Annotated in this window: 60 protein-coding genes and 1 riboswitch (2 of these 61 running past the window's edge); of the genes, 34 read left to right on the forward strand and 26 right to left on the reverse strand. The window is 66.4% G+C overall.

All coding sequences use genetic code 11. The features are described from left to right. A protein-coding gene (phnX, locus tag RIC54_RS20965) for a phosphonoacetaldehyde hydrolase (protein WP_350089086.1) crosses the window boundary here: on the forward strand, positions 1–396 show its end. 420 nt of this gene lie to the left of the window's left edge; 396 of the gene's 816 nt are visible here — the last part of the coding sequence; the start codon falls outside the window, past its left edge; it ends in the stop codon at positions 394–396. 9 nt (positions 397–405) lie between these two features. On the opposite strand, the gene RIC54_RS20970 is transcribed toward phnX, so the two are convergent. The 3 genes from RIC54_RS20970 to RIC54_RS20980 form a co-directional block, all read right to left on the reverse strand. Further along, positions 406–1,365, reverse strand: coding sequence for a threonine ammonia-lyase (locus tag RIC54_RS20970; RefSeq protein WP_350089083.1), 960 nt, complete (start codon positions 1,363–1,365; stop codon positions 406–408). Continuing rightward, positions 1,365–2,105: an SDR family oxidoreductase gene (locus tag RIC54_RS20975; RefSeq protein ID WP_350089080.1), complete on the reverse strand. Its 741-nt coding sequence runs from the start codon at positions 2,103–2,105 to the stop codon at positions 1,365–1,367. Before RIC54_RS20975 ends, RIC54_RS20970 begins: the two co-directional genes overlap by 1 nt. 113 nt (positions 2,106–2,218) lie before the next feature. Then, positions 2,219–2,977, reverse strand: a complete 759-nt coding sequence (locus tag RIC54_RS20980) for an SDR family NAD(P)-dependent oxidoreductase (protein WP_350089077.1) — start codon at positions 2,975–2,977, stop codon at positions 2,219–2,221. Positions 2,978–3,143: 166 nt separating this feature from the next. On the opposite strand from RIC54_RS20980, the gene RIC54_RS20985 reads away from it, so the two are divergent. Both RIC54_RS20985 and RIC54_RS20990 read left to right on the forward strand, forming a co-directional pair. Continuing rightward, on the forward strand, positions 3,144–4,502 hold the full coding sequence (locus RIC54_RS20985; RefSeq protein ID WP_350089074.1) for an aminotransferase-like domain-containing protein: 1,359 nt from the start codon (positions 3,144–3,146) through the stop codon (positions 4,500–4,502). 106 nt (positions 4,503–4,608) lie between these two features. Beyond that, complete coding sequence (locus tag RIC54_RS20990) at positions 4,609–5,184, forward strand: dihydrofolate reductase family protein (protein ID WP_350089071.1); 576 nt, start codon at positions 4,609–4,611, stop codon at positions 5,182–5,184. Between the two features lie 81 nt (positions 5,185–5,265). Here the strand turns inward: RIC54_RS20990 and RIC54_RS20995 are convergent, their stop codons facing one another. From RIC54_RS20995 to RIC54_RS21015, 5 genes are read right to left on the reverse strand one after another with little or no spacing between them, the layout of a single operon-like run. Continuing rightward, positions 5,266–5,655: a YybH family protein gene (locus RIC54_RS20995; protein WP_350089068.1), complete on the reverse strand. Its 390-nt coding sequence runs from the start codon at positions 5,653–5,655 to the stop codon at positions 5,266–5,268. A gap of 43 nt (positions 5,656–5,698) precedes the next feature. Continuing rightward, a complete protein-coding gene (locus RIC54_RS21000) occupies positions 5,699–6,070 on the reverse strand; it encodes a VOC family protein (protein ID WP_350089065.1) in 372 nt (123 codons plus the stop codon). Positions 6,071–6,118: 48 nt separating this feature from the next. Then, a complete protein-coding gene (locus RIC54_RS21005; RefSeq protein WP_350089062.1) occupies positions 6,119–6,835 on the reverse strand; it encodes a helix-turn-helix transcriptional regulator in 717 nt (238 codons plus the stop codon). A 54-nt stretch (positions 6,836–6,889) separates the two neighbouring features. Beyond that, complete coding sequence (locus tag RIC54_RS21010) at positions 6,890–7,774, reverse strand: DMT family transporter (protein WP_350089059.1); 885 nt, start codon at positions 7,772–7,774, stop codon at positions 6,890–6,892. Beyond that, a complete protein-coding gene (locus tag RIC54_RS21015; protein WP_350089056.1) occupies positions 7,771–8,694 on the reverse strand; it encodes a bifunctional helix-turn-helix transcriptional regulator/GNAT family N-acetyltransferase in 924 nt (307 codons plus the stop codon). Before RIC54_RS21015 ends, RIC54_RS21010 begins: the two co-directional genes overlap by 4 nt. A 148-nt stretch (positions 8,695–8,842) precedes the next feature. Here RIC54_RS21015 and RIC54_RS21020 point away from each other — a divergent pair, with 148 nt between their 5' ends. After that, positions 8,843–10,378: a UxaA family hydrolase gene (locus tag RIC54_RS21020; RefSeq protein WP_350089053.1), complete on the forward strand. Its 1,536-nt coding sequence runs from the start codon at positions 8,843–8,845 to the stop codon at positions 10,376–10,378. Then, entirely contained in the window at positions 10,354–10,899 is a 546-nt protein-coding gene (locus RIC54_RS21025; protein WP_350089050.1) for an NUDIX domain-containing protein, read from the forward strand. Before RIC54_RS21020 ends, RIC54_RS21025 begins: the two co-directional genes overlap by 25 nt. A gap of 77 nt (positions 10,900–10,976) precedes the next feature. Here RIC54_RS21025 and RIC54_RS21030 read toward each other — a convergent pair whose 3' ends face one another. Together RIC54_RS21030 and RIC54_RS21035 are read right to left on the reverse strand one after the other, a co-directional pair. Then, positions 10,977–11,600, reverse strand: a complete 624-nt coding sequence (locus tag RIC54_RS21030; protein ID WP_350089047.1) for a pyridoxamine 5'-phosphate oxidase family protein — start codon at positions 11,598–11,600, stop codon at positions 10,977–10,979. 52 nt (positions 11,601–11,652) lie between these two features. Further along, entirely contained in the window at positions 11,653–12,498 is an 846-nt protein-coding gene (locus tag RIC54_RS21035) for a flagellin (protein ID WP_350089044.1), read from the reverse strand. Positions 12,499–12,539: 41 nt separating this feature from the next. On the opposite strand from RIC54_RS21035, the gene RIC54_RS21040 reads away from it, so the two are divergent. Then, on the forward strand, positions 12,540–13,610 hold the full coding sequence (locus RIC54_RS21040) for an amidohydrolase family protein (protein WP_350089041.1): 1,071 nt from the start codon (positions 12,540–12,542) through the stop codon (positions 13,608–13,610). On the opposite strand, the gene RIC54_RS21045 is transcribed toward RIC54_RS21040, so the two are convergent. Next, a complete protein-coding gene (locus RIC54_RS21045; RefSeq protein WP_350089038.1) occupies positions 13,585–14,283 on the reverse strand; it encodes a DUF938 domain-containing protein in 699 nt (232 codons plus the stop codon). The genes RIC54_RS21040 and RIC54_RS21045 overlap by 26 nt on opposite strands. Positions 14,284–14,337: 54 nt before the next feature. Here RIC54_RS21045 and RIC54_RS21050 point away from each other — a divergent pair, with 54 nt between their 5' ends. From RIC54_RS21050 to RIC54_RS21065, 4 genes are all read left to right on the forward strand, one after another. Beyond that, complete coding sequence (locus RIC54_RS21050) at positions 14,338–14,820, forward strand: tellurite resistance TerB family protein (protein ID WP_350089035.1); 483 nt, start codon at positions 14,338–14,340, stop codon at positions 14,818–14,820. A 32-nt stretch (positions 14,821–14,852) separates the two neighbouring features. Next, positions 14,853–15,191, forward strand: coding sequence for a ferredoxin FdxA (fdxA, locus tag RIC54_RS21055; protein WP_350089032.1), 339 nt, complete (start codon positions 14,853–14,855; stop codon positions 15,189–15,191). Between the two features lie 355 nt (positions 15,192–15,546). After that, positions 15,547–16,047: a CarD family transcriptional regulator gene (locus RIC54_RS21060; protein ID WP_007678602.1), complete on the forward strand. Its 501-nt coding sequence runs from the start codon at positions 15,547–15,549 to the stop codon at positions 16,045–16,047. A 254-nt stretch (positions 16,048–16,301) separates the two neighbouring features. Further along, complete coding sequence (locus RIC54_RS21065) at positions 16,302–17,099, forward strand: metallophosphoesterase family protein (RefSeq protein ID WP_350089028.1); 798 nt, start codon at positions 16,302–16,304, stop codon at positions 17,097–17,099. 9 nt (positions 17,100–17,108) lie between these two features. Here RIC54_RS21065 and RIC54_RS21070 read toward each other — a convergent pair whose 3' ends face one another. The 3 genes from RIC54_RS21070 to RIC54_RS21080 all read right to left on the reverse strand — a co-directional run bounded on the left by RIC54_RS21070 (position 17,109) and on the right by RIC54_RS21080 (position 20,003). Beyond that, positions 17,109–18,596, reverse strand: a complete 1,488-nt coding sequence (locus RIC54_RS21070; protein WP_350089026.1) for a M48 family metalloprotease — start codon at positions 18,594–18,596, stop codon at positions 17,109–17,111. After that, entirely contained in the window at positions 18,596–19,273 is a 678-nt protein-coding gene (locus RIC54_RS21075; RefSeq protein ID WP_350089023.1) for a thermonuclease family protein, read from the reverse strand. The genes RIC54_RS21070 and RIC54_RS21075 overlap by 1 nt, the downstream gene beginning before the upstream one ends. A gap of 283 nt (positions 19,274–19,556) precedes the next feature. After that, the gene (locus RIC54_RS21080; protein WP_350089021.1) at positions 19,557–20,003 is read right to left on the reverse strand and encodes a Dps family protein; all 447 of its coding nucleotides are present in this window, start codon (positions 20,001–20,003) and stop codon (positions 19,557–19,559) included. A gap of 127 nt (positions 20,004–20,130) precedes the next feature. Between RIC54_RS21080 and RIC54_RS21085 the strand changes: the two genes are divergently transcribed. The 3 genes from RIC54_RS21085 to arfB all read left to right on the forward strand — a co-directional run bounded on the left by RIC54_RS21085 (position 20,131) and on the right by arfB (position 22,608). Further along, the gene (locus tag RIC54_RS21085; RefSeq protein ID WP_350089018.1) at positions 20,131–21,054 is read left to right on the forward strand and encodes a LysR substrate-binding domain-containing protein; all 924 of its coding nucleotides are present in this window, start codon (positions 20,131–20,133) and stop codon (positions 21,052–21,054) included. 53 nt (positions 21,055–21,107) lie between these two features. Further along, positions 21,108–22,100 (forward strand): prolyl aminopeptidase, encoded by a 993-nt coding sequence (gene pip / locus RIC54_RS21090; protein WP_350089015.1) that lies wholly within the window; start codon positions 21,108–21,110, stop codon positions 22,098–22,100. 82 nt (positions 22,101–22,182) lie between these two features. Further along, entirely contained in the window at positions 22,183–22,608 is a 426-nt protein-coding gene (arfB, locus tag RIC54_RS21095; RefSeq protein ID WP_350089012.1) for an alternative ribosome rescue aminoacyl-tRNA hydrolase ArfB, read from the forward strand. Positions 22,609–22,633: 25 nt separating this feature from the next. On the opposite strand, the gene RIC54_RS21100 is transcribed toward arfB, so the two are convergent. From RIC54_RS21100 to RIC54_RS21110, 3 genes are all read right to left on the reverse strand, one after another. Further along, positions 22,634–23,098 (reverse strand): DUF3237 domain-containing protein, encoded by a 465-nt coding sequence (locus tag RIC54_RS21100; RefSeq protein ID WP_350089009.1) that lies wholly within the window; start codon positions 23,096–23,098, stop codon positions 22,634–22,636. A gap of 13 nt (positions 23,099–23,111) precedes the next feature. Next, the gene (locus RIC54_RS21105; RefSeq protein WP_350089006.1) at positions 23,112–24,839 is read right to left on the reverse strand and encodes a dihydroxy-acid dehydratase; all 1,728 of its coding nucleotides are present in this window, start codon (positions 24,837–24,839) and stop codon (positions 23,112–23,114) included. A gap of 100 nt (positions 24,840–24,939) precedes the next feature. Further along, positions 24,940–25,311, reverse strand: coding sequence for a hypothetical protein (locus RIC54_RS21110; protein WP_350089003.1), 372 nt, complete (start codon positions 25,309–25,311; stop codon positions 24,940–24,942). 41 nt (positions 25,312–25,352) lie between these two features. On the opposite strand from RIC54_RS21110, the gene RIC54_RS21115 reads away from it, so the two are divergent. Beyond that, positions 25,353–26,081, forward strand: a complete 729-nt coding sequence (locus tag RIC54_RS21115) for a lysophospholipid acyltransferase family protein (protein WP_350089000.1) — start codon at positions 25,353–25,355, stop codon at positions 26,079–26,081. Here the strand turns inward: RIC54_RS21115 and dgcN are convergent. Both dgcN and RIC54_RS21125 read right to left on the reverse strand, forming a co-directional pair. Then, complete coding sequence (gene dgcN, locus RIC54_RS21120; RefSeq protein WP_350088997.1) at positions 26,078–27,085, reverse strand: N-acetyltransferase DgcN; 1,008 nt, start codon at positions 27,083–27,085, stop codon at positions 26,078–26,080. The two genes, RIC54_RS21115 and dgcN, sit on opposite strands and share 4 nt — an antisense overlap. A gap of 161 nt (positions 27,086–27,246) precedes the next feature. After that, positions 27,247–28,212: a tripartite tricarboxylate transporter substrate binding protein gene (locus RIC54_RS21125; RefSeq protein WP_350088994.1), complete on the reverse strand. Its 966-nt coding sequence runs from the start codon at positions 28,210–28,212 to the stop codon at positions 27,247–27,249. A 94-nt stretch (positions 28,213–28,306) separates the two neighbouring features. Between RIC54_RS21125 and RIC54_RS21130 the strand changes: the two genes are divergently transcribed. Continuing rightward, complete coding sequence (locus tag RIC54_RS21130) at positions 28,307–29,137, forward strand: aspartate dehydrogenase (protein WP_350088990.1); 831 nt, start codon at positions 28,307–28,309, stop codon at positions 29,135–29,137. A gap of 22 nt (positions 29,138–29,159) precedes the next feature. Here the strand turns inward: RIC54_RS21130 and RIC54_RS21135 are convergent, their stop codons facing one another. After that, on the reverse strand, positions 29,160–31,655 hold the full coding sequence (locus RIC54_RS21135) for a DUF1217 domain-containing protein (RefSeq protein ID WP_350088987.1): 2,496 nt from the start codon (positions 31,653–31,655) through the stop codon (positions 29,160–29,162). A 237-nt stretch (positions 31,656–31,892) separates the two neighbouring features. Between RIC54_RS21135 and RIC54_RS21140 the strand changes: the two genes are divergently transcribed. Further along, on the forward strand, positions 31,893–33,683 hold the full coding sequence (locus RIC54_RS21140) for a gamma-glutamyltransferase family protein (RefSeq protein WP_350088984.1): 1,791 nt from the start codon (positions 31,893–31,895) through the stop codon (positions 33,681–33,683). 53 nt (positions 33,684–33,736) lie between these two features. Then, positions 33,737–34,006: a hypothetical protein gene (locus tag RIC54_RS21145; RefSeq protein ID WP_350088981.1), complete on the forward strand. Its 270-nt coding sequence runs from the start codon at positions 33,737–33,739 to the stop codon at positions 34,004–34,006. A gap of 13 nt (positions 34,007–34,019) precedes the next feature. Here the strand turns inward: RIC54_RS21145 and RIC54_RS21150 are convergent, their stop codons facing one another. After that, complete coding sequence (locus tag RIC54_RS21150; RefSeq protein ID WP_007680583.1) at positions 34,020–34,280, reverse strand: hypothetical protein; 261 nt, start codon at positions 34,278–34,280, stop codon at positions 34,020–34,022. A 114-nt stretch (positions 34,281–34,394) separates the two neighbouring features. Here RIC54_RS21150 and RIC54_RS21155 point away from each other — a divergent pair, with 114 nt between their 5' ends. Genes RIC54_RS21155 through RIC54_RS21165 form a run of 3 tightly spaced genes read left to right on the forward strand, consistent with a single transcriptional unit; the run spans position 34,395 to position 36,755 of the window. Further along, positions 34,395–34,880, forward strand: a complete 486-nt coding sequence (locus tag RIC54_RS21155; RefSeq protein ID WP_350088977.1) for a flagellar basal body-associated FliL family protein — start codon at positions 34,395–34,397, stop codon at positions 34,878–34,880. 34 nt (positions 34,881–34,914) lie between these two features. After that, positions 34,915–35,904 (forward strand): N-acetyl-D-Glu racemase DgcA, encoded by a 990-nt coding sequence (gene dgcA / locus RIC54_RS21160; protein WP_350088974.1) that lies wholly within the window; start codon positions 34,915–34,917, stop codon positions 35,902–35,904. Between the two features lie 2 nt (positions 35,905–35,906). Continuing rightward, entirely contained in the window at positions 35,907–36,755 is an 849-nt protein-coding gene (locus RIC54_RS21165; RefSeq protein WP_350088971.1) for a class I SAM-dependent methyltransferase, read from the forward strand. A gap of 4 nt (positions 36,756–36,759) precedes the next feature. On the opposite strand, the gene RIC54_RS21170 is transcribed toward RIC54_RS21165, so the two are convergent. After that, on the reverse strand, positions 36,760–37,716 hold the full coding sequence (locus RIC54_RS21170; RefSeq protein WP_350088968.1) for a metallophosphoesterase: 957 nt from the start codon (positions 37,714–37,716) through the stop codon (positions 36,760–36,762). A gap of 231 nt (positions 37,717–37,947) precedes the next feature. Between RIC54_RS21170 and RIC54_RS21175 the strand changes: the two genes are divergently transcribed. The 5 genes from RIC54_RS21175 to RIC54_RS21195 all read left to right on the forward strand — a co-directional run bounded on the left by RIC54_RS21175 (position 37,948) and on the right by RIC54_RS21195 (position 42,935). Continuing rightward, positions 37,948–39,138: an acyl-CoA dehydrogenase family protein gene (locus RIC54_RS21175; protein ID WP_350088965.1), complete on the forward strand. Its 1,191-nt coding sequence runs from the start codon at positions 37,948–37,950 to the stop codon at positions 39,136–39,138. A gap of 27 nt (positions 39,139–39,165) precedes the next feature. After that, entirely contained in the window at positions 39,166–40,359 is a 1,194-nt protein-coding gene (locus RIC54_RS21180) for an MFS transporter (protein WP_350088962.1), read from the forward strand. Between the two features lie 58 nt (positions 40,360–40,417). Then, positions 40,418–41,470, forward strand: a complete 1,053-nt coding sequence (locus RIC54_RS21185; protein ID WP_350088959.1) for a type III polyketide synthase — start codon at positions 40,418–40,420, stop codon at positions 41,468–41,470. A 2-nt stretch (positions 41,471–41,472) separates the two neighbouring features. After that, on the forward strand, positions 41,473–41,982 hold the full coding sequence (locus RIC54_RS21190) for an isoprenylcysteine carboxyl methyltransferase family protein (RefSeq protein ID WP_350088956.1): 510 nt from the start codon (positions 41,473–41,475) through the stop codon (positions 41,980–41,982). An 80-nt stretch (positions 41,983–42,062) separates the two neighbouring features. Beyond that, the gene (locus RIC54_RS21195) at positions 42,063–42,935 is read left to right on the forward strand and encodes a division plane positioning ATPase MipZ (protein WP_350088953.1); all 873 of its coding nucleotides are present in this window, start codon (positions 42,063–42,065) and stop codon (positions 42,933–42,935) included. Between the two features lie 15 nt (positions 42,936–42,950). On the opposite strand, the gene RIC54_RS21200 is transcribed toward RIC54_RS21195, so the two are convergent. Then, positions 42,951–43,403, reverse strand: coding sequence for a GNAT family N-acetyltransferase (locus RIC54_RS21200; protein WP_350088950.1), 453 nt, complete (start codon positions 43,401–43,403; stop codon positions 42,951–42,953). 76 nt (positions 43,404–43,479) lie between these two features. On the opposite strand from RIC54_RS21200, the gene RIC54_RS21205 reads away from it, so the two are divergent. The 6 genes from RIC54_RS21205 (at position 43,480) to RIC54_RS21230 (ending at position 49,491) form a co-directional block, all read left to right on the forward strand. Further along, positions 43,480–44,208 (forward strand): vWA domain-containing protein, encoded by a 729-nt coding sequence (locus tag RIC54_RS21205; protein ID WP_350088947.1) that lies wholly within the window; start codon positions 43,480–43,482, stop codon positions 44,206–44,208. Between the two features lie 3 nt (positions 44,209–44,211). Then, the gene (locus tag RIC54_RS21210) at positions 44,212–44,919 is read left to right on the forward strand and encodes a DnaJ domain-containing protein (protein ID WP_350088944.1); all 708 of its coding nucleotides are present in this window, start codon (positions 44,212–44,214) and stop codon (positions 44,917–44,919) included. Between the two features lie 105 nt (positions 44,920–45,024). Continuing rightward, entirely contained in the window at positions 45,025–45,894 is an 870-nt protein-coding gene (gene galU / locus RIC54_RS21215) for a UTP--glucose-1-phosphate uridylyltransferase GalU (RefSeq protein ID WP_350088941.1), read from the forward strand. Between the two features lie 33 nt (positions 45,895–45,927). Next, positions 45,928–47,271 carry a UDP-glucose dehydrogenase family protein gene (locus RIC54_RS21220; RefSeq protein WP_350088938.1) on the forward strand — a complete coding sequence of 448 codons (1,344 nt, stop codon included), beginning with the start codon at positions 45,928–45,930 and terminating at the stop codon, positions 47,269–47,271. After that, the gene (gene pgmG, locus RIC54_RS21225; RefSeq protein ID WP_350088935.1) at positions 47,268–48,656 is read left to right on the forward strand and encodes a phosphoglucomutase/phosphomannomutase PgmG; all 1,389 of its coding nucleotides are present in this window, start codon (positions 47,268–47,270) and stop codon (positions 48,654–48,656) included. The genes RIC54_RS21220 and pgmG overlap by 4 nt, the downstream gene beginning before the upstream one ends. An 86-nt stretch (positions 48,657–48,742) precedes the next feature. Next, positions 48,743–48,909, forward strand: a riboswitch (FMN riboswitch). 78 nt (positions 48,910–48,987) lie between these two features. Then, positions 48,988–49,491, forward strand: a complete 504-nt coding sequence (locus RIC54_RS21230) for a 6,7-dimethyl-8-ribityllumazine synthase (protein ID WP_350088932.1) — start codon at positions 48,988–48,990, stop codon at positions 49,489–49,491. 43 nt (positions 49,492–49,534) lie between these two features. On the opposite strand, the gene RIC54_RS21235 is transcribed toward RIC54_RS21230, so the two are convergent. Continuing rightward, positions 49,535–50,794 (reverse strand): serine hydrolase, encoded by a 1,260-nt coding sequence (locus RIC54_RS21235; RefSeq protein WP_350088929.1) that lies wholly within the window; start codon positions 50,792–50,794, stop codon positions 49,535–49,537. A gap of 357 nt (positions 50,795–51,151) precedes the next feature. Between RIC54_RS21235 and RIC54_RS21240 the strand changes: the two genes are divergently transcribed. The 3 genes from RIC54_RS21240 to clpA all read left to right on the forward strand — a co-directional run bounded on the left by RIC54_RS21240 (position 51,152) and on the right by clpA (position 54,622). Then, positions 51,152–51,676, forward strand: a complete 525-nt coding sequence (locus RIC54_RS21240) for a phasin family protein (protein WP_350088926.1) — start codon at positions 51,152–51,154, stop codon at positions 51,674–51,676. A 263-nt stretch (positions 51,677–51,939) separates the two neighbouring features. After that, positions 51,940–52,266: an ATP-dependent Clp protease adapter ClpS gene (gene clpS / locus RIC54_RS21245; protein ID WP_350088923.1), complete on the forward strand. Its 327-nt coding sequence runs from the start codon at positions 51,940–51,942 to the stop codon at positions 52,264–52,266. A gap of 4 nt (positions 52,267–52,270) precedes the next feature. Continuing rightward, positions 52,271–54,622 (forward strand): ATP-dependent Clp protease ATP-binding subunit ClpA, encoded by a 2,352-nt coding sequence (gene clpA, locus RIC54_RS21250; RefSeq protein WP_350088920.1) that lies wholly within the window; start codon positions 52,271–52,273, stop codon positions 54,620–54,622. Positions 54,623–54,805: 183 nt separating this feature from the next. Here the strand turns inward: clpA and RIC54_RS21255 are convergent, their stop codons facing one another. After that, positions 54,806–54,991, reverse strand: coding sequence for a MerR family transcriptional regulator (locus RIC54_RS21255; protein WP_350088917.1), 186 nt, complete (start codon positions 54,989–54,991; stop codon positions 54,806–54,808). A 172-nt stretch (positions 54,992–55,163) separates the two neighbouring features. Beyond that, on the reverse strand, positions 55,164–55,263 hold the final stretch of the coding sequence (locus RIC54_RS21260) for a GNAT family N-acetyltransferase (RefSeq protein ID WP_350088914.1). The gene runs 1,076 nt beyond the window's last position; the window shows 100 of its 1,176 coding nt (coding positions 1,077–1,176); its start codon lies beyond the right edge, outside the window; the stop codon is at positions 55,164–55,166.

The raw sequence follows: 55,263 nt of genomic DNA on the forward strand, positions 1-55,263 counted from the left end.
CTGGCCGCTTCCCAGGGGTACAAGCCGGATGTCTGCGTGGCCGCGAACGACGTGCCGCGCGGCCGCCCCGCCCCGGACATGGCCTTGAAATGCGCGCTCGAGCTCGGCATCGGCACCGTGCGCGGCTGCGTCAAGGTCGACGACACCATCCCCGGCATCCTGGAGGGACTGAACGCCGGGATGTGGACCGTTGGGGTCAGCGTCAGCGGGAACGAGGTCGGGCTGTCGCGCGAGGAATGGGAGGCGCTGCCGAAGGACGAGCAGAAGCGGCGACGTGCAGCGGCGACCCGGCGGCTGGCCCAGGCCGGAGCCGACTACGTCATCGACTCGGTAGCCGACCTGCCGGCCGTGATCGAAAAGATCAACCGCCGCCTAGCTGCTGGCGGCCGGCCGTAGGACGCCGGTCTAGCCCATCCCGTCGGTTCCCGCACCGCACACCAGGGCGCAGACGGTGGAGCCGGGCCGGACGGTAACCGCACCGCTCATCAGTGCGGCGATGCCGGCGGCCCCGCTCAGCTCCGCCGACAGGCCGCATTCAAACCAAAGCCAGCGGGCCGCTTCGCGCATGGCGTCGTCGGAGACCAGCACCAACTCGTCGACATGGGCCGACACCAGCTCGAAGTTCAGCGCTTCGGTACGGCGTGGTGCCAAGGTACCGGCGACCGTGGTGATGGCGTCGAGGGTCACCATGCGCCCGGCCGCCCGGCTGGCGTGGTGGGTGGGGGCGCCCTCGGGCTCGATCCCGACGATCCGGACGTTCGGCCGCACCGCCTTGATCGCGGTGGCGAGCCCGGCGATCAGGCCGCCGCCGCCGATCGCCACCAGGACGGTGTCGACGTCCGGGATCTGCTCGACGATCTCCAGCCCGACCGTGCCCTGGCCGGCGATCACCGAAGGTGGTGCGAACGGGTGCACGAAGGTCATGCCCTCGGCCTGTGCGCGGGCGGTGGCGGCAAGGGCAGCCTCATCGAACACCGCACCCTCGATGACCACCTCCGCGCCCCAGGCCTTCAGTTTCTCAGCCTTGTCCTTCGGCGCGCTGGCCGGAAGGTAGATAATCGCCCGGGTCCCGCCCATTCGCGCGGCATAGGCGATCGCCAGGCCGTGGTTGCCGCCGGATGCGGTGATCAGCCCACGCGCCACCTGATCCTGCGGCATCGACAGCAGTGTGTTGACCGCACCGCGCACCTTGAAGCTGCCGGTCGGCTGCAGGCAGTCCAGCTTCAGCACCAGGCGGGAATCCGGAATGACCGGGCTGCGCATCGGTGCCGCGTCGATCACCGGTGTGAGGCGGACCTTGCCGGAGAGGCGGGACCGTGCCGCCCGGATGTCGGCGAGGGCGACCGTCGAGTTCCGTTCCGTCATCAGCCGGCGATCCCGCCGTCGACGATGAAGTACTGTCCGGTGGTGTAGGCGCTCTCGTCACCGGCGAGGTACAGCGCCATGGCGGCGATCTCCTCCGCCGTACCGAGCCGGCCGAGCGGTTGACGGGCGATGAAGTCCTTGCGGGCCTGCACCGGGTCGTCGAACGCGTTGATCCGGTCGTCGAGCGACGGTGACTGCACGGTGCCCGGGCAGATCGCATTGCAGCGGATGCCCTGCTTCAGGAAGTCGGCCGAGACCGACTTGGTAAGGCCGATCACCGCCGCCTTGCTGGCGCCGTAGATGAAGCGGTTCGGGATGCCCTTCACGTTCGATGACACCGAGGCCATGTTGATGATCGATCCGCCGCCCGCCGACAACATGGCGGGCAGGAACGCCCGGATCATCCGGTACATCGCCTTGACGTTCAGGTTCATCGAGAAATCGAAGGCCGCCTCGTCGCATTCCAGGATGGTGCCGTGGTGTACGTAGCCGGCGCAGTTGAACAGCACGTCGACCGGGCCGATCTCGCCTGCGGCAGCCTTGATGGCCTCGGCGTTCAGGACGTCGAGGACCCGGGTGGTGATGCCCGGCACACCGTCGAGTTCGGCCAGCTTGGCGGCGTTCAGGTCGGTCGCGATCACCTGCGCCCCCTCGCGCGCGAACGCCTCGACGGTCGCCCGCCCGATACCCTGCGCCGATGCGGTGACGAGCGCCTTCTTTCCCTGGAGCCGGCCGGCCATGGAGAGTCTCCCTGAATGTCATCGGATCCGGCCACGGCCGGTTGATCGAGAGGGGAGACTAGCCGATCCATGCGGGGTGTCCACGGTGCAGACAACGGTCTTCCGGACGGCGCTCACATCTTCGCCGACAGCCCGCCGTCGACGGTGATGGTGGTGCCGTTGACGTAGCTCGCATCCGGGCTTGCGAGGAACAGTGCTGCCGGCACGATCTCCTCCGGCCGGCCCCAGCGCCGGACCGGGACGCGTGCGTTCAGGAAGGTGGCGATCGCCGGATCGTCGGCGAGAGAACGGTTGGCTTCGGTCAGGAAGAGGCCCGGAGCGATGGCGTTGACCGTCAGGTTCTGCGCCGCGAATTCAACCGCCAGCGACCTGGCCAGCGCCGCGAGACCACCCTTGGCCGCGGCGTAGGCGGGGTCGCCGGGCCGTGCGATTGAAGCCGCTATCGACGTCACGAAGATCAATCGTCCTGCGCTTGATTGCCGGAGCAGGGGCAGCGCCTGACGGGCGATGGCATAGCCGCTGGTCAGGTTGACGCCCAGCAGGTCGGAGAATGCCTGGGTGTCCAGGTCGGAGGTGATCCTGCGGTCGCGCACGCCGGCCGCATGGATCACGACATCCAGCCCGCCAAGCCGGCCGGCCGCCTCGGAAACGATGCGTTGGGCATCCACCGATGCATCACCGGAGATGGAAATGACATCGAGGGCTTCCTGCAGCATCTCCGAGCGCGTCCGTTCCAGGACCGAACCGGTACGGCCGTTCAACGCCACGGAGTATCCGGCCCGTGCAAGGCCGAGCCCGATCTCCATGCCTAGCCCCCGGCTGCCGCCGGTCACCAGCGCCCGCCGGGCGACCGGCCCACCCGGCCGCGTCATGACGGCGCCTTGATGGCAGCGGGTCGGAATCCGCCGGTCTTGTCGGTCTGGATGCGTGTTGGCACTGACAAGCTCCATCATTCGGGTGCTGGCAAGATTGCCGTTGACGGGTACGCCAAACAATTTCATTGATAGATCTGAAATCAGAACAATTGTTTGTCGAACAATGTGGAAGCCGGATCTGGCCGCCCGGAAGGGCTCGCGTTACGCGGCGCTGGCCGATGAAATCGCAGAGGCGATCAAGACCGGCCGGCTGACGCCGGGCACCCGTCTGCCCACCCAACGCGTCCTGGCGCGGGCCGTCGGCCTGAACCTGACGACGGTGAACCGCGGCTATTCACTGGCGGTCAAGCGCGGCTTGATCAGCGCGGAAGTCGGGCGCGGGACGTTCGTGCGCACGCAGCCTGTTCCGTCCCCGGTGCACTGGCCGAAGGGAGCGCAGTTCGCCGGTCTTGACCTGAGCACCAATCTGCCCGGCACGGCGGCCGGTCCGGCGGATCTTGAGCAGGTGTTCGCGGGCCTGCGGGATGATGTGGCGGTTGGTCTGCTGGGCTACCGCACGGCGGAGGGCTGTCCAGAGCAGCGGGCAGCCGGCGCCGAATGGCTGGACCATCTCGGCGTGACGGTCACACGGGATCACCTGTTGATCGTCTCGGGCGCGATGCACGGGATTCTGATCAGCCTTCTGACGATCTGCCAGCCGGGCGACCGGGTTCTGGTCGAGGAACTCGCGTCGCCAGGGGTGATCGGGTTGTGTAACGCGCTGGGGCTGACGATCGATGTCGTGCCCCTGGATTCCGACGGCGTCACGCCCGACGGTCTGGAACGCGCGCTTGAGGCGGGGGCGGCCAAGGCTCTGATCGTTGTCCCGAATCTCCAGAACCCGACGCTGGCGGTGATGCCGGCCGGGCGCCGGGCCGAGATTGCCGCAATCCTCAAGCGGCGGCGGCTGTTCGCCATCGAGAACGACGTCTATGGGCCGCTGCTGCCCGACGCGGACCGGTTACCGCCCTTGGTGACGCTTGCTCCAGCGTGGGTCTGCTACGTCACCAGCCTGTCCAAGGCGGCGGCCCCGGGGTTGCGGGTCGGATGGCTGCTGCCGCCGGCGTCGCTGCACCGCCGGGCGCTTGACCGGTTGCAGGTCACCAGCGGGATGACGTCGCCGATACTGGGCCACATCGCGGCACAATGGATCGCCAGCGGCCGTGCGCGGTCGATGGCCGCCCGGCTGCGGGAAGAGGCACGGCGGCGTCAGGCGGTTGCGTCGAAGGTTCTGGATGGGCTCTCGGGCATGGGCCATCCGTCGGCGCTGCATGTCTGGCTGAAACTGCCCGAGCCCTGGAGATCGGAGGAGTTCGCCGCCTATGCCGAACAGCATGGGGTCGCCGTGCTGTCGTCGGATTCATTCACGCCGTCCCACGGCACTAACCGTCGTGCCGTCCGGATCAGCCTGACCAACGGATCAATCGACGATTTGGCGAGAGGGCTGACAACCCTGCGTTCGATGCTGGACGGAAGGCTTTAGCGTCGTTCGCCGCCGCCAACCGATTGATCGTCCATCAATACCGGAGCCGACCGCGCGGCGTTGATGGCTACTGGCCGGAAGCCAGTTCTGAGTTCCGGAGGCAGTGGTGTCAGGGAAGATCGTTGCGACGCAGTACATCTCGCTGGACGGGGTCATCGAGGATCCGGTCGGCATGGAGAACAGCGGTCTTGGTGATTGGACCGGGCCGTTCAGCCGGGGGCCGGCCGGCGACACCTTCAAGCATTCTGAACTGATGTCGGCCAGGGCGGTGCTGCTTGGTCGACGCACCTATGACGGCTTCGCCGCGGTGTGGCCCCAGGTTCAGGACGAGGCCGGATACGCCAACCGGATCAATACCCTGCCGAAATACGTCGCGTCGGACACCATGGAGCGGGCCGACTGGAACAACACAACGGTACTGTCGGGACATGTTCCGGGTCAGGTCCGCGACATCAGGGACCGCACGGACGGCGACATCCTGGTTTTCGGCAGTGCGACGCTGATCCATTCGCTGCTGCCGCACGGCTTGGTCGACGAGTTTCGGCTGATGGTCTACCCAACGGTTCTCGGTCGCGGCCTGCGGTTGTTTCCGGACAACTGGGCCGCACGCCTCGATCTCACGGAGTGCGTGACGTTCGGCGACGGGATCGTCCTGCTTCGGTACTCTGCAGCCCCGAGTTGATGCGACCTCGCGAAACCAACCGAGACCCGGCGCGCCCCTTCCATCATGAGCATGGCGCTGGAAGGGCCTGCGGTCCGACGGTCAACGTGCCATCAGGCCGTCGCCATGCGGTTCGTCGATCACCATCAGCCAACAACCGTCGATCTGGCGTCGCAGTACCGCCACCGATAACCCGCCGTCCCGGATGGCGCTGCCGTCAGGCGCGGTACCGGTCATCGACCAGGGGCTCAGATGCAGGGCGATGTCGCCGGCCTGGATGATCGAGTGCCCCGAGAAGCTGAGTTTCGGGTCGGTGGCGACGAAGCCCTCGAACAACGCCCGTAGGGCCGCAGCACCGGACGTGGGTTGCTCCGGCGTCCCGACGACAACGGCACCGGGTTCATAGGTTGTCAGGATCGTGTCGACGTCATGGGCGGCAAGGGCCGACGTCATGGTGTCGATCGTGGCCTGGATGCGAGTGGTCTCGGTCACGGGTTTTCCTTTCAAGAAGAAGCGCGATGCGGCTGGACGGGAATCACTTGGCGGCCGGTGCAAACACCCGTAGCCGGTGGCCGTCGGGGTCGCTGGCGACGAAGGTCCGTCCGAAATCCATGGACGTCGGCGCTTGCAGAATCGGCAGGCCGCGCTTGGCCCAGTCGGCGTGCCGGGTGTCGACGGCGGCAGCGCTGTCGGCCGGCAGTCCCACCTCCGCCCCACCCGTGGACGGGTCGGTGGCGGGCTTGACGGCGTCCCGGGCCCAGAGACCCAGCATGGTCCCGGTATCCAGGGCGAACATCGCGAATTCAGAGGACGATTCGACAGGTGCGCGATCGAGTATCCCGGCGTAGAAGCGGGCGCTTGCCGATGGGTCGGCGACGTAGAGGATGATGAATGTCGGGGTCGGCATGGCTTGGTCTTCCGGTTGCGATGGCCGAGAACATGCCGTGTTATACTGTCAAATTATGGCAGTATCAGCGTTTCGCTTCATCTTGGCCGCGCGCAGTTCGGTTTCCCGCCATTCCTTCAGCAGGACCTGGCGGCGGCGTGGGTAGCGCTCGACGCTTTCGGTCCAGTCGATGATCCGGTCGGCACGAAAGTTCCGGTAGCCGCGCCGCAGTTCGCACCAGGCGACCACGATTCGCACCCGGTCGAAGAAGCCCAGCGCGAACGGCCAGATGACCCGCTCGCTCTGCGCCCCGCTCTCATTGCGATAGGTGATGCCAAGCTTGCGTTCGGCCCGAATCGCCTTGCGGATGATGCCGAGGTCGATCGCGTCCGGCTCAACCCAGCCGGGGCCGACCAGCAGGGCCGAGGCGTCCAAGTCGTCGCGCAGATCGGCCGGCAGCACCGCGGCGATCTTGGAGAGCGCAATCCGTGCCGCTTCCGCCAGCCGGCTGTCGCCGCGGTCGGCGACCCAGCGTGAGCCGAGCACCAGGGCCTCGATCTCATCCTCGGAAAACATCAGCGGCGGCAGCATGAAGCCGGGTCGCAGCACATAGCCCAGACCCGGCTCGCCCTCGATGTGCGCGCCCTGGGCCTGCAGTGTGGCGATGTCCCGGTACAGTGTGCGAATGCTGACCCCAAGCTGGTCGGCCAACGACTGCCCCGTTACCGGCCGGCGGTGCTGGCGAAGAACCTGGATCAGGTCGAGCAGGCGCGCGGCGCGTGTCATGGCGACAGCCTTTCCGAAGTGCGCCGCATGATGCCATATTCTGGCAGCAACTGCTTATCGTAACGCCACCCCGAGCCCCGCCACCACCAGCACCAGCCCGCCCACCACACCGGCCGTCAGCGGCTCGCCCAGCAGCAGGGTGCCCAGCAGGGCGGCGGTCACCGGGCTGAGCCCGAGGAACATGGTGACGCGGGTCGGCGGGGCGTGGCGCAGGGCATACAGCCACACCAGATACCCGCCGGCGCTGGACACGGCGATGAACAGCACGGCCGCCCAGGCGATCGTGTCCAGTTGTGGCCAGGCATTGAAGAAGCCCTCGCCGGTGGCGAGCACGGCCAGGAAGGCAACCGAGGCGGCCATCGCGACGAAACCGACCGGCAATGTCGGATAGCGCTGCAGGTATGGCCGGTACAGGACCGAGCAGACCGCGCCGGTGAACGCCGCACCCAGTGCCGCGCCGGCGCCGATCCAGGCATCGATGTCGGCGTCTGGGCCACCGGTATCCGCGATCACGGCGCTTTCCCCAAGGGTCAGGGCGACGCCGAGGATCGAAATCGTGACTCCGATAGTCACCCGCGCCGACAGGGACTCGCGCCGGGTGGCGGCACCGAGCACCAGGGTCAGCAGCGGGAAGGTGGCGAAGATCAGACTGGCGCGGGCCGCCGGAATGTACTGCAGAGCGAGATTCAACAGCGCGATCAGCACGCCGAACTGCAGGATGCCGAGCACAGCGATCGGCGCGATGTCGCGGCACGCGAACCGTGGTCGGCCGATCGCCAGCACCACCGGCGCCAGGATCAGGCAACCGATGGCATAGCGCAGCAGGGCGAGCGATATCGGGCCGATCTGGCCAACCGCGAAACGGGTCGCGACGATGTTCGCTCCCACCTGGATGCCGGTCGCGGCGGCAGCCAGGATGGCCAGCCGGTACGGGCTCACAGCTCCAGCGCCCAGGTCTCGCCGACCAGGTCATGGCCGAAGCTGTGGTGCGGTTCGCTTTCGATCAGGGTGAACCCGGCGGTCTCGTAGATCCGGCGCGCCGCGGTCAGGATATCGTTGGTCCACAGCACTATGCGTCGGCAACCGGTTGCGCGCGCGAACGCCACTGCCTCATCGACCAGCTTCCGGCCAATTCCCAGGCCGCGTGCCGACGGTTCGACATACAGCAGGCGCAGCTTGGCCGTGGTCTCGTCGGCGCGGACCACGAACACCGATCCCACAGGCTCGCCGTCGTGTTCGGCAATCCAGCAACGCTCGCGCTCGGGGTCGAAGTTGCGGATGAATCCGGCAGCAACTTCCGCCACCATGGCCTCGAAGCTGTTATCCCAGCCGTACTCCTGGGCGTACAGCGCGGCGTGGCGGTGGATCACCCAGCCCATGTCGCCGGGCCGGTGTGGGCGCAGCACGACGCCATCGGCCTTGGTGGTGCCGCCACCGAACAGGGTCTCGACCGTGCGCATCGCCTCGACCAGCCGGGCCTGGTCGGCTTCGGACAGCGGCGCCAGCATGGCTGCCACCTCGTCACGCGAGCGCTGGTTCAGCGGCGCGAAGATGCGCTCGCCGGTTTCGGTCAGTGTCAGTTCCTGGCGGCGTGCATCGGACGGTGCCGATGTGGTGTCGACCAGCCCGCGTTCGCGGAAATTGCGCAGGATCCGGCTGAGATAGCCGGGGTCGAGGCCCAGGTCGCGGCGCAGGTCGCTGGCGGTCACGCCCGGACGGTGCGCCAACTCGTAGAGGATGCGGGTTTCGGTCAGCGAGAACGAACTGTCGAGCAGTCCCTCGTTCAACGCCCCGACGTGGCGGGTGATGAACCGGTTGAAGGCGCGCACGGCGTTGATCCGTGCCTCGGTGTCGACCATGGTCTGGGCCTCCCGGTGATGTTTGACAAAATCAACGATATAGTTGCTGAAGTCAATTAAATATCAGATGCCAGAACGGTGTTGCCGATTGCGGACCGTCGGCTGCGCGCTATGATCCGGCAACGAATCCACCCCAGGAGTGAACGCCATGGCCGCCGCCGAAAACGTCCGGCTGACCATCCGTCTGAACGCAACCGACAACGTGATCACCGCGCGGACGGAGCTGCTGCCCGGCACCCCGATCCCAGGGGAGAATGTGACGGTCGCCCAGCCGATTCCCGCCGGTCACAAAGTGGCCACCCGGCCGATCGCGGCGGGCGAGGCGATCCGCAAATACGACCAGATCATCGGTTTCGCGACCGAGGCCGTCGCCGTCGGCGAGCACGTCCACGTGCACAACGTCGAGATGCAGGATTTCGAGCGGGACTATGCGTTCGGCAAGGACGCCAAGCCGACCGCCTACTTCAACAACTCCGAACAGGCGACCTTCCAGGGCTTCCGCCGTTCCAACGGCAGCGTCGGCACCCGCAACTACATCGGCGTGCTGACCAGCGTGAACTGTTCGGCGACCGCGGCGAAGTACATCGCCGAGGCCCTGACGCCGGAGATCATGGCGAAGTACCCGAACGTCGACGGGGTGGTGGCGCTGACCCACTCGACGGGCTGCGGCATGGCCGGCGACGGCGAGGGCTACGCCAACCTGCAGAGGGTGCTGTGGGGCTTCGCCCGCCACCCGAACTTCGCCGGCATCGTGATGGTCGGCCTCGGCTGCGAGGTGAACCAGATCGACTTCCTGCTGGAGGCCTACGGGATCGAGCGCGGCCCGCGCTTCCAGACCATGAACATCCAGGACACCGGCGGCCTGCGGAAGACCGTCGAGCGGGGCGCCTCGATCATCAAGGAAATGCTGCCGGAGGCCAACAAGGCCGAGCGCGGTACCTGCCCGGCGAGCGAGCTGACCCTGGCCCTGCAGTGCGGCGGCTCGGACGCCTATTCCGGCATTACCGCCAACCCGGCGCTGGGCGAAGCGGCGAACCTGCTGGTCCGGCACGGCGGCACCGCGGTGTTGGCCGAGACTCCGGAGATCTATGGGGCCGAACATCTGCTGACCCGCCGTGCGGTCAGCCAGGAGGTCGGCGAGAAGCTGATCGAGCGCATCAAGTGGTGGGAGGAGTACACCTCGCGCAACGGCGGCGAGATGAACAACAACCCGTCGCCGGGCAACAAGCGCGGTGGCCTGACCACCATCCTGGAGAAGTCGCTGGGCGCGGCCGCCAAGGGCGGGACCACCAACCTGACCGGCGTGTTCAAGTACGGCGAGCCGATCAACACCAAGGGCTTCGTCTTCATGGACAGCCCCGGCTATGACCCGTGCTCGATCACGGGCGAGGTGGCCAGCGGCTCCAACGTGGTGTGCTTCACCACCGGCCGCGGCTCGGTCTATGGCTGCAAGCCGGCGCCGTCGCTGAAGCTCGCCACCAACACCACGATGTTCAACCGGATGTCCGACGACATGGACATCAACTGCGGCGCGATCGTCGACGACGGCGTGTCGATCGAGCAGATGGGCCAGCAGATCTTCGAGCGTATCCTCGAGGTCGCATCCGGGTCCAAGACCCGGTCGGAAGAGCATGGGATGGGCGACAACGAGTTCATCCCGTGGCAGATCGGCGCGGTGATGTGAGCGAAGGCCCGAACGGGAAATCCGGAAGCGGGTCGTTCGCGGACAGCTATCTCGGCAAGCTCCGGGCGGTGATAGGCAGCCGCCCGGTGCTGATGCCGGGCGCGCGGATCATCGTCGAGGACGGCCAAGGTCGCATCCTGCTGATCAAGCGCGGCGACATGAAGCTGTGGGGCTGGCCGTCGGGTTCGGCCGAGATTGGCCAGTCGATCGACGAGACCGCCCGCCAGGAACTGCTGGAGGAGACCGGCCTGACCGCGCACCGCCTGGTGCCGGTCGGGTTCTCCAGCCATCCGGTCGACGACCGCATCGTCTACCCGCATGGCGACGTGCTGCACGCCTTCGCGATGATCTTCCACTGCGCCGAATGGAGCGGCGAGCCGCGGGCCGACGGGCAAGAGAGCCTGGACGTCGCCTGGTTCGAACAGGATGGCCTGCCGCACGACCGCACGCTCGCGGTGTCGCGCAGCCTGGGCGCCCTGCAGCGCTTCAAGGCTACTGGCGGGGTGTTTCAGCTGATCTGAACTCTGGTCGCTTGTCGTCATCCCGGACGGATGCGCCCTGGCGCAGACGATCCGGGATCCAGCGAGCGAACGGCGTCTCAGTACAGTCCGCGTTCCGCCATGATCCGACCCTGGCGCTCGGATTCCTCCAGGGTGATGCCGGCAACATGGTCGGTCAGCATCTGGGTGTAGGACGCCAGGATCGAACGGTCGATGCGCTTGTCCGGGTTCCACAGGTCGGAGCGGACCAGCGCCTTCGAGCAGTGCAGGAACGCCTCCTGCACCTCGATCAGCAGTCCGACCTTCGGGGCCCGGCGCTGCATGGTCAGCGGCTCCAGCAGGCGGGCGTCGTCGGTGATCCGGGCGGTGCCGTTGATCCGCAGGGTCTCGCCCATGCCGGGCACCAGGAACAGCATGCCGATCGCCGGGTTTGTCAGCAGGTTGGCGAAGTTGTCGAGCCGGTTGTTGCCGACCCGGTCAGGCAACAGCAGGTGGGTGTCGTCGAGCACCGCCACGAAACCCGGCGGGTCGCCACGCGGCGACACGTCGGCGCCGCTTGGGCCTTGGGTGGCAATCACGCAGAACGGCGACAGCGCCAGGATATCGCGGCAGTGCTTGTCGAGGCGGGACAACACCTTGTCCGACGACCGGCTCATCGGCGCCAGGTGCAGGGCGCGCAGGCCGGCCTCGTCGGTCACGAAACTGATGTCGTCGGGCAGCATGGGGAGCCTCCGGGGTGCCGTGTTCGACGTCACTCTAGCCGAGACGGCGCGCTCACTGGAACAGGCCGAGAAGCACCCGCGGCGCCTCGTTGGCGATGCCTAGGGTTTGCACCGACAACTGCTGGCGGACCTGCAGTGCGCTCTGCTCGGCGGAGGCTCGCGCCATGTCCGCGTCGACGATGTTGCCGAGACCTTCCTCGGTGGCGTCCAGGGTGGCCTGCAACTGCTGGGTCTGCAGCTCCAGCTGACGCAGGTCGCTGCCGAGCTGGCCGAGAGCGGTGCTGATATCGACTTCCTGCTGCTGTGCGACGGTGAGGGCGGTCAGCGCGTTGGCCGGGGACGAAATGTCCTCCGCCGCCATCCGCGCGTATGCCAGATCGAGGCGCTGGCCGTTCAGGCGCAAGGTGTCGCCCTGCAGGTTGGCCAGGACATCGACGTTGCGGACCGTGCCTACCGCGAGGTTGAACGGAATGGCGGTCTCGATGACGATGTTGACACCGTTGTACTCGGCGTTTTCCAGCACTTGGCGGAACTGCGCCAGCAGTTCGAGGTAGTCGTTCTGCAGGATCTGCTGCTGCTGCGCGGTGTTGCCCTCGTTGGCGCCTTCGGTGATCTTCTTGCGGATGTCGGCCATCAGGTCGGAAACGCTGGTGGCGCCGGCCAGTGCTACCCGGGCGATGCCCTTGGCGTTGTTCAGGCCTTGGATAATTGCCCCGGTCGCCTTTATATCGCCGCGCAGGCCTTGGGCGATGGCGAAGTTCGAGGCATCGTCGATGGCGCCGCGGACCTTCTGTCCGGTCGAGACAACCTGGCCGTTGGTCGTAGACTGCCGGTTCGCCGCCTCGAGGTTGCGGAGCGCGGTCAGTGACGCCGGGTTGGTGTTGACCGAGAAGCCCATGCCGCGCAGCTACGCAAGGACGATGCCAATGAGGTTCCCCAGTGGCTAAGATTCCGTTGATTCTGCCGAGCGACCCGGCCTTCTACGATCTGCCGCCGCCGCCCGGCTCGGAGCCCCGGCGCAGCCTTGAGTCTATGCTGGCCAAGGCCGCCACCGATGACGACGAGGAACGCGAGCGCGACGAAGCGGGACGCGTTCCCGACAGGCCGTTGCTGGCCGGTGCCTGCGACGCGCATGTTCACGTGTTTGCCGAACCTGGGCGGTTCGCGTATCGCGATGATGCGTACACGCCCAAGGCGGCGCCGGCGGCGGAGTACGCGGCAGTGCGCCGGCGACTCGGCCTGGACCGCGTCGTGGTCGTGCAGTCCAGCGCCTACGGTTTCGACCATGGCTGCCTGATTGATGCCTTGGAGCAATTGGACACCGGGCCGGACGGCACCAGCATTGGGCACGCCCGAGGGGTAGCTGCAGTGGCGCCGACGGTATCGGACGGCGAGTTGCGCGATCTTGTCGCCGCCGGGTGCGTCGCTACCCGGTTCCAGATGCGCGACCCCTGGCGGTTGATCGACTGGGTCGAGACTGACCGATTGGCATCGCGGGTTCATGACGCGGTCGACTGGGACGTCGAGTTGCAGATGGACGGTCGGTTCCTCAACGAGGTCGAGCAGCGCCTGCTGTCCTGGCCGGGCCGGGTGATCATTGATCACATCGGTTGTTTTCTCGGCCGGGTCGGCGACCGGGAGCCGGGGCTGCGCGCCCTGCTGCGGCTGATCGATGCCGACAAGGCATGGGTCAAGCTGTCGGGCCCGGAGGAGAGCGCCAACGAGCCGACGCGCCATGGCCAGCAACCGCGTTACCGGGACGTTGAGCGGATCGCCCGTATCCTGATCCGGCATGCACCGGAGCGATTGGTCTGGGGTTCCAACTGGCCGCACCCGTCAGCGGGTGACACCGAGATCGACGACGGCTGGATGCTTGACCTGCTGGGGGACTGGACCGAGGACGAGGGCCTGCGCCGCCGCATCCTTGTCGACAACGCGGCCGAACTGTTCCGCTTTCCGGCATTGCCGGATCAGGAGGCGCCGGCTACCGGCGGCGAAGCACCACGGTGAAATTGTTGGCCGGCATCGCCTGGACCCTGTCTAGATCGAGCCCGGCGGCCTGCGCGGTGGGCACGATCTCGCTCTCCAGGTCGCGGATGCCCCATGAGGGGGCCTGGGCGCGCAGACTGGAATCGAATTGGGTGTTGCCGTCGCTGGTGTGGGCGCCGTTCCGTCGGAACGGACCGTAGAAGACCAGCGGATCTCCAGGCGCCAGCCAGCGGGCGGCCCCAGCCAGGATGCCCTTCGCCACCGACCAAGGCGCGATATGGATCACGTTGGTCGCGAGGACGGCGCGGATGTCGTCCTCCGGCTTGAGCGGCCAGTCGGCCGCCGCCGCGTCCAGAACCCGGGCCGGCAGCGGTCGTGCGGCTTGTGGTCGCAGGGCGTCGGCCCACAGCGGGACACTGGCAAGCCGGCTGGCCTGGGGGTCGGTTGGCAGCCAGCGCAGCGGGGCCAGCGCGGCCGCAAACGCCGCGGCATGCTGGCCGGTGCCGGCACCGATCTCCAGCACCGTGCCGGAACCCGGCAAGATGCCGCGCAGGACGGCCAGCAGCGGGCCGGCGTTGCGGCGTGCCGACGGTGCATCCTCGGCATCGGGCGGCGCCGGACCGTCCAGCGGGGCTGGGACTGGCTCCAGTTCGAGACGGGCGGGGGTGAGGTCGGGGGCTGACGGATGGTCCATGGCGGCCTATGTAGGCTGCATCCCCTTGAGACTGCAATGCACCTGGAGACACCGATGCTCGCCCGACTGCAACGCTTCATTGCCCGACTGGAATCCGGGGGCGATTCGGTGAAGACGGCGCCTCGCGACGAACTGGCCATGGCGGCGGCGGTGCTGCTGTCGCGGGCGGCGGCGCTTGATGGAGGGATCGACGAGCGCGAGAGGGCGGTGGCGGCCGACCGGCTGGTCGAGCGCTTCGGCGTCTCGCGTGAGGAGATTGATGCGGTCATGGCCGAGGCTGGCCAAACCGCCGAGGAATCGGTCGATCTCTACGGATTCACCCGGGTCCTGAAGGGGCAACTCGACCCGGACGGCCGGCTGATGCTGATGGAAGCGTTGTGGGAGGTGGTGTACGCCGACGGCACGTTGCACGACTACGAGGCCCAGCTGATGCGGCGGCTGGCCGGTCTGCTGTTCGTCCCCGATCGCGACAGCGGCGAGGCGCGTAAGCGCGCTCTTGTGAAACTCGGCCTTGATGCGCCGGGTGCGAGCGATTAAAGACCGGCGGATCGAGCTCGGAGGAGACGTCGATGACGTACATCGTCACGGAAGCCTGCATTAAGTGCAAATACACGGACTGCGTGGAAGTGTGCCCGGTGGATTGCTTCTACGAAGGCGCCAACATGCTGGTCATCCATCCGGACGAATGCATCGACTGCGGTGTCTGCGAGCCGGAGTGCCCGCCTGAGGCGATCTTGCCGGATACCGAAGTGGAAGCGGAGAAGTGGCTGGAGATGAACCGGGAGTACTCGGAAACTTGGCCGAACATCACCCGCAAGATCGAGGCGATGCCCGAGGCGGACGCGATGCAGGCGGAGAAGGGCAAGTTCGAGCGGTTTTTCGATTCCGCGCCCGGGAAAGGGAACTGATCACGCGCGGCCGCGTCGCCGTGCTGCACCGGATTCTGTCATCCGACGTTAAGACTCTGGTAACAACCGTCTGATTTAACGCAGATGCGTTGATTTGCCCCCGGCTGCAGGCCCCTGTCTGCGGCCTTGCCCTACCATTACGCCTCTTTTTGTGGTACCGTCTTTTTCGTTCGGAGCCGGGACGGAGAGTCAAACCCGGCACCGTCCCCGCAAACCGTGGGACCAGGATCGAAGCAAAAATTGCTTCGGATCGTCGTATGGCGCCTTTCCGTGTGCCGCGACGACGCACCGGGTGGGGTGGTGTGCTTCTGGAGCCTGCGCGGGACCCTCGGATGGACGTATGACAGAGAGCCCGATGACAAAGAAGAGCAGCGAATTCAAGACCGGCGATTTCGTGGTGTACCCGACGCATGGGGTTGGGTTGATCAAGGGGACGGAGACACAGATCGTTGCCGGTACCGAGCTTGATCTTCTCGTGATCGACTTCGAGCAGGACCGGATGACGCTGCGGATTCCGGTTGGCAAGGCACGGACCAGTGGTCTGCGTCGGCTCAGCAGCCGCAAGCAGATGGATGTCGCCCTGCAGAAGCTGAAGGGGCGGGCCAAGGTCCGGCGGACCATGTGGTCGCGCCGCGCTCAGGAGTACGAGGCGAAGATCAATTCCGGCGATCCGGTGTCGATTGCCGAGGTGGTGCGCGATCTGCGGCGCTCCAGCAATCAGGCCGACCAGTCGTACAGCGAGCGGCAGATGTATCAGGCTGCCATCGATCGTCTGGCCCGTGAGTTCGCGAAGATCGAGCAGATCGACGAGGTTACCGCGGTCGATCGGCTGGAAAAGCTGATGGACGCTGCCTGAGCGCAGTTTGATCCGTTCACGATGTCATGACATGAGGCGGTGTTTCGGCACCGCCTCATGTCATTGAAGCACACTTGCAACGCCGACAAGGTCCCGCTTCCAGCGATGCCGATTGTCGAATCCCTTTGCGATGAAGCCTTGGGGCACTGGCCCAGGGCCCCTTTCGCCGTGCCGGACGGCCTGCTATCACCGATGGCTGACGCCCTCGCACCGCACCATTGCGAAACCGGATGTTGACCAACACCAGAACTGATATGGCCTTCGAACGCTTCGTCGATCTGTCGAGCGGCCGACGGGTGTGGGCCGTGGCGGCCGTCCACGGTGTCGTCGACCGGTTGGCGGCCCTGCATGACGCCATCGGCGAGCGCTTCGAAAGCGGTGATCGTCTGGTCTATCTTGGCGACCTGGTGGGCGGCGGCGATGTGCGGGCGGCGGTTGCGGAGACGCTGCGGTTCCGTCGCCTGGTGCTGGCCCAGCCACCGCTCTATCTGCCCGACGACATCGTGTACCTGCGCGGCCGGCAGGAGGAGATGTGGCACAAGCTGCTGCAGGTTCACTTCGCGCCGCGGCCCAAGGAACTGATGCGCTGGATGCTGGATAGGGGCGTCGACGCGACGCTGCGGGCCTATGGCGGTGATCCGGCCCAGGGATTCGCGGCGGCCGACGAGGGGATGGTGGCGCTGACCCGTTGGACTGGGCGCCTGAAGGCGGCGATGCAGGCGTCTCCCGGGCATCTGGCGTGGTTCTCGGGGTTGCGCCGCTACGCGCACACCGGACCCGGCGGCGTGCTGTTCGTGCATGCCGGCCTTGACCCGGCGCGGCCACTGACCGACCAGCGCGACGCGTTCTGGTGGGAGAGCGGCACCTTTGCGCGCGCCGCCGCCGGCTATAACGGCTTTGCCCGTATCGTGCGGGGCCACGATCCCGACGGCGGCGGGTGGTCGGAGGATGGCGCCATCCTCACCATCGATGGCGGATGCGGGGCAGGCGGGCCGTTGATCGCGGCGTGCTTCGCACCGGATGGGACGCTGCTGGACCGGATCGAGGCCTGACCAGGCGGTTCAGTAGCTGACGTATTTCAACAACTGGCCGGGCACTGGTTCCTCGCCGGGCGCAAGTCCGTTCAGCACCCGGAACCTTGCCTCGGGCTGCGGCCCCTGCGGCATCCACTGCGCCAGCCTCGCCACCGAGTCGCCCGCGCGCGCTTCGTAGAGGCGCAGCCGGTACGGCTTCTCCTTCGCGGCTTCGGCCTCGCTGATCTCGCGAAAGCTGAAGGTCGTGCGCTGCAGGGCGGTGTTCAGTCGCGATGTATGGTCTGCGGGAGTGCCGAACAGCAACCGGTATATCCGATCGTCATGACCCCGGATCGCGACCAGCCGGAGGTCAAACGGGCCCTGGTTCGCGGAGATGCGGGCAATGCCGGTTGCCGCCTCCATGCCGTTCACGTTGAGGGCTGACAGATCGGCCAGCGGCAGGCGTGCGCCCCATTGTTGGCGGATGTACTGCAGCATGGTGCCGCCGGTCGCCTTCGGGGCCATGTCGAACACGATCACGGCACCGTTCGGACCGCGGGCGCGCACGGCGGTGGGGCCGTTGAGCAGCGTGAAGTCGCCCGGCACCGAGAACTCGAAGCGCAGCTTGGGGTGAACGAACCGCTGGCCGCGAACGAACCCCTGCTCCGGCGAGTCGTCATAGATCATGCCGTCGAGCCGGCGCAGATAGGCCGCTTGCTCGGTCCGGCCTCCGAGGGGGCCCGCCCCGAGTGCGGCAGTGCGCGCTTCCTGCACCCGGTCGATGGTGCGCGGATGGGTCGACAGCAGGCTGTGCTCATCCGGGTCGCTTCCGGATCCGAGAAGCTGGGAATCGAGCTTCGACTTGGCGCGCAGGTGCTCCAGGAACGACGCCATTGCGCCTGGATCGTAGCCGGCCTGGGTCATGTAGCGCAGGCCGAGCGAATCGGCTTCGAACTCCTGCTCCCGGCTGTAGCCGCGCAGGATCAGCCCGCCTCCGGTGTTCAGCACCTGGGCTACTCCGCGGTCGCCGATCACCGCCCCCAGGATACCGGCGCCCAGGCCGACCAGGACGCTGCGACCGTGCTGCTGGGCACCGTGGCGCGCCGTAACGTGGCCGATCTCATGGCCGACGACGCCGGCGAGTTCGGCCTCGCTGTTGGCCAGCGCCATCAGTCCGCGCGTGATGTAGACGTAACCGCCCGGGAGGGCGAACGCGTTGACGACGGGCGAGTCGAGGACGGTGAAGGTGAACGGCACGCCAGGGAACTCGGAGCGAGCGACCAGCGCGTTGCCGATCCCGGTCACATAGGTCTGGGTGGCCGGATCTTCGTAGGCACCACCGAACTCCGCGAGAATCTTGGGATGCTGCTCCCGCCCGAGTTCCTGTTCATCGTCCGGCGACAGCAGGGTGAAGGCGCGCTGTCCGGTTGCCGGGTTGGTCGAACATCCGGTCATCCCTAGCCCGCCGAGCGCGATGGCGGCGGCGAGCAAGGCGGAACTGACGTGACGGTTCAGTCTGCGGGACAGCACACGCATCATTCCTCCAGCACCTCCATCGCTTCCGGGTGGGTAAGGTCGATCATCGGTCCGTTCAGCGGAAACACCCAGCCCCGGCCGCGAACCCGAAGCCCGGTGAGTGCGCCGGGATCGATGCCCGCCCGCTTGAACGCGCGGCGTGCGTCCGATTCGATCCGAAACGTGAAGTCGTTGCGCCAGTCGGTACCGAAGTTGAGATAGGCGGTGCCGCGCACCACGGCAGCGTCGACCACACGACCTTCCACGACCTGCACGCTGTCGAGGTCGCCCCAAGTCTCGGCCGGGTTGCGAATCCGGTAGAACCGGTCGCCCCAGATACCGCGCCGGGCTGCGCGAGCCGTGCGCTCCAGGTCAAGCATCAGGGTGGCTCCGGTGGCGGTTCGCGGTTGGGTGTAGACCCGCGCCAGACCGTCCATCAGCAGCGCGCCCTGCAGCCAATACCCGTCGTCGCGGACGACGTGCGCCAGGCTGCGACCCCAGCGGTCGCGCCGGTCCTCGGGGTGCCAGAGCTGTACAGTACGGCCCAGCAGGGCGTGGCCGACGGCGGTGGATGCCTCGGTGGCAAGTGGCCATGCCGGCCGATCGTCGCGCGCCGGTGCAGGCGCCTGGATGCCGGCCAGCCGAACCCGGGTTCCATCTTCCAGGTCGACCGTCTCTCCGGTCAGCACCGCCGACACCCGGCCCGTTTTCCCTTCGCTGAGGCCGGTCGGCGTTCGAGGTCCGGGACGGGTGCTTGCCGCGGCGGGACGGATGAACGTCATACACGCCAAGCCGGCAATGGCCCGTCGTCTGGTAACGCCGGTGGAGGCAGGTGGTGGCTGTGGCGCGCTATCGATCACGCATGACGATACCAGTAACCGGTGACCGGGCGGAACGGCGCGCGATGGATTTTCTCCCAAGCAGGGTCAGGGCCGGACGGCGGGGAGGCGCGCCGTCCGGTCCAGGCTGCGCACCCGGGGATCAGCCCCGGATGCTGCGCAGCATCCACGCAGCCTTGTCGTGCGCGGTCACGCGCGCGGTGAGCATGTCCGCCGTCGCCGGGTCGCTGGCGGTCTCTGCAACGTCGATCCCGCTCTTCAGAGTGGCGGCGACGGCCGCGTTGCTCTCGATCAGGTCGTCGAGCATTGCCTTGGACTCAAGGCCGGACTTGGCCTCCTCGATCCTGGTGATCTCCTGAAACGCACGCAGGCCGCCCGGCGCCGGTGCGCCAAGGGCGCGGATCCGTTCCGCCAGTTCGTCAGAGGCCGCGTAGCCGTCGTTGTACTGCTCTTCGAACAGGTTGTGCAGGCCGAAGAAGTTCGGGCCGGTGACGTTCCAGTGGTAGTTCTGGGTCTTCAGAGCCAGCGTGAAGGTGTCGGCCAGCGCCTGCTCCAGAGCTTTGACGACCGGATCGGTGTTGCGGGTCATTGATGCCTCTCTTCTAAGCGGTGATGCTGCCGGATCGAATGAGTTTCCGGCGGCGACAGTGTTGTATTTGGGTAGTGAAGTACCGTTATCTAATCGATTGATCCAACCGATCTGATAGGATTGCTCTATGACATTCCGCGGGCTCTCCTTGCGCGATCTCGAGTATCTGGTGGCGGTCGCCGACCACGGGCATTTCGGCCGTGCCGCCGAAGCCTGTCGTGTGAGTCAACCCTCGTTGTCGGCTGGGGTTCGCAAGTTTGAGGACGCAATCGGCTTCCGGGTGTTCGAGCGGACCAGCCGGCGGGTGATGCCGACCCACTCAGGCGAGGAGGCGATCCGCCGTGCCCGTTCGGTCCTGGAGGCTGCTGCCAGGATGATGGACGCAGGGTCCGAAGGGCAGGCGCCGCTGTCTGGATCGTTTGCTTTGGGCGCGATCGCCACCATCGGCCCTTATCTGTTTCCGCGCGCCCTGGCCCCGCTGCTGAAGACCCATCCGTTGCTTGCCCTGGCGATCGAGGAAGGTCTGACCGAGCACCTGCTGGCCCGCCTTCGCGATGGAGCGCTGGACGCAGTCGTGCTGTCGCCGCCGATCGACGAGCAGGGGCTGGCGCTGATCCCGCTGTACCGCGAGCCGTTCCGGCTGGCCGTGGAGGCCCGGTCGCCGCTGGCGACGATGCCGACCGTCACGCTGGCCGGGCTCGACCCGAACGATGCGGTGCTGCTGGAAGAGGGCCACTGCCTGCGCGATCAGGCGCTGGCGCTGTGTGCCGGGGCGGGCCACAGGCCGCGCCATACCGCGATGAGCCTGGAGACGCTGAAGGCCATGGTTGCCGCCGGCGCCGGCTACAGCCTGGTTCCGGTGGGTGCCGCACCCGGCGACAGCGATCATGGCGGCCTGGTGCGCTACCGGACGTTTCCGGGTGATCAGGTCGGCCGAACCGTGTCGCTCGCCTACCGGCGCTCGCGCGACCGGGTCGAGGATGTAGAGCTGCTGGCCGCCGCACTGCGCGAGCATCGCCCGGCGCATACCCTGGCGATTGCCGGGTTTTGACAATCGGCGGGCCGGACCCGATAACGGCACGCGAAGCGAACGGCGAGGTCTCGGTGACGCGCGACGATCTGTTTCCGGAAATCCCGTTCCGGCGAAGCGGCTTCCTGGAGGTCGGCGCCGGCCATCGCCTGTACTGGGAGGAGAGCGGCAACCCCGCCGGCATTCCCGTGGTGTTCCTGCACGGCGGGCCGGGCTCCGGCACCTCGCCGGCGCAGCGCCGGTTCTTCGATCCTGCAGCGTACCGGATCGTCCTGTTCGACCAGCGCGGTGCCGGCCGGTCGACGCCGCACGCCTCTGTCCACGCCAACACCACCGGCCATCTGGTCGCCGACATGGAACTGCTGCGCCGGCACCTGCAGATCGACAGCTGGCTGGTGTTCGGCGGCTCGTGGGGCTCGACCCTGGCGCTCGCCTACGGGCAGGCTCATCCGAACCACTGCCTCGGCTTCATCCTGCGCGGGATCTTCCTAGGCCGGCCAAGTGAGGTCGCATGGTTCCTGTCCGGGATCCGCACCGTGTTTCCGGACGCCTGGGGCCGGTTCGCCGAGTTCCTGCCGCCCGAGGAGCGTGGCGACCTGCTGGATGGCTACCTGACCCGGCTGCTCGATCCGCGCCCGGAGGTTCACCTGCCGGCGGCGCGCCGGTGGGGCGGCTACGAGGCGGCCTGCTCGGCGCTGGTGCCGGACGCGCGGCAGTTGGCCGAGATCGACAACGACCACCACTCGCTGGCCCTGGCCCGCATCGAGGCGCACTACTTCGCCAATCGCCTGTTCCTGCCGCCGGCCGGCCTGCTGGCCGGTATGGACCGGCTGACCCGGCATCCCGCAATCATCGTGCAGGGCCGCTACGACGTGATCTGCCCGATGGTCTCGGCCGATACCCTGGCCCGGGCGTGGCGCGGGGCCGAGTTGGTGGTGGTGCCCGACGCCGGCCATGCCGCCATGGAACCGGGCATCCGCCGCGCCCTGGTCCGCGCGACCGAGCAGATGAAGAAGGTTCTGGCCAAGCCGGAAGCCGTTGCGCTGGAGCGGGTTCGTCCGGGGTGAGCCTGACAGTTGCGCTAACGTCGCACATACGACGGCCCAGCACCGAGCTTGAGCGCGCGCGCGTGCCCGCTACAGTGCGTCCATGATCCAGATCGACGGCGTGTGCGCCATCCCCGACGACGAAATTGAAATGAGCTTCATCCGCGCCGGCGGGCCGGGTGGGCAGAACGTGAACAAGGTCTCGACGGCGGTACAACTGCGCTTCGATGTCCGCGGGTCGCCGTCGCTGCCGTCCCATGTCAAGGCCCGGCTGGAGCGGATCGCCGGGTCGAAGCTGACCAAGGACGGTGCGATCGTGCTGACCGCGAACCGGCACCGCACCCAGCTTGCCAACCGCGAAGACGCGGTGGAGCGTCTCGCCGAGATGATCCGGCAGGCGGCGATCCGGCCGAAGTTCCGGGTGCCGACCCGTCCGAGCCGGGCCGCGAAGACCCGCCGCCTGGAGGGCAAGACCCGCCGGGGCGAGATCAAGGGCCTGCGCAAGGGCATTGCCGGCCCGGACAGCTAGGCCGGCACGCCTCCGCTCCGAACGGCTACAGGACCTCGAACACCCGATAGATCGGGCCGGTTGGCTCGCGCCGGCCGGTGGCGACGAAACACGACCTGTTCATCCAGGCGTGCGGGCCGTCCGACGCGGTCTCGAAGAAGGGCGTGGTGCGGAAGTACAGCAGGCTTGGATCGACGGACTCGCCGGCCGCCAGCTTGGCCATGACGTCGGCCGGGCCGTGGCGCAGCCCCTTGTAGGTCATGTAGATCAGGGCGCCGTCCGACGCCTTCATCGTCAGCCGGACGTCGAGCTGGGTCACGCCATCGGTGCGGTTCAGGATCCAGTCGCCGCCGCCGTCCAGAACGGTGCCGCTGAGCTTCGGTCCCTCGAAGGTGCCGCCGGTCACCCGGGCGATGCGCCGGTCGCCGTACTGGGTGTTGCCGACCGCGGCCAGCGGCATGGCGACCGCCAGCCGCATCTCCATCACGAACTCGGTCTTGATCTCGGACATCTGGGTTCCCCGGTTAGTCGACCGCGCGCAGGAAGTCGAAGTCGACGCCGCCGTCGGCCTGCAGCACGTGGTCCATGTAGATCTTGCGGTAGCCGCGCTTGAACTCCGGCTGGACGGCGGCCGGATCGGTGGCGGCGCGGCGCTTCTCCAGTTCCGCCTCGTCGACCAGCAGGTCGAGAGTGCGGTTCTTGACCGACAGCCGGATGCGGTCGCCGGTGCGCACCAGGCCGAGCGGCCCGCCGTCGGCGGCTTCCGGCGTGACGTGCAGGATGATGGTGCCGAAGGCGGTGCCGCTCATCCGCGCGTCGGAGATCCGCACCATGTCCTTCAGGCCCTGGCGCGCCAGTTTCTTCGGGATCGGCAGGTAGCCGGCCTCCGGCATGGCGGCCGGGCTCTTCGGGCCGGCGTTCTGCAGCACCATGATGTCGTCGGCCTGGATGTCGAGGTCGGGATCGTCGACCCGTGCCGCCATGTCGGCGAGGGAGGAGAACACCACGCAGCGCGCCTCCTTCTCGAACAGCGTCGGGTCGGCGGCCGAGCGTTTCAGGATCGCGCCGCGCGGCGCCAGCGATCCGAAGAGTGCCACCAGCCCGCCCATCGACTGGAACGGCTTATCGAACGGCCGCACGATCTCGTGGTCGATGTAGCCGGAATGACCGTCGATCCGCTGGCCCAGGGTTTCTCCGGTGATGGTCATGGCGTCCAGGTGCAGCAGGTGGCGCAGTTCCTTCAGCACGCCGATCAGCCCGCCCGCAGCGAACAGGTCTTCCATGTAGTGGGCGCCGGTCGGCTTCAGATCGACCAGTACCGGGGTCTCGTCTGACATGGCGTTCAGCCGGTCCATCGACACCGGGATGCCGAGCCGGCCGGCGATCGCGGTCAGGTGGACGATGGCGTTGGTCGACCCGCCGATCGCCAGCAGGATCCGCAGGGCGTTCTCCACCGACTTCACGGTGATGATGTCGCGCGGCAGCAGTTTGTCCTTGCCCTTGGCGGTCGCCAGTTCCATGGCCCGGGCGCCGGACGCCTCGGCGGCGCGCAGCCGGTCGGCGTGGACCGCCGGGATCGCGGCGGTGCCCGGCAGCATGATGCCCAGCGCCTCGCCGATGCAGGCCATGGTGCTGGCCGTACCCATCACCGCGCAGGTGCCGGCGGTGGTGGCGAGGCTGCCTTCGACCCGGCGGATGCCGGGCTCATCGACCTCGCCGGCGCGGAACTTCGCCCAGAACCGGCGGCAGTCGGTGCAGGCGCCCAGCCGCTCACCGTCATAGGGCGAGGTCAGCATCGGGCCGACCGCCAGGTAGACCATCGGCACGTCGGCGTTGGCCGCGCCCATCAACTGGGCCGGCAGGGTCTTGTCGCACCCGCCGATCACCACGACCGCGTCCATCGGCTGGGCGCGGATCATCTCCTCCACGTCCATGCTCATCAGGTTGCGGTACATCAGCGAGGTCGGGTTCAGGAACGTCTCGCCCAGCGAGATGGTCGGGAAGTCGATCGGCAGGCCGCCGGCCGCCAGCACGCCGCGCTTGGTGGCCTCGACCAGCTCCGGCATCAGCCGGTGACAGTTGTTGTAGCCGCTGCCCGAGCTGCAGATGCCAACCACCGGCTTCGACAGCATGTCGCGGCTGTAGCCCATGGAGGACGCCATCGAGCGCCGCAGGTACAGGCTGAACTCGTTGTCGCCATAGTTGGTCAGGCCGCGGGCCAGGCCCTTCGGCTCGTTGGTGTCGTCGGTCATGAGCGTTCCTCCTGCGGGCGATCCTAGGCGCTCAGCACCGCGCGGGGAAAGCCCTGGGTGCGCCGGATTGGTGCCTGGTCGTCATATCAATCGTGATTCGTCAGGACCCCGTGCCGCGGCCGAGCGCGGCGCGCACCCGTTCGACTTCCATGGCGTGGAACAGCGCGGCCTGCGGACCGTGGTCCGGGCCGAAATACAGGCCAAGTTCGCCGGCCAGCCGGAAGAAGCCGGGGGCCGGCAATCCCGCACGCTTGGCCGAGACCACCACCGCGGCCAGCAGCGGCCGGCCGGCGGCACGATCGGCTCGCATCATGGCTTCAAGCGCCTCGGTCGTTCGGTGGATGGCGCGCGGCGGCTTGATCCCCGCCGCCCGTGCCAGATCGAGATAGGTCAAGGTCGTGCCTTGACGGGCCACGGCTTCCAGGATCGGGCGCAGCCCTTCGGCGCACGCTTCGGGTGAGGGATTGGTCACGGCATCTGGCGCTTTGCGTGGTGGATCGGTATAGCCGGGGGATGATCCTCGTCCGCGGCGTGCTCTTCAACCTGCTGTTCTTCGGCTTCACCCTGGTGCTCGGGCTGGCCGGGATGCCGGCGTTCCTGTTCGGAACGCGCCCGGTGCTGGCGATCGCCCGGTTCTGGTCGCGCTCGGTCCTGGCATTGGCGCGGGTTGTCGCCGGCATCGACGTGGAACTGCGCGGCGCGGAGAACCTGCCGAAGGGAGCTGCCATCGTCGCTGCCAAGCACCAGTCGGCGTGGGAGACCCTGTACTTCACCGAACTGCTGGATGCACCGGCGGCGGTGCTCAAGCAGGAACTGGTGAGGGCGCCGATCGTCGGTCCGTATTTCCGGGCGCTGAACATGATCCCGGTCGACCGCAAGGCCGGTGCTGCAGCACTGCGCCAGATGGTCGAGGGTGGGCGTGCGGCCGTCGCGGCCGGCCGGCCGATCCTGATTTTCCCGCAAGGGACTCGTGTGGCACCGGGGACGAAGGCGCCTTATCACCCCGGAACGGCGGCGCTATACACCGGTCTCGATCTGCCGGTCATACCGGTCGCCCTGAACTCCGGGATGTATTGGTCTCGCAATGCGTTCTGGAAGACTCCGGGCCGCATCATCGTCGAGGTGCTGCCGGCGATCCCGCCGGGTCTGAACCGCAAAGCGTTCATGGCGCGGCTTGAGGAGACGCTGGAGACCGCGACCGCGCGCCTGGAAGAGGAGGCGCGCGGTACCACGGCGTCTTAGGAGGCGAGCAGACGGTCGACGATCGGCGCCACGCCGTCCTTCAACGGGTCGACGGCCGGCAGGCCGGTCTGCTCGGAGATCTTCTTCTTGAACGCTGCGGCCTCGTCGGCCGAGACGTTAGAGGTGTTCAGGCTGACGCCGACGAACTTGACGTCCTCGTTCACCATCTTCGCCATGTGCAGGATGGTTTCCATGCAGGTCGGGATCGCCGGGACCGGATAGTCCGGCAGGCCGCGCATGTGCGGGCGTCCGATCTCGTGGCACATCACCAGTGCATCGGCCTGGGCGCCGTGGATCAGGCCCAGGGTCACGCCGGAATACGACACGTTGTACAGCGAGCCCTGGCCCTCGATCAGATCCCAGTGATCCTCGGTGTTCTCTGGCGCCAGCCACTCCACGCAGCCGGAGATGAAGTCGGCGATCACCGCGTCGATCGACGCGCCCGAACCGGCGATGAAGATGCCGGTCTGTCCGGTGGCCCGGAAGTCGGCGTTCAGCCCGCGCGCCCGCATCTCCTTCTCCAGCGCCAAGGTCGTGAACATCTTGCCGACCGACACGTCGGTGCCGACGGTCAGCAGCCGCTTGCCGGACCGCGGCACGCCGCTGGCGACCGGGAAGTCGCGGGTCGGGTGCCGGACATCGAACAGATGCCGGCCGTTCTTGGCAGCGGCATCCTTCAGTGCGGGGATCAGCGTGATCTTGGTGTGCAGGCCGGACGCGATGTCCATGCCGAGGTTGAGCGCCTTCACCAGTTCGACGATCCAACTCTCGGGAATGAAGCCGCCGCGATTGGCGACGCCGAGGATCACGGTCTTGGCTCCCTGGGCTGCCGCTTCCTCGATCGTCACGTCCGGGAGGCCGAGATCGGCTTTACAGCCGGGCAGGCGGAACTGTCCGATGCACCACTCCGGGCGCCAGACCTTCACGCCGTTGGCCGTCTTGGCGGCCAACTGGTCGGGCGCATCGCCCAGGAACAGCAGGTACGGATTCTGGATCGTCGCCACGGATTATCCCCCTCGCAACGGAAAAATGCCGGCCGCTGCGGCGGCCGGCGGACCGGATGGGGCGGCGTCGTATCGGCTGACCTGCCGACCACCGTCCCGTTCAGCGCGAAAATAGACTGCTCGCGCCTCAAGTGCCACCGTCAAGCTGCGATACCGACGGCTCAGTCGAGCTGTTTGTAGAAGCCGGCCTCCTTGGCGATCCGCCGCCAGTCCGCGAACGTGTCCTGCCAGTAGCCCGCATAGGGCTTGGGTGCCAGAAACGCCGCCGCCGTTCCGTGTTCAAGGAGCAGGGCGGCCACCTGCGGATCCTGCAGTGCCCGTTCGAACAACACGACCTGCTGGTCGATCAGTTCCTTGGGCGCCTTCTTCGGCAGGACCACGCCGCGGTCGATGGTGAACTCCAGGTTGACACCCTGTTCCTTCAGCGTCGGCACATCCGGCAGGGTCGCAAGGCGCTTGGGCCCGGTGACGGCCAGCGCCTTGACCAATCCGTCGGGCACCAGACGCTGTGCGGTTGCCTGGTTGATCTCGGCGACGTCAACCTTGCCGTCGAGCAGCGCCGACAGGCGCTCCCGGGCGCCGTCCAGGAACACCGGCTTGAAGGTGCCACCGGTACGGTCGGCCATCAGCAGGAACAGGAAGTGGCTGGCCAGTCCCTGGGTACTGCCGGCTGTGACGCCATCGCTCCCGCGCGCCGCCTCCAGCATTTCCGGCACCGTCGAGAAGGTGGCGCTGCGTCGGGCGCCGAGCACGACCGGCGTTCGGGTGAGCCGGACGACCGGCGCAAACGCCGTCCAGTTGAAATCGGCGTCGCCGGATATGTAGCTGGTCATGAGGCTTTGGGTAACGGCCAGCAACGTGCAGCCGTCTCCCGGCGCCCGCAGCGCTTCACGGGATCCCCTGACCCCTTCGTCTCCGCTGATGTTCACGACTTCCAGCCGAGGCTTCGCGCCGGCCCGGTTGGCGGCGTCGGCGAGTGCCCGAAAAATGAGGTCGGTGCCGCTGCCCGCTCCCCATGGCACGATCAGTCGGGCGGTCAGGCAGGTCGCCTCGGCCGCCACCGCGGGCCGCGCATGGGCAACGGCCAGGGCGATAGCGGTCGCCGCAAGTATTGTCGCGCGTCGCATTTTCGGGCGTGCTCCTCCTGCGTGCCTGGACTTGCGCGCATACTGCGATTACGAACGCATCGTGTCCCATCAACAAGTTAACAGCGAGGACAAAGTGTCGGCACATCCAGCGGCGTCCGGGTTGACGGTTGGTATCGGCGGTCTCGGGGCGATCGGCCTTGCGGTTGCCAAGGCGCTTGACGAGGGCCGGATCGAAGGGCTGAGACTGGCTGCCGTGTCGGCCCGTGACACTGCCAAGGCGCACCGCACGGTCGACAGCTTCCGCACGCCGGTGCCGGTCGTGGCGCTTCCGGAACTCGCCGAGCTGGCCGAGGTGGTCGTCGAGTGCGCCCCGGCGGCGGTGTTCACCGAAGTCGCGACGGCCGCGGTGGAGCGCGGACGCATCTTCATGCCGATCAGCGTGGGGGCAATGCTGCGGCATATGAACCTGATCGAGCGTGCCCGGCTGACCGGTGCCCGCATCGTGGTGCCGACCGGTGCGCTCATCGGGCTCGACGCAGTGCGGGCGGCGGCTGAAGGGACCATCCGCGAAGTCCGGCTGGTGACGCGCAAGCCACCGCTCGGGCTGGCCGGTGCGCCGTACCTGGTCGAGCACGGGATCGACGTCGAAGCCATCGTCAAGGCGACGCGGGTCTTCGAGGGCTCGGCGCGGGACGGAGCGGCGGGGTTTCCGGCCAACGTGAACGTGGCGGCCGCGTTGTCACTCGCGGGAATTGGACCGGACGCGACTCGGCTGGAGATCTGGGCAGACCCGTCGGTGACCCGCAACACTCACACCATCACCGTCGATGCTGACAGCGCTCGGTTCACCATGACGATCGAGAATGTGCCGAGCGAGGAGAATCCGAAGACCGGCAAGATCACGGCGCTCAGCGTGATCGCGGCACTTCGCCGACTGACGGCGCCGATGGTGGCAGGAACATGACGTCAGCAGGCAGCCGAACTGTTTAGGCGAGCAGGTTCAGTCCAAATCCGGAACCCTGTGGGAGCAGCGAGCCGATCTGCCCGGCCAACGACGCCTTGGCGCTGAGCTGGGCGCCGCCGACAGCCACGCCCTGCGCTTCGAGGTCTTTCTGAGCCAGATAGCGCTCAATGAACTTGAGGGCTTCGGGCGTGAACTCGATCGGCTTCAGGAACGAGCTGGCACCGCCACCCTTGCCTTCAAGGATTACCTTCTCTTCGGTGATGATGCTTTTCTGCACGTTCAGCGCGTAGCCCTCGGCCTTGAGATTCGACTGCGCACGGCCGGCCGCGAACAGCGCGTCGGTAAGCGACTGCAGCCGATCGGCGATTGAGCCGCCGGACAACACCGTCGTGTTGAAGCTGTCCAGCGTCGCCGAGAAGTCGGCCTTGAAGCTGCCAAGCGCTCCGATGGTGACGGTCGAGCTAAGTGAACTCAGTGTCACCTTCAGGTCCGAGGCGAATGCGGCGAGCAGGTTCTTCTTGTCGACCGCAGCGCTGGCGATCGTCTTGTCGAGGTCGGCCTGGATCGTGCGGATCTGCGCGTCCAGGGCGCCGCGCGGGTCCAGCGTATTGGTAGCGAAGTCGATGACCTTCTTGTCCCTGGTCAGATCGTCGACGACGGTTTCGAGCGCGACCTTGTAGACATCGTTGATGTTGGTCTTGAGGGCGTCGGCGTTGTCTACCGTGATCGACGCGGGCAGCCCGGTGAGGATGTCGTTTGCCAGGTCGCCGCCGACGGCCTGCACCACCGTTCCGCCCAGGACGTCGTAGGTCGTGGTGCCGCTGGTCAGCAGGTTGTCGTACGTCACCGTGGTGGTGCCGTCGGTGGTGCTGCCGGCGTTCTGAATCAAGCCTTGCAGTTCGGACAACCGGCTGTCGTATTCCAGGTTGATCGCGGCCAGATCGGCGTCCGGCTCGAGCGCCTGGTTGGCCAACGATTTGATCGTGTCCAGGACGCCGCTGATCGTGCCGGCACGCGTCAGCGCGTCCTTGACCGATGCCTGGCCAAGCGCCAGCGACTGGGTCTCCAGTTCGGCGGCAAACTTCACCGATGAAAGCCCTGTGGTAACGCTCGACACGTTGATCTTGGTGCGCTGTTCGGCGGCGCTGAACGTCGTCTTGGCCGTCGTGAAACTGGTTTCCGCAGACGTCAGATCGGCTTGGCGCGTCGCGTAGGTCGCCGAGGATACGCCGTCCCGGAAAGTCTGAAGGTCCGAGAGGAATCCGGCGAGATCGGTCGACTTGGTAATCACCCGCGTCCCCGCCACGTTGACTGTCGTGGAGATCTCCGTGGGGGTGGAGTCGGTCCCGGCCGGCAGTGCACCCCCGGTGCCATTGCGAAGCAGGTTCTGGGTCAAACCGGTGTTCGGGTCGGTGAAGGTGGCCGAGTTGATCAATCCGTTGTCGCCGAGCACGGTGTCGGCGAGTGCGGTGAACTTGTCCTGGATCTCGATAAAGTCTTCTTCGCTGCTGGCGTTCCGGGCCTGGCTGAACAGCTTCTCAAGTTCGGTGATCGCTGACCGGGTGTCCTGCACCGCCGAGTTTGCGGCCTCTACAAGGGTGCGCTGGCGCAACAGGTCGGGGATGGCATTCTGCTGGACCGTGATCTCGTTGGCGTTGACACCGGCGGGGTTCACGAACGTGTCGTAGTCGTTGTAGGAGGCGCGCAGACTCTCCAACTTGGCCACCAGGGAATCGGCGACTTTCAGGCTGGCGTTGATGGTCTTGTTGGTCGAGCTGATCGTGCTCAGGTCGTCGTTCAGGATCTCGAGTCGAGACCGGCTGGTGCTGCCGGAACTGCTGGTCTTGAAGTTGTCCAGCTTGAACTTCGCCTCGATCAGCGCGGCCTGTTTGTCGACCGACTGCCGCGCGATCTCGGCCGGCAGGTTGAGCGCCGTGGTGACGATCGAACGCAGCGGCAGGTCGCCAAGGATCTCGAAGGTGTTTTCCACCGAGTTGATGCGCCGCAGGAAGAACAGCGCATCGCGGGCTGCCGGGTTCTGTGCGGCCAACGACTGCTCGAAGCCGTTGGTCAGAAACTTGTCGATGAGCTGGGTCTGTTTGTCCGAGACCGTCAGGTTCTTCAGGCCGAACGCCGGCGCGCTTACAAACGCGGCAAGCTCGCCAAACCGGCTGTCGGAGAGCCGGTTGGCAAACGAGTTGATGTCGTCCGGATCGCTGTTCAGGATAGCCTTGAGCTTCCCGGGATTGTTGACCTCGCTCTCCAGCCCGAATGCGGACAGCACGAACGTGAGCGTCTTGCGGTCTTTCAGCAGGTCGTCGACGGTGCTGAGCTTGCCGACGCTCTTTTTAAAGGAATCGATCTTGCGGACTACGTCCTCGCGCTCGGCAAACGCCGTGCGCGCCGCGACCTGATCCCGCTGATAATTTTTGAAAGCGACCAGGGCTGAAGTGGTTGGCGCGCTGCCCGAAGACACGCTACCCCCCAATATTCCCAGCGCCAGTTCTGCACCCGACACGGCACAACTCCTGTTTCTGCCGCAGATCCCGCCATGCCTGACGGCACAGCCTAGAACCAGCCGTTTCTCGGCCACCTATCAATATAGGCGAACCCCGCCTGATCGGCAACGAGTTCCGACTCCGAAGCCCCGGATCGACCGGTGGATGGCCTTGTCGGCAATCCTTGCCCAGCGATCCGGCCCCCTCGTATAGTGACCGCCTTCCTCCATGCGAGAACCGCGCCAGCGAGAGCTTCGATGTTTACAACGCGCCCTGAGATCCGCGGCACCTTCGGTGTCGTCACGTCGACGCATTGGGTGGCCTCCGCGGTCGGGATGGCGGCCCTGGAACGCGGCGGCAATGCGTTCGATGCCGGCGTGGCCTGCGGATTCACCCTGCAGGTGGTGGAGCCGCACCTCAACGGCCCGGGCGGTGACCTGCCGGCGATATTCTACAGCAAGCGCGAGGATCGGGTGCGGGTGCTTTGCGCCCAGGGCCCGGCGCCGGCGGCCGCGACCATCGCGGCTTACCGGGACTTGGACCTGGACCTGATCCCGGGCAGCGGTTTCCTGGCGGCGGTGGTGCCCGGTGCCTTTGATGGCTGGCTGACCCTGCTGCGCGACTACGGGACCCAATCGCTTCGCGACGTGCTGACCCCGGCGATCGGCTATGCCCGCAACGGGTATCCCGTGGTCGATCGCATAACTGCCACCGTCGAGACGGTGCGGGAGTTGTTCGAGACCGAGTGGCCGACGTCCGCCGCGGTCTACCTGAAGGGCGGGACCGCGCCGCAGCCTGGAACCCTGTTCGCCAACCCGACGATGGCCGCCACCTATGAGCGGATCCTGACGGAAGCCGAAGCCGGCGGCGGTTCGCGAGAGGTGGTGATCGATCGCGCCCGCGCGATCTGGGCAAAGGGTTGGGTGGCCGCGGCGATCGATCGGTTCGTGCACGGCGAGCCGTTGATGGATGTCTCCGGGCGTCGCCATCGCGGCCTGCTGACCGCCCAGGACATGGCGGACTGGCAGTGCCACTACGAAGAGCCGACAACCTATGACTACGGCCGCTATCGGGTCTGCAAGGGCGGCCCATGGAGCCAGGGGCCGGCCATGCTGCAGGCGCTGGCGATCCTGGACGGCATGGGCGTCAAGGACATGGACCCGACCGGGCCGGATTTCGTGCATGCGGTCACCGAGGCGATAAAGCTGGCGTTCGCCGATCGCGAGGCATTCTACGGCGACCCGGACTTCGTCGACGTGCCGATGCAGACGCTGCTGTCGAGCGCGTACAACGCGGAGCGGCGGAAGCTGATCGGCGAACGGGCGTCGCTCGAACTGCGGCCGGGAACGGTGGCCGGCTACGATCGGACGATCGATGCCGCGCTCGGCGTCGACACGGCAATCGATCCGCGCGCCCTGGAGCGCATGGGCGTTGGCGAGCCGACGGTGTCGAAAAGCGGCGTTTCAACCGGTGACACCGTCCACATGGACATCATCGACTGCCACGGCAACATGTTCAGCGCGACGCCGAGCGGCGGCTGGCTGCAGTCGTCGCCGATCGTGCCGGAACTCGGATTCTGCCTGGGCAACCGGGCGCAGATGTTCTGGCTCGACGAACGTTCGCCGTCTGCGCTGGCACCGAAGAAGCGGCCCCGGACGACGCTGTCGCCGGGGTTCGCGCTGCGCGATGGCGAGCCCTATCTGGCGTTCGGGACGCCCGGCGGCGATCAGCAGGACCAGTGGTCGCTACTGTTGTTCCTGCATCACGCCGACCACGGCATGAACCTGCAGGAAGCGATCGATTGCCCGGCCTTCCACAGCGAGCATTTCCCGAGTTCATTCTGGCCGCGGGGTCGACAGCCGGGCCGGGTGGTGCTGGAAGGACAGTTCCCCGCAAGCACGGCCGAAGCGCTGACCAAGCGCGGTCACGACGTCCAGGTCGGCGAAGACTGGTCCGAGGGACGCCTGACGGCCGCGGCGAAGGACGGCCAGATGTTGAAGGCCGCTGCGAATCCGCGGGGCATGCAGGGGTACGCGATCGGCCGTTGAGCAACGCAACCTGAGGACCATCCTGGCCGGCTGCCGGCGAGGATGGGGTTGAGATGCCGGGACTCTCGGAGCAGGAAGCGCTTGAACTGTTTGCGCGATGCGTCGCTGAGATCGTCGGACCACGCACCGAGGCCTGCCGGGACATGATGAAGGCCGTCCAGAGTGGGCAGATGGTGGATCTTATGCTGGCGCAGTCGTCGTTCGACGCCCTGGCTCCCGATGTGCGGCGGCGGATCTCAGAGCGAGTGCAGGGTCTGGTGTCGCAGCATCTCTCCGGTGCGATCGATGCCACTGACCCGGACGCGATGCGGCGTGGAAGCTGATAACCATGCGATATCAGGAACGCGGGCGGATGTACCCGATGCTGGCAAGGCCGTTGGTCAGATACTCGCGCAGATACAGGGCCATGTCCGGCGTCAGCTCAACCAGGGCCATCCGGCCGTCGTCGCGGCGGATCTTGAGGAGCAGGCCGTCGTCGGTCAGTTCGATCGCAAACGACGAAGCGCGGGCGGCCGCTCCCGACTCGCGGTCGGTCTGTGTTACGGTCGGCTGCGCTTGGACCATGTCTTTCCAGCGGTCGTCTGCAGGACTGGCCATCGTAGAAGGCGCTCCGATCTCCAAGGCTTTGAGTTGCGATACGTTGTTGGCTAAAATTATAGCGAATCGAGCGCGATCTCAATCGATCGACCGCACCGGGGTTGGCTGTCCAACATGAAAAAGCTGATCCTCTTCCTCGTACTGCCGCTGCTCTTGCTGATCGGTGCCGGATTGGGGGCGTTGGTCGCCGGCCTGATACCGGGGGTGAGCATTCCCGGCCTGACACCGATGCACGAAGCGGCCGAGGAAAAGAAGGACCTGGGAGCGCCACCGACCAGCAAGCAAAGCCCGATCGGTGCCGTCACCTACGTGCTGTCGGAGTTCGTCGTCAATGTGAAGACCAACCGCACCTATCCGGTGTTCCTGCTTCTCAGTCTGGCGGTGGAAATGACCAGCGAGGCGGTTCGGCCGTCGATGGTTGCGCAGGAGCCCAGAATACGCGACGCGATGATCGTGTACCTGAGCGGCCTCACGCCCAGCGATCTGAACGGCTACGACGGCATCCAACGGGTGCGTGACCAATCGTGGCAGATCGTTCAGAAGTTCGTCGACCCAAAGGACGTTGTGAACGTCCAGATCATGAAACTGACTGTCAAATGATGCCGGCAATAGTAGCCGATCAGATGAGGAACCGATGCCCTTAGCCTTGACCGCTGCCGTAGAGAGTTGGCCGATCCGTGGCGTGTTCCGGATCTCCCGAGGAGCTCGCACCGAGGCGCAGGTGGTGGTTGCCACCATTCGTGACGGCGCGGTCGTTGGACGCGGCGAGTGCGTGCCCTATGCGCGCTACGGCGAGAGCATCGACAGCGTGGTCGGGCAGATCAACGGGGTAGCATCGGCGATCGCCGGCGGACTCGACCGTGGCGGCCTGCTTGCCGCCCTGCCGGCCGGTGCTGCGCGCAACGCCGTCGATTGCGCGCTCTGGGACCTCGAGGCCAAGCGCTCGGGCACACCGGCCTGGAAGCTGGCGGGATTGCCCGCAGCGCCGGGAACGGTGACCACCGTGTACACGCTGTCGGTCGACACCCCGGAGGCGATGGGCAATGCCGCGGCCGAGAATGCCGCCCGCCCATTGCTCAAGCTGAAGATGACCGGTGACGGGCTTGATCTGGAGCGGGTTGCCCGGATCCACGCGAACGCGCCGAAGGCCCGACTGGTGGTCGACGCCAATGAGGCGTGGGATGTCGCGACCTACCGGGACCTGGCGCCAAAAATGGCCGGTCTCGGTGTCGAGATGATCGAGCAGCCGCTGCCGGCCAAGGACGACGGCGGGCTGATCGGGCTGGAGCGGCCGGTGCCGCTCTGCGCCGATGAAAGCTGCCATGACACCGAGACGCTCGACGCGCTTGCCGGAAAGTACGACACGATCAACATCAAGCTGGACAAGACCGGCGGGTTGACCGAGGCGCTGAGGCTGCGGGCCGAGGCCGAGCGGCGCGGGTTCGGCATCATGGTCGGCTGCATGATCGGGACGTCCCTGGGTATGGCGCCCGGCATCCTCGTCGCCCAGGGCGTCGGTCTGGTCGATCTCGATGCTCCGCTGCTGCTGGCCAAGGACCGTGACCCGGGCATGCGCTATGACGGCAGTACAGTGTATCCGGCCACCAGCGAACTGTGGGGCTGACGATGGGCGAGATGAATTCGGTCGCCGCCCACTATGAGAGGCCGTCGCTGGCGAACGCTCTGATCGCGCGGCTGGCCGAGCATGGCATTGATCGTGATTCAGTGACGCTCGAGCACCTTGCCGCTCTGGACCAGATGCATGTCCGCGGACACGCGGCGACCTTGGAACTGGCCGACGCATTGAAACTGCCGAAACGGGCGAAGGTGCTCGACCTTGGTTCCGGGATTGGAGGTCCTGCGCGGGTTCTGGCGTCCGCTTACGATGCCCGCGTTACCGCGCTGGATCTGACCCCCGCGCTGTGTGAGGCCAATCGGGCGCTCAACCAACTGGTCGGGCTGTCGCGCCGGATTACCGTCCTGGAAGGGAACGCCACAAGCCTGCCGTTCGACGACGCGACGTTCGACCGGGTGGTGACGATCCACGCATCGATGAACATCGATCGGAAGCGGACCATGTACCGTGAAGCGTTCCGGGTGTTGAAGCCGGGTGGTCGCTTTGGGTTCTACGATGTGGTTGCCGGCCCCGCCGGCCGGCCCGACTACCCGCTGCCTTGGGCGACCCAGCCATCCGACAGCTATCTGGTGTCTCCGTCGGCGATGGCGGCGATCGCCGAGGAGGTCGGGTTTCGCAGCCAGATGCTCCGCGATCTGACGAACCAGGCACGCAACGAGATCGTGCGGCAACAGGAAGCCGCCGCCGCGGGCAAGGCGGCCGGCGATCCGGCGCCGCTGCAGGCTGGCGACATCCTGATGGGCCCGACGGCGTCCGACAAACAGCGCAATCTGCGCCGCGCATTGAAGGAGGGCCGGATCGGACTGACGATGGCGGTGTTCGAGAAGCCGAAGGTCTGATCGTCTATCGAAGGTCGGAACCAGGCACTGCATCCGGGATCGTCAAGGGACGGATCCGAAACGGCATGTCGGTCCCCGGCATGACCGTCACCGCAACAGCCGCCACGGTGGGTGCGCCAAAGACTTCCAAGCGCGTGACGTTCGGCAGTGGATCACCCGACTCCGTCCGGAAGGGTTGGTCCACGCGATAGACATGGCTGTCGCCGTGGATGACCAGCACCGGCCCGCGAAATCGCAAGGCACCGTCGGCGATCGCGGCGAGCGTTTCGGCGAATCCGCTGCGATTGGACGGGCCGGGCAGCCCATTGCCTCGGTCGAACGGGTCGGCATGCATGGCGATCACCACCGCGACGGATTGCCGGGCGAGGGCGGTCGTGAAGCCGGCTCGAATCCAGTCGGCGGTTGCCTGGTTGCGGGCCAGGTGCTCCTCGATGGCAGCGGGGTGCCCCTGACGTAGATTGTTGTTGGAGCCGACCACATGGGCGGTGAGGATCGTCACCCCGGCAAGCTCGGTTCGCGCATTCTCGGGGTACGGGGTCGCGCCGGAGATGTCCGACTGACGGGTCAGGCTCACCGCGGTTTGGCCGAGGCTCTGGGATCCGGAGAAGAACAGCCGCCGGATCGAGGTCAACCGCTCGATCGGATCCATCGCGCCGGCTGACGGCCGATGGCAGTCGGTCCATTCGTTGTCGCCGGGTGTGTAGAGCAGCGGCGCGGCGATCTTATCGAAGAAGGCGCGAACCTTGAGGTAGGACGTATCGCTGCAGGGCGTCGACCCGCTCTTGATATCACCGATGTGCAGTACTAGCGCCCGCGACTCGCGATTGATCGTCTCGATCAGTTGCTCGAACCGCACGTAGTCTTCCGGGATACGGTACGGGACATCGCCCATCGCGATCAGACGAAGCGGTTCAGCGGCTCCGGTGCGTGCCGGACCGGCCAGCAGCAATCCAAGCGCCACCGCGAGAAACAAGAGGAGCCGAGGGGGGCATACCTCGGCTCCGAGTTCTGTCCGCGTTGGGACGGAGGATTTCGAGTGTGTGGGGGCACACCCGCTATAAACCGATGCTAATATTATTTTAAACATTGAGCACGTAAAAAGTGTTGTCATCCGAATTCCAACGTTGCCGCCCTCGACCAATCCGCGCCGTGAGTCTATTTGAACGGACTGGAGAATCCGAGGAGGGCTTCCATGGCGCAGGCTGGCGATGTGGCGTCAATGACGACGCCCGACGACGTAATCGACGACATTCGTGCGGCGGTCCGCGATCTGTGCGCGCGGTTCCCCGGGCCATACTGGCGCGAGAAGGATCGCGAACGGGCCTATCCGACCGAGTTCGTGCAGGCGTTGACGGAAGCCGGCTACCTTGCCGTGCTGATCCCCGAGGAGTATGGCGGCAGCGGGCTCGGCATCCGCGCTGCCGGGGCGATCCTGGAGGAGATTCACAAGAGCGGCTGCAACGGCGCGGCCTGCCACGCCCAGATGTACATCATGGGGACGCTGCTGCGTCACGGCTCGGAGGAGCAGAAGCGCAAGTGGCTGCCGGGCATCGCGACCGGTGAGTTGCGCCTGCAGGCGTTCGGGGTGACCGAGCCGACCAGTGGGACCGACACGCTGTCGCTGCGCACCACGGCGAAGAAGGTCGGCAACGAGCACTATGTGATCAACGGTCAGAAGATCTGGACATCGCGGGCCGAGCACTCCGACCTGATGCTGCTGCTGGCCCGCACCACCGCGAAAGACCAGGTGGCCAAGCGCACCGAGGGATTGTCGGTGTTCGTGGTCGACATGCGCGAGGCGGTCGGCGACGGCCTGACGATCCGGCCGATCCGGGCGATGGTCAATCACTCGACCACCGAAGTGTTCTTCGACGACCTCAAGGTGCCGGCGGAGAATCTGATCGGCGAGGAGGGCAAGGGCTTCCGCTACATCATCGACGGGATGAACGCCGAGCGGCTGCTGATCTCCCACGAAAGCCTGGGCGACGCCCGCTGGTTCATCCGAACGGCTACCGAATACGCCAAGGCGCGCGAGGTGTTCGGCCGCCCGATCGGTCAGAACCAGGGAGTGCAGTTCCCGATCGCTCGCGCCTTTGCCGAGACCGAGGCCGCCGCGCTGATGGCCGAGAAGGGGGTGCGGCTGTTCGAAGGCGGCAAGCCCTGCGGAGCCGAGGCGAACATGGCGAAGATGCTGGCGGCGGAGGCGGCCTGGCACGCCGCCGAGGCCTGCATGCAGACCCACGGCGGCTTCGCGTTCGCCGAGGAATACGACGTGGAGCGCAAATTCCGCGAGGCGCGGCTGTACCAGATCGCGCCGATCTCAACCAACCTCATCCTGTCCTACATCGCCGAGCATGTGCTCGGTCTGCCGCGTTCGTTCTGATCCAGCCGCGACGGCGGTGATCGGGTGGTGAGCCACGGCGCGACGGATACCCGCTGGGGCGTGGTGCTGCCGGTGGTTGCGGTGGGCATCGTGACCGCTCTGATGGTCGGCAAGATGCCGCCGTCGCTGCCGAGCCTGCGCGACGAGTTGGGACTCGACCTGGTGACGGCGGGCTGGGTGGCATCCGCATTCAACCTGTGCGCTGCGCTGCTTGGTGTCGCGGCGGGAATCGCGGCCGACCGGGCCGGGCCGATCCGGGCAATGACAGTTGGTTTGGCCTTGGTGGCTGCTGGTGGCGCGCTGGGTGCGCTGTCGATGGGCCCCGCGACCCTGATCGCGTCGCGGCTGATCGAAGGGCTCGGCTTCGTCGCTGCCGTGGTGGCGGCGCCTGGAGTGCTGATCGCCAGCGCTGCGGTTCGCGACCGCAATCTGGTCTTGGGCCTCTGGAGCGCTTACCTGCCGGCCGGGGCCGCGGTTGCGCTGCTGGCCACCCCGCTGTTGCTGGAGGCGATCGGCTGGCGGGGTGTTTGGGTGATCGGGGCGCTGCTCGCCGGCACCGGCGCCTTGGCGGTTCGCTCACTCAAGGCGCAAGCGCCGGCCGCAAGCGGTGCGCCACGCCGATTCGACGATGTGCGCGCCGCCCTGACCCTGCCGGGACCGTGGCTCTACGCTGCATGCTTCCTGGTCTACTCGGTACAGTTCTTTGCGGTGATGACGTGGATCCCGACCTTCCTGATCGAGTCGCAGGGGTTTGGGTTGGCGGCGGCTGCCACCGCTGGCGCGTTGGTGGTCCTCGCCAACGTCGGCGGTACGTTGGCCGGAACCGCGGCGATGCACCGCGGCGCGCCGCGCTGGTCGCTGCTGATCGGCGCCTATGTTCCGATGATGGCCTGCGCCTGGGCGATCTTCGATCCGGCGGCGCCGGACGTGATGCGGGTGCCGGCCGCCGTCGTACTCAGCTTGGTCGGCGGTCTGCTGCCGGCGGCCAGCCTGGCGGGTGCGCCGCAACATGCCCGCCGCCCGCAGGAAGCGGCGACCTGCTCCGGCGTGGTCGTGCAGGGAGCGAATACCGGTTCGCTGCTGGGCGCCCCGATCATGGCGGTTACGGTCGACGCGCTGCACGGCTGGGGCGATGCATGGTGGATGCTCTCCGCGTTCGGCTGCGTCGGTATCGTGCTTGCGATGGTTCTGCGGGTCGTCGAGCGTCGGAGGTTCGCCTGAACCGCCCGGTCACGGCATCGGGAATTGAAACCCGGCTGCAACGCACCATCCTCCCCTGATGCCATCGGTACGCCTCCTAGCCCTGGAGACAGCCGTTCCGCCCCATCGCGTCACCCGCGAGGCGGCACGGGGCGTTGCCCGCGCGGTCTACGGCGAGAAACTTGCCGGCTACGGCGCGCTCGACCGGGTGTTCGATTCCAGCACCGTCGATCAGCGTTGGCTGGCCCAGCCGCTCGATTGGTACCGCGTTGAGCACGGCTGGGCCGATCGCGCCGTGGCCTTCCAGCACGCAGCGCTCTCCCTGCTGCAGGATGCGGCGTCGCGGGCGCTGGCATCGGCAGGGTTGGCTGCCTCGGATGTCGATCATGTCTTGTGCGTGTCAACCACCGGGTTCGCCACCCCGAGCCTGGACGCGCGCCTGATCGGCCCGCTCGGCTTGCGTCACGATGTCGGTCGCACTCCGGTGTTCGGCTGGGGCTGCGCCGGCGGGGCGATTGGGCTTGCGCGTGCCGCCGACATCGCCCGCGCGGCGCCGGGGCGGACCGTTCTTTTTCTGGTGGTGGAGTTGTGTAGCCTGGCGTTCCGGGCGGACCCGGAACCGGTCAACGTTGTCGGCAGCGCGCTGTTCGGCGACGGGGCGGCGGCGGTCGTGTTGCAGGTGCCACCACGGGACGGGCCCGTCGCAGAACCGAGGATCGTTGCAAGTGCCGAACACACTTGGCCCGACTCGCTCGACGTCATGGGATGGCGGATCGACGATGCCGGGTTCGGGCTGGAACTCCGCCGCGACCTTCCGGCGTTTCTGGTCGACCGGCTCCGACCGGTGGTCGAGAATTTCCTGACGGGGCAGGGGTTGCGGTTGGCCGAGCTCGACGGCGTTGTCGGCCACCCGGGCGGGCCGAAGGTCCTGGATGCCGTGGCCGTCGCCCTTGACCTGGCTCCGAACGCTCTCGACAGCAGCCGCGCGGTTCTGAGGGCCTTCGGCAATCCGTCGGCGGCCGGAGTGCTGATGGTTCTGCGCAAGGTGCTGGACGGCGGCGCCCGTGGCCGTCATCTGATGCTGGCTCTCGGCCCTGGTTTTACCGCGGCTCTCAACCTCCTGGAACTGTAGACATGTGGTTCGATGCCGCCCGTCTGGTGGTCGCCCTGGTGGCGGTGCAGCGGCTGGCCGAACTGGTGCTGGCGCACCGCAACACCACCCGGTTGCTCGCTGAAGGCGGGGTCGAGCATGGGCGCCGTCACTATCCGGTCATCGTGGTGCTGCACGCGCTGTGGCTGGGTGCCTTGGCCGCGATGGCACCGGGATCGGTTCAGGTTTGGTGGCTGGCTGCCTTCGTGGCCCTGCAGGCCGGTCGGGTCTGGGTGCTGTGCAGCCTGGGGCGGTACTGGACCACCCGGATCATCACGGTGCCGGAGGCGCCGCTGGTGCGACGCGGGCCGTACCGTTGGATCTCCCACCCGAACTATCTCGTGGTGGCGTTGGAGATACCGGTGCTGGCCCTGGCGCTCGACCTGCCGTGGGCGGCCTTCGGATTCGGGATCGCGAACGTGATGGTCCTGTGGTGGCGTGTCCGGGTCGAGAACCGGGTGCTTGAGGCGCGACGAGACATTCCAACCGGTTGAGCGCCCGGCGACCCGACGCTTGAACCGTCACCGGGGTCCAGGTATCGATTGCTGGGGACTCACCATCGGGAACGACACTCTTGACCGACCTAGCCCAGGACATCGCTGCCGAGACGTCGACCGCAGCGTCGGCCCACGTGATCGTCGTCGGTTGTGAAAAGGGCGGGTCCGGCAAGTCCACCACGTCGATGCACCTGATCGTGGCCCTGCTGCGGCTGGGCTACCGGGTCGGCACCATCGACCTGGACGCGCGGCAGTGGACGCTGACCCGGTACCTGTCGAACCGGGCGACCAGCGTGCAGCGCGATCACATGACGTTGCCGATGCCACGGCATTTCTTCCTGGCCCCGTCCGAGAAGGTGAACCGCGAGGAGGCGCAGGCCGAGGACCGGCTGCGCTTCGAGGCTATCCTTGGCAAGCTGACCCGCGAATCCGACTACGTCGTGGTCGACTGCGCGGGCACGGACAGCAATCTTGCACGACTGGCCCACTCGTTCGCCGATACACTGGTCACCCCGGTCAACGACAGCTTCATCGACCTGGACGTGGTCGCCCATGTGGACGGTCGAACCGGGGAGATCCTGCGGCCGAGCGTGTACGCCGAGATGGTCTGGGAACAGCGCAAGGTGCGCGCCAAGCGCGACGGCGGCTCGATCGACTGGATCGTGATGCGCAACCGGCTGTCCAACCTCGAAGCCAACAACAAGCGCGAGATGGGCGAGGTCCTCGACAAGCTCGCCAAGCGGATCGGCTTTCGTCAGGCGCCCGGATTCAGCGAGCGGGTGATTTTCCGCGAGTTGTTCCTGCAGGGCCTGACCATGCTGGATGTGTTCGATCAGTCGCAGCGCAGCGGCAATGCCAGGCCCCGTATGTCGCACGTCGCCGCCCGGCAGGAAGTTCGCGCCTTGATCAACGCCCTGCAGTTGCCGGAGCGGGAAGCGCGCGGCGCATAGCATCTGGCCGGGACGTCAGGGCCTCACCATCAGTTCGAAATCGGCTGCCCGGTACCGCCGGCCACCGATCGACCGGTAGAAGGCCAGCGCTTCCGTGTTGTCGGGGTGCGCCTGCCACACCACCCAGGTGCCGTCGCGTTCCCGGGCGATGGCGGCTACGGCCTCCACGAGGGCCCGGCCTACGCCCTGCCGACGCGCGGCGGGATCGGCGTACAGGTCCATCAGGAACAACCCTGGCGCGCCCTGCCCGACGTGGAAGGCGTCATGGAACAGGGCGTACCCGACAGTTCGCCCATCGATCGCGGCGATCAGACCGTCGAAGCGACGATCTGGGCCGAAAGCCCACCGTTCGATGGTTCCGGCACCGAACGGTGGCGGGGCCGCTCCTTCGTGCGCGGACAGGGCTGCAGCCATCCGGGCGACCTCGGAAGCGTCGCCGATGATCATGGGGCGGACGATGACGGTCATGCGACTGGACCCGACAGGTTGGAACACCGCATCATGGACCCAATGTTAACCCCATCGATCGCTACGACGGATCATCATGTCGACAGAACGAGATCGAGTGCCGGTGGAACGGTCGGGGCAGGCGGTGTCGAACCGCTCGGAAGTCGATGCGTTCCTTGAAGCGGTTCGTACCATGCCGGCCAGTGGCGCTGCCGGCCGGCGCGGCCGGCTTATCTTCGCGCTCGATGCCACCGGCAGCCGGCGCCCGACTTGGGATCGGGCCTGTCACATCCAGGCCGAGATGTTTCACGAGACGGCCACCCTCGGCGGGCTGGATGTGCAGCTGGTGTTCTACCGCGGATACAAGGAGTGCAAGAGTTCGAAGTGGCATTCCGATCCGGACGCGCTGGGCCGGGTGATGGCTGGCGTGATGTGCCTTGGCGGCCAGACACAGATCCACAAGGTGCTGAGCCATGCCCGTACCGAAGCCGGCCGCGAGAAGGTCGACGCGCTGATCTTCGTCGGTGACGCCTTCGAGGAGGACATCGATGAAGTCTGCCACGCCGCGGGCGAACTCGGGGTTCTGGGCGTTCCGGTGTTCATGTTTCACGAAGGCGGCGATCCGATCGCGGCCGATGTGTTCCGGCAGATCGCCCGGTTGACGCGGGGGGCGTACTGCCCGTTCGACTCCGGCAGCGCGGACCGGCTGAAGGACCTGCTGGCGGCCGTCGCGGTTTACGCTGCCGGTGGCCGCAAGGCTCTCGCCAACTACCGGGGCGGCCGCAGCGAGGCCGTCAAGCTCCTGACCAGCCAGATGGGACGCTGAGGGATGGCGTATCTCGTGCTCGGCCTGTCGGTGGTGACCGGAATTGCCCTGATGGGGCGCTGGCTGCTGACGACCGAACCGAGAACCATCCTGCGGGTCGGGCGGTGGGTGGGACTGGGACTGCTGGGCGCCTTGGGGCTGTTCATCCTGATGCGGGGACGCCTGGACTGGGTGCTCTATGTGGCGCCGGTGCTGCTGACCTTTGCGGTACGGTGGGGCGGTGTGCTGAGAGCGATCCGAAACGCCGCGAAGGCGGCGCGCGGTCCGACACCCGGGCAAACCAGCGGCGTTCGTACCCGGTATCTGGCGATGAGCCTGGATCACGACACCGGGACGCTGGACGGCGAGGTTCTTGAAGGGCGGTTCGCCGGACGTACCCTTTCATCCCTGTCGGAGAGCGAGCGTGCGGCACTGTTGGACGACGTGCGCGACGACCCTTCCTCGCTCCAGGTGCTTGAGGCTTGGCTTGAGAGGGCGGGGGATGCCGGCGACCGGACCGGATCGAACGGTCACGCTCGCCCGGCCGACGACGGAACCATGACGTGGTTCCAGGCGTTGGAGATCCTCGGATTGTCTGAAGGCGCGACAGAGGAAGAGATCCGCGAAGCCCATCGCCGTCTCATGATGGTGAACCACCCCGACCGCGGCGGGTCGTCCTGGCTGGCTGCACGGATCAACCGGGCCAAGGATGTGCTTCTGAGCCGACCGTGACGCACGCGGATTTGCCCGTGTCGCCAGCACGGTTGCGCGTGTCGCGGCGTTCGGGCGATAACCCGCTCCATTCCGCCGATGCGGCGGTCGATACATGAGGATTCCATGCCCGTACCCGTGCGTAAGGCAATCTTTCCCGTTGGTGGACTTGGCACCCGTTTCCTGCCGGCGACGAAGTCGATGCCGAAGGAAATGCTCACGGTCGTCGACAAGCCCTTGATCCAGTATGCGGTCGACGAGGCACGCGAAGCCGGGATCGAGGAACTGATCTTCATTACCGGCCGCGGCAAGACTGCGATCGAAGATCATTTCGACCACGCCTACGAGCTGCAGGACATGCTGACTGCGCGCGGCAAGGATGACGCCTTGCGGTTGGTCAAGGAAACCATTCCAAAGCCGGGCCAGCTTGCGTTCACCCGCCAGCAGGAGCCGCTGGGGCTGGGGCACGCGGTCTGGTGCGGGCGGAATTTTGTCGGCTCCGAGCCGGTCGCCGTTCTGCTGGCTGATGACCTGATCCTGTCGGAGAAGGGCTGCCTCAAGCAGATGATCGACATGTACAATCAGGTCGGTGGCAACATGGTCGCCCTGATGGAGGTTCCCAAGGAGCAGACCTCGTCCTACGGAGTCGTCAAGCCGGGTGACATCACCGATCGTCTGGTTGAGATCCGTGGTCTGGTCGAAAAGCCAAAGGCCGAAGAGGCGCCGTCCAATCTGGCGGTCATCGGCCGCTACATCCTGCAGCCGAAGGTTTTCGAGGATCTCGGGCGGATGGAGAAGGGCGCCGGCGGCGAGATCCAGTTGACCGACGCGCTGGCCAGACAACTCGGCTTGCAGCCGTTCAACGGCTACCTGTTCGAGGGGCGTCGCTTCGATTGCGGCAACAAGGTCGGCTTCCTGGAGGCGAACCTGGCATTCGCCCTGGATCGCGCCGACATGCGCGACGACATCACTGCGTTCCTCAAGAACTACATCTGACGGCCTGTACCGACGGGACCAAGGAGAGTTTGCATGCGCATCGCCATGATTGGGACGGGCTATGTCGGCCTCGTCACCGGCGCGTGCTTTTCGGAGTTCGGCGTCGACGTGTGCTGCGTCGACAAGGACGCCGGGAAGATTGAGCGCCTGAAGACCGGCGAGATCCCGATATTCGAACCCGGACTGGACCAGTTGGTCGACAGCAATGTCAAAGCGGGCCGGCTGTCGTTCACGACCGACCTGAAGGCCGCGGTCGACGGCGCAGACGCGGTGTTCATCGCCGTCGGCACGCCGAGCCGCCGTGGCGACGGTCACGCCGACCTGTCGTACGTGTACGCGGCGGCGCGCGAGATCGCCGAGGCGTTGACCGGTTACGCGGTGGTCGTCACCAAGTCGACGGTGCCGGTCGGCACTGGCCGCGAGGTAGAGGCGATCATCCGCGAATGCCGCCCTGACGCCGAGTTCGATGTCTGTTCGAACCCGGAGTTCCTGCGGGAAGGGGCGGCGATCAACGATTTCATGCGTCCCGACCGGGTGGTGCTGGGCGCCACCTCCGAGCGCGCCCGCGATGTGATGAAGGCGCTGTACCGCCCTCTCTACCTGATTGAGACTCCCATCGTGTTCACCTCGCTGGAGACCAGCGAGATGATCAAGTACGCGGCCAACACCTTCCTCGCCACCAAGATCACGTTCATCAACGAGATCGCCGACCTGTGCGAGAAGATCGGGGCCGACGTGCACGACGTCGCTCGCGGCATTGGCCTGGATGGCCGGATCGGCCGGAAGTTCCTGCACCCGGGGCCGGGCTACGGGGGATCATGCTTCCCGAAGGACACCCTGGCGCTGGTCAAGACCGCCCAGGATTTCGGCGCGCCGCTGCGGATCATCGAGACCGTCGTCGACGTGAACGACCGGCGCAAGCGGGCAATGGCCGACCGGATCGTCGCCGCCTGTGGCGGTTCGGTGGACGGCAAGACCGTGGCCGTGCTGGGCCTGACCTTCAAGCCGAACACCGACGACATGCGTGACAGCCCGGCGCTCGACATCGTCCCGGCGCTGCAGGCCGCAGGCGCAACCGTGCGGGCCTATGACCCCGAGGGCATGGACGAGGCTGTGAAGCTGATGGATGGCATCAAGTACGGCCAGAGCGCCTACGAGGCGATGGATGGTGCCGACGCGGTGGCGATCGTGACCGAGTGGAACGAGTTCCGTTCGCTCGACTTTGCCCGCATGAAGAAGCTGCTCAAGGCGCCCGTCGTGGTCGACCTGCGAAACGTCTACGACCCGAAGGACATGCGCGCCGCCGGGTTCCAGTATACCTGCATCGGTCGCGGCACCGACCGCCCCGCCCGCTCAGTCTCGGAGGCTGCCCAATGATCGGTGCCCATCGCTTCGATCCGACCATCCTGCGCGAGTACGACGTTCGCGGCGTGGTCGGCAAGACCCTTTCGCCAACCGACGCCGAGGCATTGGGCCGTGCATTCGGCACCTGCGTGCGTCGCAACGGCGGCAAGCGGGTGACGGTCGGCCGTGACGGGCGCCTGTCGTCCCCGGACATGGAAGCCGGGGTGGTTGCCGGCCTGCGCGCCGCCGGGATCGACGTACTTCGTGTCGGCGGTTGCCCGACGCCGGGGCTGTATTTCTCGGTCTACGAGTTGAAGGCCGACGGCGGGATCATGATCACCGGCTCGCACAATCCGCCGGATTACAACGGCTTCAAGATGATGATCGGCACCAAGCCGTTCTTCGGTGCCGACATCCAGACGCTGGGTCCGATCGCGGCCGAGGGATCATACGCCGAGGGCAACGGCTCGGTCGAAGACGTCGATCTGTTCGAGGCCTATGTCGCGCGCTTGCTGAAGGACTACCGACCGGGCAAGCCCCTGACTGTGGTCTGGGACTGCGGCAACGGCGCTACCGGACCGGCGGTCGAGGCGCTGGTCGCGCGCTTGCCGGGAACCCACAAGGTGCTGTTCCCGGAAGTCGACGGCACGTTCCCGAACCATCACCCGGACCCGACGGTCCCGGAGACCTTGGAAATCCTGCGGGAAGCTGTGGCCGAGGCGGGCGCCGACCTCGGAATCGCCTTTGACGGCGATGGCGACCGGATCGGCGTGATCGACGAGAAGGGGCGTGTCCTCTGGGGCGACCAGTTGGTGGCGATCTATGCCACCGAGATCCTGGCCGAGCATCCCGGCGCGACCGTGATTGCCGACGTGAAGGCCAGCCAGGTGCTGTACGACCGGATCGCGGAGTTGGGCGGCAAGCCATTGATGTGGAAGACCGGTCATTCGCTGATCAAGACCAAGATGGCGGAGACCGGTGCCCCGCTGGCCGGCGAGATGAGCGGCCACCTGTTCTTCAAGGATCGCTACTACGGCTTTGACGACGCCCTGTACGCCGCCATACGCCTGCTGTCGCTGCTGGCCCGTTCGGACCGGCCGGTATCGGCGATGCGCGACGATCTTCCGGAGGTCATGAACACGCCGGAAGTCCGGTTTCCCTGCTCGGAGGAACGCAAGTTCGCCGTCGTGGCCGAGGTCAAGGCGGCCTTGGCCGGGCAGAAGGGCATCCAGGTCAACGACGTCGACGGCGTGCGGGTGACGTCAGCGGACGGCTGGTGGCTGCTGCGGGCGTCGAACACCCAGGATGTCCTGGTGGCGCGATGCGAGTCGAAGACCGAGGCCGGGCTGGAGCGCCTCAAGGGCCAACTCCGGGCCGCTCTCGGCGGTGTTGGGATCGCGGCACCCGAAACGTTCTGATGAGCATTGGCCCCGCTCACGCATGGCCGTTGGCGGTTGAACGCCTGCCGTGCTACGGGAACGTGTCGGCCCGATGCCCGGGCCGGCAGCGTTCTCGGGGCGGGGTGAAACTCCCCACCGGCGGTGACGATCGACGGGACCTGTGTTCCGGATATCTCAGCCCGCGAGCGCCCGTCACCTTTCGGTGATGGGGTCAGCAGATTCGGTGTGATTCCGAAGCCGACGGTCACAGTCCGGATGGAAGAGAACGGGATTGGAGTCGGTTGCGGCTGGTCTGCATCCGACTGGCACGCCCGTGCGCCCTGATTCAGATCCAACGGTGGAGATCACCATGAATCAGAGTTCACCCGAAGAAATCTCGAACACCAACTCCGGCGGTATCGTGCCGCCGGGCCGGATCGCGTTCGTCCGTGCCGGATGGCATGAGGACCTGCTCGAGCACGCGTGGCGGGCTTTCGGGGATACCATGGCCGGGGGAGGATGGTCGCGTGAAGCCACCGACCTGGTCCGAGTGCCCGGCGCCTTCGAGATCCCACTGCGCTGCCGCCTGCTTGCCGAAAGCGGCCAGTACCGCGCGATCGTGGCCAGCGCGCTGGTGGTCGATGGCGGCATCTACCGTCACGAGTTCGTCGCCAACGCCGTCATCAACGGCCTGATGACGGTTCAACTGGACAGTCGGGTGCCGGTACTGTCGGCGGTGCTGACGCCGCATCATTTCCACGAGCACGCCGAGCACCACGGGTTCTTCGCGGAGCATATGGCGGTCAAGGGTGCCGAAGTGGCCAGGGCCTGTCTGGCAGTGCTGGAGCAGGATCGTCAGGTCCGCGCGGCCTGACCCTGAATCCGGGCGACGTCGCCCTGCCGGCGGTCGTCGCCCGTCAGCCCTTCTTCGAACCGGATGCCATGGTGATCTCGGTCTGACCCGGGACCGGGACGCAGGGCAACTGCTTGCGCTTCAGGCTGAGGCAGGCGGTGCGAGCTTCTTCCTCGCTCAAGCCGAACAGCCGCGCCCGATAGATCGTGCCGCTCTTGCGGTCGAGCGGCTCCACCAGCACGTCCGTCCCGGTCAGCAGGTCCGTCAGATGGCCGCGGGCCAAGGCGATGGAACGCTGTGCACGGATCTCAGTCGCATAGGCGCCGACCTGAATACCCCACTCGGCACCTTCGTCGCGTGAGCCGGACTCGACCTCCGGAGCGACCTGGACGAGAGCGTGAACCGGATTGGTGCTGTCGACCGATACGGTTTCAATGGACGCCAGTTGTACTTCGCGTTCCGGCCGAGGGTGGGGAAGCGGTGGTACGATGTGGGCGACCCGGATCTCATCCACCTTCTCGAAGCCCGACGTCAGCAACCGCTTCATGTGCCGGTCGCGCAGCGGTCCGCTGCGGCCGCCGAACACCACGCCGATCAACCGACGGCCGTTGCGTTCGACCGAGGCTACGAGATTGAAACCCGATGCGCCGATGTAGCCGGTCTTGATGCCGTCGGTGCCTTCGTAGTGCCCCAACAGCTTGTTGTGGTTCCCGTACTGCCGACCGTTCCAATGGAAGCTGCGGGTCGAGAAGTAGGCGTATTCCTTGGGGAAATCCCGGCGGATGGCCAGGGCCAGCATCGCCATGTCGAAGGCGGTGCTGATCTGCTTGGGGTGGTGCAGGCCGGACGCGTTGCGGAACGTCGTGTTGCGCATGCCGAGGCGGCGAGCCTTGTCGGTCATCAACCGGGCAAACCGGACCTCGGTCTCGCCGAGGGCTTCGGCGACCACGACCGCCACGTCGTTGGCTGACTTGGTCACGAGCGCCAGGATGGCGTCCTTGGCACGGATGCTGTCGCCCGGCTGCAGGCCAAGCTTCGACGGCGCCTGTCCGGCCGCCCGCGCGGACACCTTGAGTCGCTGGTTCAGCGAGATCTTGCCGCTCTCGATCGCGTCGAACAGCATGTAAAGGGTCATGATCTTGGTCAGTGATGCCGGATGCCGCTCGGCGGCAGCCTGCCGCTCGAACAGAATGGTTCCGGTATCGGCATCCAGTATGAGCGCTGCGTACTTCGCGGCGGCCTCAGCCTGCGCCGTCGGTGAGGCGACCAGCCAGAACAGACCAAGAAATATCGTTGCCAGGATCCGGACGCTGGATCGCGTCATGAGCGTCACCCCTGCGTGCTGTCGTCGCTACCGAACCGTCAGCACCGGGACCCCGCCCGTCACCCGACGAATCCCTGAGATCCTAGATCCCGGATGAAGGTTTGTCCATAACCAATTGATTCAATGCTCGAAGTCAGCGCTTCGGGTTCGTGCGGGGATAGGAGTGTCCGATGTGATGCGCAGACGCGAGATGTTGTGTCGGAGACCGTGATCATCATGTTGATCTTGTGAGATTAAAAATTTTTGTGCAATGCACAATAAATCATCTTGAACTTGCCGGCGGATTAACTATCTTCCGCGTTATGTTGCGCTGCACAATCGCAACCGAGAAATTCGATCAAGACGATGGAGCGAGCCATGACCAGCAAGAAGACCACGACGGCGGCGACGCCGGTTGATGCCGCGGTTACCGCGAGCAAGGAGACCCTCGAGCAGATGACCAAGATCGGCCAGGAGACCGCCCAGAAGAATCTGGAGCAGGCGGTCACCATGGCGAAGGAGAACGTCGAGAAGGCCTCGCAGACCGTGTTCAAGGGCTATGACCAGTTCAACACGCTGGCGCAGGGCAACTACGACGCGGTGTCCAAGTCCTTTGGCATCGTGTCCAAGGGCCTGGAGGATGTGTCCAAGGCGTGGATGGCGTTCACGCAGAGCACCGTCGACTCGACTGTCGGCTTCAGCAAGCAGGTTCTGGCTGCGAAGTCGCTGAACGAGGTCGTCGACATGCAGAACACGTTCACCAAGTCGGCTTTCGACGCGTTTGTCGCCGAGGGCACGAAGATCTCCGAGATGTCGGTGAAGACCGCCAGCCAGGCGATCGAGCCGTTGAAGGCGCGGGTCGACGAGACCGTCGAGACGCTGAGCCGTCCGCTCGCCGCCTAAGCGATCTCCGACGCGAAAGCGAGTCCACCGCCACATTGGCGGTGCGAGGAGGCCCGGCCGATTTTTCGGCCGGGCCTTTTTCATTGCGCGTGCGAAGGCCATATAACACTCCTGGCCGCGAGTCGCGGTTGTCGCTGGTCGGTTGGACGGGTCGCTCGTTCGGCGCCCCCTTTCCGCAACCCCGACAAATCTCATATGCTGGGTACCAGCGGCATTGGAGGACAGCCATTCCCTCGAGAACGAACCCATTCCGGACGATTGTGATGAGCGACGACGAGCGCGGTACCGGCGGCCGGCCGACGACTGGCGTGGTGGTGAAAACCCGCCCGAAGACCAAGAAGCCGTCGATGTACAAGGTCATCATGCTGAACGACGACTACACCCCGATGGAGTTCGTCGTTCACATCATAGAAAGGTTTTTCGGGAAAAGTAGGGAGGAGGCGACACAGATCATGCTGCACGTGCACCAGCGGGGCGTCGGTATATGCGGGGTCTACACGTACGAAGTCGCCGAGACGAAGGTGACGCAGGTAATGGATTTCGCACGCCAGCATCAGCACCCACTACAGTGCACCCTGGAGAAAGATTGACACCATGCTCTCCAAGAATCTCGAACAGAGCCTGCATCGCGCGCTAGGCATCGCGAACGAGAAGCATCACGAGTACGCGACTCTTGAGCACCTGCTCTACGCGCTGAGCGAGGATCAGGACGCCTTGGCGGTCCTGAAGGCCTGCGGGGTCGATGTCGACAAGCTGCGGCTCGACCTGATGACCTACATCGACACCGAGCTGAACGGCCTGGTCGGCGCCGCAATGGAGGATGCCAAGCCAACCGCCGGGTTCCAGCGGGTCGTGCAGCGAGCCGTGATCCACGTTCAGTCGTCGGGCCGGGAAGAGGTGACCGGTGCCAACGTGATGGTGGCGTTGCTTTCGGAGCGCGAGAGCCATGCGGTCTACTTCCTGCAGGAGCAGGAGATGACCCGGTTCGACGCGGTCAGCTACATCAGTCACGGCATTGCCAAGGTCCACGGCCAAGCCGGCAACGAACAGCGCAAGGTCGACGGCGCCGACGAGCAGGCGAAGGCCGACCAGGTCAACAAGCAGGGCCACGAGGCGCTGGACGCGTACTGCGTCGACCTCAACACCAAGGCGGCGGCAGGCAAGATCGACCCGCTGATCGGCCGCGAGAAGGAGGTCGACCGGACGATCCAAATCCTGTGCCGGCGCACCAAGAACAACCCGCTGTTCGTCGGCGATCCCGGGGTCGGCAAGACGGCGATCGCCGAGGGACTGGCCAAGCGCATCGTCGATGGCGATGTGCCGGAGGTCCTGATCAACAACCGCATCTTCGCGCTCGACATGGGCGCGCTGCTGGCCGGCACCCGCTACCGCGGCGATTTCGAGGAGCGGCTCAAGGCGGTTGTCAACGAGCTGGAGCAGAATCCGCACGCCATCCTGTTCATCGATGAAATCCACACGGTGATTGGCGCGGGGGCGACGTCCGGCGGCGCGATGGATGCCTCCAATCTGCTGAAGCCGGCCCTGCAGTCCGGCGGGCTGCGCTGCATCGGCTCGACCACCTACAAGGAGTACCGCGGCTACTTCGAGAAGGATCGGGCCCTGGTGCGGCGGTTCCAGAAGATCGACGTGAACGAGCCGTCGATCGACGACACCATCAAGATCCTCAAGGGCTTGAAGCCGTACTACGAGAAACACCACAACGTCCGCTACACGGCGGATGCGTTGAAGACGGCGGTGGAACTGTCGGCGAAGTACATCGGCGACCGCAAGCTGCCGGACAAGGCGATCGACATCATCGACGAGGTCGGCGCAGCGCAGATGCTGGTACCGGTGTCGCGTCGTCGCAAGACCATCGGAGTGAAGGAGATCGAGGAGATCGTGGCGATGATCGCCCGGATCCCTCCAAAGAGCGTGTCGACCGACGACAAGACGGTGCTGGCCAATCTGGAGCGGGATCTCAAGACCGTGGTGTTCGGTCAGGACTCGGCGATCGCTTCGCTCTCCTCGGCGATCAAGCTGGCCCGGGCCGGGCTGCGCGAGTCGGAGAAGCCGATCGGCAGCTACCTGTTCTCCGGTCCGACCGGCGTCGGCAAGACCGAGGTGGCGCGCCAGCTTGCCCTCACCCTGGGCGTGGAACTGATCCGCTTCGACATGTCCGAGTACATGGAGCGTCACAGCGTCAGCCGCCTGATCGGTGCGCCGCCGGGATATGTCGGCTTCGACCAGGGTGGCCTGCTGACCGACCAGATCGACCAGCATCCGCACTGCGTGCTGCTGCTCGACGAGATCGAGAAGGCGCATCCCGACCTGTTCAACGTCCTGCTGCAGGTCATGGATCATGGCAAGCTGACCGACCACAACGGCAAATCGGTCGACTTCCGGAACGTCATCCTGATCATGACCACCAATGCCGGTGCCGCGGACCTCGCCAAGGAAGCGATCGGCTTCGGACGGTCGGTCCGGGAGGGCGACGACACCGAGGCGATCAACCGGATGTTCACGCCGGAGTTCCGCAACCGTCTCGACGCGATCGTCGGGTTCAAGGCCCTGTCGCCGGAGACCATCGACCGGGTCGTCGACAAGTTCGTCATGCAGCTTGAAGCGCAACTGGCCGACCGCGGCGTGTCGATCGAACTCACCCAGGCGGCGCGCGGCTGGCTGGCCAAGCGCGGCTACGACCGGCTGTATGGGGCCCGGCCGCTGGCCCGGGTCATCCAGGAGCACGTCAAGAAGCCGCTGGCCGAGGAACTGCTGTTCGGCAAGCTGGTCAAAGGTGGCTTGGTGCGCGTCGACATGGTGGACGACGGATTGGTGTTCGACATCGGCGAGGAGCCGAAGACCGGTCGTCCGTCGACCAGGAAGAACGACGACTCCGACGGTGGTTCCGGCGGCGATCCGGCCAAGGTTCCGGAACTGGTGCCCTGACGGGCCTTCTGCGCGCCATGCATTGAAGACGGGCGGTCCCTTGGGCCGCCCGTTTTGCATTCAAGCACAAGCGCAACGATCGGAGGCTTGGATGCCAGAAACACCAAAGCCCCGCCGGGGCGGGGCTCGTGGAGCGACTTTGTCGCCGCCCGCTCGGCGGGCGGCGAGACTTCCGTCAGGCGATCAGGCCGCCTTCTTGAAGCCTTCGGACGCCAATGCGGCCTCAAGGGCCCAGGGGTCGATCCGAACCGTCTCGGCCATGATGGCCGACACATTGCCGTGGTTGGCGGCGAGTTTGAGAACCGTGTCGAGCCCGAGGCCCGTCTGTTCGGCCGCTTCGAGCGGCGTCAGCACATGAGTGTCGCGCATTGTGCGACCTCCCTTCATCTCAATCGTTTTCGCATAAGCATGCTGGCGAATGGCATCACACCAGTTCGTCCACGGCTTGGATATTGGGGCTGATACGTAGCAACGCAAGGCGTGTGTTATCGAACCGTGACAGGTTTTGAGGTTATGTTGCAGTGCAGCAACACATCGCCGGTCACCCTTCGCTCCGAAACGGTGATTCGGCTTCGATCATCGCCTTTTCGTGCAGAACCTGCCGGCGTTCCCGCACCACGAAGTCGGCCACGGCGTCGCGC

Origin of the sequence: Thalassobaculum sp., from assembly GCF_040219215.1 — a bacterium.
In the GTDB taxonomy this organism is placed as follows: Bacteria; Pseudomonadota; Alphaproteobacteria; order Thalassobaculales; family Thalassobaculaceae; genus Thalassobaculum_A.

Coding starts and splice junctions, on each gene's coding strand:
- RIC54_RS20970 (WP_350089083.1), bottom strand. CDS start 1,365: ATGACGGAACGGAACTCGACGGTCGCCCTCGCCGACATCCGGGCGGCA.
- RIC54_RS20975 (WP_350089080.1), bottom strand. CDS start 2,105: ATGGCCGGCCGGCTCCAGGGAAAGAAGGCGCTCGTCACCGCATCGGCG.
- RIC54_RS20980 (WP_350089077.1), bottom strand. CDS start 2,977: ATGACGCGGCCGGGTGGGCCGGTCGCCCGGCGGGCGCTGGTGACCGGC.
- RIC54_RS20985 (WP_350089074.1), top strand. CDS start 3,144: ATGTGGAAGCCGGATCTGGCCGCCCGGAAGGGCTCGCGTTACGCGGCG.
- RIC54_RS21000 (WP_350089065.1), bottom strand. CDS start 6,070: ATGCCGACCCCGACATTCATCATCCTCTACGTCGCCGACCCATCGGCA.
- RIC54_RS21005 (WP_350089062.1), bottom strand. CDS start 6,835: ATGACACGCGCCGCGCGCCTGCTCGACCTGATCCAGGTTCTTCGCCAG.
- RIC54_RS21015 (WP_350089056.1), bottom strand. CDS start 8,694: ATGGTCGACACCGAGGCACGGATCAACGCCGTGCGCGCCTTCAACCGG.
- RIC54_RS21020 (WP_350089053.1), top strand. CDS start 8,843: ATGGCCGCCGCCGAAAACGTCCGGCTGACCATCCGTCTGAACGCAACC.
- RIC54_RS21030 (WP_350089047.1), bottom strand. CDS start 11,600: ATGCTGCCCGACGACATCAGTTTCGTGACCGACGAGGCCGGCCTGCGC.
- RIC54_RS21035 (WP_350089044.1), bottom strand. CDS start 12,498: ATGGGCTTCTCGGTCAACACCAACCCGGCGTCACTGACCGCGCTCCGC.
- RIC54_RS21045 (WP_350089038.1), bottom strand. CDS start 14,283: ATGGACCATCCGTCAGCCCCCGACCTCACCCCCGCCCGTCTCGAACTG.
- RIC54_RS21050 (WP_350089035.1), top strand. CDS start 14,338: ATGCTCGCCCGACTGCAACGCTTCATTGCCCGACTGGAATCCGGGGGC.
- fdxA (WP_350089032.1), top strand. CDS start 14,853: ATGACGTACATCGTCACGGAAGCCTGCATTAAGTGCAAATACACGGAC.
- RIC54_RS21060 (WP_007678602.1), top strand. CDS start 15,547: ATGACAAAGAAGAGCAGCGAATTCAAGACCGGCGATTTCGTGGTGTAC.
- RIC54_RS21065 (WP_350089028.1), top strand. CDS start 16,302: ATGGCCTTCGAACGCTTCGTCGATCTGTCGAGCGGCCGACGGGTGTGG.
- RIC54_RS21070 (WP_350089026.1), bottom strand. CDS start 18,596: ATGCGTGTGCTGTCCCGCAGACTGAACCGTCACGTCAGTTCCGCCTTG.
- RIC54_RS21080 (WP_350089021.1), bottom strand. CDS start 20,003: ATGACCCGCAACACCGATCCGGTCGTCAAAGCTCTGGAGCAGGCGCTG.
- RIC54_RS21085 (WP_350089018.1), top strand. CDS start 20,131: ATGACATTCCGCGGGCTCTCCTTGCGCGATCTCGAGTATCTGGTGGCG.
- arfB (WP_350089012.1), top strand. CDS start 22,183: ATGATCCAGATCGACGGCGTGTGCGCCATCCCCGACGACGAAATTGAA.
- RIC54_RS21100 (WP_350089009.1), bottom strand. CDS start 23,098: ATGTCCGAGATCAAGACCGAGTTCGTGATGGAGATGCGGCTGGCGGTC.
- RIC54_RS21105 (WP_350089006.1), bottom strand. CDS start 24,839: ATGACCGACGACACCAACGAGCCGAAGGGCCTGGCCCGCGGCCTGACC.
- RIC54_RS21115 (WP_350089000.1), top strand. CDS start 25,353: ATGATCCTCGTCCGCGGCGTGCTCTTCAACCTGCTGTTCTTCGGCTTC.
- RIC54_RS21125 (WP_350088994.1), bottom strand. CDS start 28,212: ATGCGACGCGCGACAATACTTGCGGCGACCGCTATCGCCCTGGCCGTT.
- RIC54_RS21140 (WP_350088984.1), top strand. CDS start 31,893: ATGTTTACAACGCGCCCTGAGATCCGCGGCACCTTCGGTGTCGTCACG.
- RIC54_RS21145 (WP_350088981.1), top strand. CDS start 33,737: ATGCCGGGACTCTCGGAGCAGGAAGCGCTTGAACTGTTTGCGCGATGC.
- RIC54_RS21150 (WP_007680583.1), bottom strand. CDS start 34,280: ATGGCCAGTCCTGCAGACGACCGCTGGAAAGACATGGTCCAAGCGCAG.
- RIC54_RS21155 (WP_350088977.1), top strand. CDS start 34,395: ATGAAAAAGCTGATCCTCTTCCTCGTACTGCCGCTGCTCTTGCTGATC.
- dgcA (WP_350088974.1), top strand. CDS start 34,915: ATGCCCTTAGCCTTGACCGCTGCCGTAGAGAGTTGGCCGATCCGTGGC.
- RIC54_RS21165 (WP_350088971.1), top strand. CDS start 35,907: ATGGGCGAGATGAATTCGGTCGCCGCCCACTATGAGAGGCCGTCGCTG.
- RIC54_RS21175 (WP_350088965.1), top strand. CDS start 37,948: ATGGCGCAGGCTGGCGATGTGGCGTCAATGACGACGCCCGACGACGTA.
- RIC54_RS21185 (WP_350088959.1), top strand. CDS start 40,418: ATGCCATCGGTACGCCTCCTAGCCCTGGAGACAGCCGTTCCGCCCCAT.
- RIC54_RS21190 (WP_350088956.1), top strand. CDS start 41,473: ATGTGGTTCGATGCCGCCCGTCTGGTGGTCGCCCTGGTGGCGGTGCAG.
- RIC54_RS21200 (WP_350088950.1), bottom strand. CDS start 43,403: ATGACCGTCATCGTCCGCCCCATGATCATCGGCGACGCTTCCGAGGTC.
- RIC54_RS21205 (WP_350088947.1), top strand. CDS start 43,480: ATGTCGACAGAACGAGATCGAGTGCCGGTGGAACGGTCGGGGCAGGCG.
- RIC54_RS21210 (WP_350088944.1), top strand. CDS start 44,212: ATGGCGTATCTCGTGCTCGGCCTGTCGGTGGTGACCGGAATTGCCCTG.
- galU (WP_350088941.1), top strand. CDS start 45,025: ATGCCCGTACCCGTGCGTAAGGCAATCTTTCCCGTTGGTGGACTTGGC.
- RIC54_RS21220 (WP_350088938.1), top strand. CDS start 45,928: ATGCGCATCGCCATGATTGGGACGGGCTATGTCGGCCTCGTCACCGGC.
- pgmG (WP_350088935.1), top strand. CDS start 47,268: ATGATCGGTGCCCATCGCTTCGATCCGACCATCCTGCGCGAGTACGAC.
- RIC54_RS21230 (WP_350088932.1), top strand. CDS start 48,988: ATGAATCAGAGTTCACCCGAAGAAATCTCGAACACCAACTCCGGCGGT.
- RIC54_RS21235 (WP_350088929.1), bottom strand. CDS start 50,794: ATGACGCGATCCAGCGTCCGGATCCTGGCAACGATATTTCTTGGTCTG.
- RIC54_RS21240 (WP_350088926.1), top strand. CDS start 51,152: ATGACCAGCAAGAAGACCACGACGGCGGCGACGCCGGTTGATGCCGCG.
- clpS (WP_350088923.1), top strand. CDS start 51,940: ATGAGCGACGACGAGCGCGGTACCGGCGGCCGGCCGACGACTGGCGTG.
- clpA (WP_350088920.1), top strand. CDS start 52,271: ATGCTCTCCAAGAATCTCGAACAGAGCCTGCATCGCGCGCTAGGCATC.
- RIC54_RS21255 (WP_350088917.1), bottom strand. CDS start 54,991: ATGCGCGACACTCATGTGCTGACGCCGCTCGAAGCGGCCGAACAGACG.